The sequence below is a fragment of the Komagataeibacter ossonobensis genome (genome assembly GCF_057359305.1).
This window is the reverse complement of record NZ_JBXAYQ010000012.1, coordinates 1-56,542: the sequence shown is the minus strand read 5'-3', so window position 1 is coordinate 56,542 and position 56,542 is coordinate 1. Positions and strand designations below refer to the sequence as shown.

Annotated in this window: 52 protein-coding genes and 2 tRNA genes (1 of these 54 cut by a window edge); 22 read left to right on the top strand and 32 right to left on the bottom strand. The window is 63.0% G+C overall.

Going from position 1 to position 56,542, the window contains the following annotated elements; genetic code table 11:
* Positions 1-667, bottom strand: partial view of an amino acid permease gene (locus tag AC1RQ9_RS09160; protein ID WP_485986584.1) — the start only. It extends 803 nt beyond the left edge of the window; 667 of the gene's 1,470 nt are visible here — the first part of the coding sequence; its start codon is at positions 665-667; the stop codon falls past the left edge of the window.
* Between the two features lie 201 nt (positions 668-868).
* Here AC1RQ9_RS09160 and glyA point away from each other — a divergent pair, with 201 nt between their 5' ends.
* Positions 869-2,158 carry a serine hydroxymethyltransferase gene (gene glyA, locus AC1RQ9_RS09155; RefSeq protein ID WP_485986604.1) on the top strand — a complete coding sequence of 430 codons (1,290 nt, stop codon included), beginning with the start codon at positions 869-871 and terminating at the stop codon, positions 2,156-2,158.
* Positions 2,159-2,183: 25 nt separating this feature from the next.
* Here the strand turns inward: glyA and AC1RQ9_RS09150 are convergent, their stop codons facing one another.
* Both AC1RQ9_RS09150 and AC1RQ9_RS09145 read right to left on the bottom strand, forming a co-directional pair.
* Positions 2,184-3,221 (bottom strand): M14 family metallopeptidase, encoded by a 1,038-nt coding sequence (locus tag AC1RQ9_RS09150; protein ID WP_193732084.1) that lies wholly within the window; start codon positions 3,219-3,221, stop codon positions 2,184-2,186.
* Positions 3,222-3,381: 160 nt separating this feature from the next.
* Positions 3,382-4,485 carry a DEAD/DEAH box helicase gene (locus AC1RQ9_RS09145; RefSeq protein ID WP_193732090.1) on the bottom strand — a complete coding sequence of 368 codons (1,104 nt, stop codon included), beginning with the start codon at positions 4,483-4,485 and terminating at the stop codon, positions 3,382-3,384.
* 111 nt (positions 4,486-4,596) lie between these two features.
* Between AC1RQ9_RS09145 and AC1RQ9_RS09140 the strand changes: the two genes are divergently transcribed.
* The 3 genes from AC1RQ9_RS09140 to AC1RQ9_RS09130 all read left to right on the top strand — a co-directional run bounded on the left by AC1RQ9_RS09140 (position 4,597) and on the right by AC1RQ9_RS09130 (position 7,997).
* Positions 4,597-5,580 carry a mitochondrial fission ELM1 family protein gene (locus AC1RQ9_RS09140; RefSeq protein ID WP_485986583.1) on the top strand — a complete coding sequence of 328 codons (984 nt, stop codon included), beginning with the start codon at positions 4,597-4,599 and terminating at the stop codon, positions 5,578-5,580.
* A gap of 9 nt (positions 5,581-5,589) precedes the next feature.
* A complete protein-coding gene (locus AC1RQ9_RS09135) occupies positions 5,590-7,479 on the top strand; it encodes a hypothetical protein (RefSeq protein ID WP_485986582.1) in 1,890 nt (629 codons plus the stop codon).
* Between the two features lie 134 nt (positions 7,480-7,613).
* A complete protein-coding gene (locus tag AC1RQ9_RS09130; protein ID WP_485986580.1) occupies positions 7,614-7,997 on the top strand; it encodes a hypothetical protein in 384 nt (127 codons plus the stop codon).
* 397 nt (positions 7,998-8,394) lie between these two features.
* Here the strand turns inward: AC1RQ9_RS09130 and AC1RQ9_RS09125 are convergent.
* The 4 genes from AC1RQ9_RS09125 to AC1RQ9_RS09110 all read right to left on the bottom strand — a co-directional run bounded on the left by AC1RQ9_RS09125 (position 8,395) and on the right by AC1RQ9_RS09110 (position 13,104).
* Positions 8,395-8,469, bottom strand: a tRNA-Val gene (locus tag AC1RQ9_RS09125).
* Between the two features lie 70 nt (positions 8,470-8,539).
* A complete protein-coding gene (locus AC1RQ9_RS09120; protein WP_485986579.1) occupies positions 8,540-10,051 on the bottom strand; it encodes a YifB family Mg chelatase-like AAA ATPase in 1,512 nt (503 codons plus the stop codon).
* 360 nt (positions 10,052-10,411) lie between these two features.
* Complete coding sequence (locus tag AC1RQ9_RS09115; protein ID WP_485986603.1) at positions 10,412-11,920, bottom strand: replicative DNA helicase; 1,509 nt, start codon at positions 11,918-11,920, stop codon at positions 10,412-10,414.
* An 83-nt stretch (positions 11,921-12,003) separates the two neighbouring features.
* On the bottom strand, positions 12,004-13,104 hold the full coding sequence (locus tag AC1RQ9_RS09110; RefSeq protein WP_485986578.1) for a glycosyltransferase family 4 protein: 1,101 nt from the start codon (positions 13,102-13,104) through the stop codon (positions 12,004-12,006).
* 260 nt (positions 13,105-13,364) lie between these two features.
* Between AC1RQ9_RS09110 and AC1RQ9_RS09105 the strand changes: the two genes are divergently transcribed.
* The 5 genes from AC1RQ9_RS09105 to AC1RQ9_RS09085 all read left to right on the top strand — a co-directional run bounded on the left by AC1RQ9_RS09105 (position 13,365) and on the right by AC1RQ9_RS09085 (position 21,892).
* Positions 13,365-14,846: a mannitol dehydrogenase family protein gene (locus tag AC1RQ9_RS09105; RefSeq protein WP_485986576.1), complete on the top strand. Its 1,482-nt coding sequence runs from the start codon at positions 13,365-13,367 to the stop codon at positions 14,844-14,846.
* Positions 14,847-14,984: 138 nt separating this feature from the next.
* Positions 14,985-17,372, top strand: a complete 2,388-nt coding sequence (locus tag AC1RQ9_RS09100) for a glucose/quinate/shikimate family membrane-bound PQQ-dependent dehydrogenase (RefSeq protein ID WP_485986575.1) — start codon at positions 14,985-14,987, stop codon at positions 17,370-17,372.
* Positions 17,373-17,754: 382 nt separating this feature from the next.
* Complete coding sequence (locus AC1RQ9_RS09095) at positions 17,755-19,083, top strand: c-type cytochrome (protein ID WP_193732075.1); 1,329 nt, start codon at positions 17,755-17,757, stop codon at positions 19,081-19,083.
* A gap of 21 nt (positions 19,084-19,104) precedes the next feature.
* Positions 19,105-19,578 (top strand): (2Fe-2S)-binding protein, encoded by a 474-nt coding sequence (locus tag AC1RQ9_RS09090; protein ID WP_010507850.1) that lies wholly within the window; start codon positions 19,105-19,107, stop codon positions 19,576-19,578.
* Positions 19,571-21,892, top strand: a complete 2,322-nt coding sequence (locus tag AC1RQ9_RS09085) for a xanthine dehydrogenase family protein molybdopterin-binding subunit (protein ID WP_485986573.1) — start codon at positions 19,571-19,573, stop codon at positions 21,890-21,892. The genes AC1RQ9_RS09090 and AC1RQ9_RS09085 overlap by 8 nt, the downstream gene beginning before the upstream one ends.
* Before the next feature lie 198 nt (positions 21,893-22,090).
* On the opposite strand, the gene AC1RQ9_RS09080 is transcribed toward AC1RQ9_RS09085, so the two are convergent.
* Entirely contained in the window at positions 22,091-22,573 is a 483-nt protein-coding gene (locus tag AC1RQ9_RS09080) for a DUF3429 domain-containing protein (RefSeq protein WP_485986571.1), read from the bottom strand.
* Between the two features lie 137 nt (positions 22,574-22,710).
* Here AC1RQ9_RS09080 and eno point away from each other — a divergent pair, with 137 nt between their 5' ends.
* Both eno and AC1RQ9_RS09070 read left to right on the top strand, forming a co-directional pair.
* Positions 22,711-23,991, top strand: coding sequence for a phosphopyruvate hydratase (eno, locus tag AC1RQ9_RS09075; protein WP_193732072.1), 1,281 nt, complete (start codon positions 22,711-22,713; stop codon positions 23,989-23,991).
* A 61-nt stretch (positions 23,992-24,052) separates the two neighbouring features.
* Positions 24,053-24,382, top strand: a complete 330-nt coding sequence (locus tag AC1RQ9_RS09070; RefSeq protein ID WP_193732071.1) for an FtsB family cell division protein — start codon at positions 24,053-24,055, stop codon at positions 24,380-24,382.
* Positions 24,383-24,455: 73 nt separating this feature from the next.
* Here AC1RQ9_RS09070 and rpmG read toward each other — a convergent pair whose 3' ends face one another.
* A complete protein-coding gene (gene rpmG / locus AC1RQ9_RS09065) occupies positions 24,456-24,623 on the bottom strand; it encodes a 50S ribosomal protein L33 (RefSeq protein WP_003620129.1) in 168 nt (55 codons plus the stop codon).
* A gap of 158 nt (positions 24,624-24,781) precedes the next feature.
* Between rpmG and AC1RQ9_RS09060 the strand changes: the two genes are divergently transcribed.
* Positions 24,782-25,990, top strand: a complete 1,209-nt coding sequence (locus tag AC1RQ9_RS09060; RefSeq protein WP_485986569.1) for a molybdopterin molybdotransferase MoeA — start codon at positions 24,782-24,784, stop codon at positions 25,988-25,990.
* 118 nt (positions 25,991-26,108) lie between these two features.
* Positions 26,109-26,777 (top strand): transcriptional repressor LexA, encoded by a 669-nt coding sequence (gene lexA, locus AC1RQ9_RS09055; protein ID WP_485986568.1) that lies wholly within the window; start codon positions 26,109-26,111, stop codon positions 26,775-26,777.
* A gap of 85 nt (positions 26,778-26,862) precedes the next feature.
* Here lexA and bioD read toward each other — a convergent pair whose 3' ends face one another.
* The 3 genes from bioD to AC1RQ9_RS09040 are packed head-to-tail and all read right to left on the bottom strand — an operon-like array spanning position 26,863 to position 30,130.
* Positions 26,863-28,275, bottom strand: a complete 1,413-nt coding sequence (gene bioD, locus AC1RQ9_RS09050; RefSeq protein WP_485986567.1) for a dethiobiotin synthase — start codon at positions 28,273-28,275, stop codon at positions 26,863-26,865.
* Positions 28,272-28,940: an alpha/beta fold hydrolase gene (locus AC1RQ9_RS09045; RefSeq protein ID WP_485986566.1), complete on the bottom strand. Its 669-nt coding sequence runs from the start codon at positions 28,938-28,940 to the stop codon at positions 28,272-28,274. Before AC1RQ9_RS09045 ends, bioD begins: the two co-directional genes overlap by 4 nt.
* Positions 28,937-30,130: an aminotransferase class I/II-fold pyridoxal phosphate-dependent enzyme gene (locus AC1RQ9_RS09040; protein ID WP_485986564.1), complete on the bottom strand. Its 1,194-nt coding sequence runs from the start codon at positions 30,128-30,130 to the stop codon at positions 28,937-28,939. The genes AC1RQ9_RS09045 and AC1RQ9_RS09040 overlap by 4 nt, the downstream gene beginning before the upstream one ends.
* A 61-nt stretch (positions 30,131-30,191) precedes the next feature.
* Here AC1RQ9_RS09040 and AC1RQ9_RS09035 point away from each other — a divergent pair, with 61 nt between their 5' ends.
* Both AC1RQ9_RS09035 and AC1RQ9_RS09030 read left to right on the top strand, forming a co-directional pair.
* A complete protein-coding gene (locus AC1RQ9_RS09035; protein ID WP_485986602.1) occupies positions 30,192-31,457 on the top strand; it encodes an adenosylmethionine--8-amino-7-oxononanoate transaminase in 1,266 nt (421 codons plus the stop codon).
* A 53-nt stretch (positions 31,458-31,510) separates the two neighbouring features.
* The gene (locus tag AC1RQ9_RS09030; protein WP_193732065.1) at positions 31,511-31,768 is read left to right on the top strand and encodes a hypothetical protein; all 258 of its coding nucleotides are present in this window, start codon (positions 31,511-31,513) and stop codon (positions 31,766-31,768) included.
* Positions 31,769-31,965: 197 nt separating this feature from the next.
* Here AC1RQ9_RS09030 and AC1RQ9_RS09025 read toward each other — a convergent pair whose 3' ends face one another.
* Positions 31,966-32,505: a DUF4167 domain-containing protein gene (locus tag AC1RQ9_RS09025; protein WP_485986563.1), complete on the bottom strand. Its 540-nt coding sequence runs from the start codon at positions 32,503-32,505 to the stop codon at positions 31,966-31,968.
* A gap of 281 nt (positions 32,506-32,786) precedes the next feature.
* Complete coding sequence (gene prmC / locus AC1RQ9_RS09020; RefSeq protein WP_485986562.1) at positions 32,787-33,650, bottom strand: peptide chain release factor N(5)-glutamine methyltransferase; 864 nt, start codon at positions 33,648-33,650, stop codon at positions 32,787-32,789.
* 30 nt (positions 33,651-33,680) lie between these two features.
* On the opposite strand from prmC, the gene AC1RQ9_RS09015 reads away from it, so the two are divergent.
* A complete protein-coding gene (locus tag AC1RQ9_RS09015) occupies positions 33,681-34,145 on the top strand; it encodes a hypothetical protein (protein WP_485986561.1) in 465 nt (154 codons plus the stop codon).
* 5 nt (positions 34,146-34,150) lie between these two features.
* Here the strand turns inward: AC1RQ9_RS09015 and prfA are convergent, their stop codons facing one another.
* The 6 genes from prfA to AC1RQ9_RS08985 all read right to left on the bottom strand — a co-directional run bounded on the left by prfA (position 34,151) and on the right by AC1RQ9_RS08985 (position 41,343).
* Positions 34,151-35,212 carry a peptide chain release factor 1 gene (gene prfA / locus AC1RQ9_RS09010; RefSeq protein WP_193732062.1) on the bottom strand — a complete coding sequence of 354 codons (1,062 nt, stop codon included), beginning with the start codon at positions 35,210-35,212 and terminating at the stop codon, positions 34,151-34,153.
* 2 nt (positions 35,213-35,214) lie between these two features.
* On the bottom strand, positions 35,215-36,471 hold the full coding sequence (hisS, locus tag AC1RQ9_RS09005) for a histidine--tRNA ligase (RefSeq protein WP_485986560.1): 1,257 nt from the start codon (positions 36,469-36,471) through the stop codon (positions 35,215-35,217).
* Between the two features lie 89 nt (positions 36,472-36,560).
* Complete coding sequence (gene ispG / locus AC1RQ9_RS09000; protein WP_193732060.1) at positions 36,561-37,721, bottom strand: flavodoxin-dependent (E)-4-hydroxy-3-methylbut-2-enyl-diphosphate synthase; 1,161 nt, start codon at positions 37,719-37,721, stop codon at positions 36,561-36,563.
* Positions 37,722-37,850: 129 nt separating this feature from the next.
* Positions 37,851-38,996 carry a helix-turn-helix domain-containing protein gene (locus AC1RQ9_RS08995; RefSeq protein ID WP_485986559.1) on the bottom strand — a complete coding sequence of 382 codons (1,146 nt, stop codon included), beginning with the start codon at positions 38,994-38,996 and terminating at the stop codon, positions 37,851-37,853.
* Positions 38,993-40,078 carry an NAD(P)H-dependent flavin oxidoreductase gene (locus tag AC1RQ9_RS08990; RefSeq protein WP_193732058.1) on the bottom strand — a complete coding sequence of 362 codons (1,086 nt, stop codon included), beginning with the start codon at positions 40,076-40,078 and terminating at the stop codon, positions 38,993-38,995. The genes AC1RQ9_RS08995 and AC1RQ9_RS08990 overlap by 4 nt, the downstream gene beginning before the upstream one ends.
* 11 nt (positions 40,079-40,089) lie before the next feature.
* Entirely contained in the window at positions 40,090-41,343 is a 1,254-nt protein-coding gene (locus AC1RQ9_RS08985; protein ID WP_193732057.1) for an aspartate kinase, read from the bottom strand.
* A 157-nt stretch (positions 41,344-41,500) separates the two neighbouring features.
* Here AC1RQ9_RS08985 and ubiG point away from each other — a divergent pair, with 157 nt between their 5' ends.
* Positions 41,501-42,250, top strand: coding sequence for a bifunctional 2-polyprenyl-6-hydroxyphenol methylase/3-demethylubiquinol 3-O-methyltransferase UbiG (gene ubiG / locus AC1RQ9_RS08980; protein WP_485986558.1), 750 nt, complete (start codon positions 41,501-41,503; stop codon positions 42,248-42,250).
* A 38-nt stretch (positions 42,251-42,288) separates the two neighbouring features.
* Here the strand turns inward: ubiG and AC1RQ9_RS08975 are convergent, their stop codons facing one another.
* From AC1RQ9_RS08975 to AC1RQ9_RS08955, 5 genes are all read right to left on the bottom strand, one after another.
* Positions 42,289-43,518 (bottom strand): lactonase family protein, encoded by a 1,230-nt coding sequence (locus AC1RQ9_RS08975; protein ID WP_485986557.1) that lies wholly within the window; start codon positions 43,516-43,518, stop codon positions 42,289-42,291.
* Positions 43,519-43,563: 45 nt separating this feature from the next.
* Complete coding sequence (locus AC1RQ9_RS08970; protein ID WP_193732054.1) at positions 43,564-44,088, bottom strand: DUF2147 domain-containing protein; 525 nt, start codon at positions 44,086-44,088, stop codon at positions 43,564-43,566.
* 68 nt (positions 44,089-44,156) lie between these two features.
* On the bottom strand, positions 44,157-44,615 hold the full coding sequence (locus AC1RQ9_RS08965) for a DUF1178 family protein (protein ID WP_193732053.1): 459 nt from the start codon (positions 44,613-44,615) through the stop codon (positions 44,157-44,159).
* A 23-nt stretch (positions 44,616-44,638) separates the two neighbouring features.
* Positions 44,639-44,899 (bottom strand): glutaredoxin 3, encoded by a 261-nt coding sequence (grxC, locus tag AC1RQ9_RS08960; RefSeq protein WP_193732052.1) that lies wholly within the window; start codon positions 44,897-44,899, stop codon positions 44,639-44,641.
* Between the two features lie 70 nt (positions 44,900-44,969).
* The gene (locus AC1RQ9_RS08955; protein ID WP_485986554.1) at positions 44,970-45,734 is read right to left on the bottom strand and encodes a double zinc ribbon domain-containing protein; all 765 of its coding nucleotides are present in this window, start codon (positions 45,732-45,734) and stop codon (positions 44,970-44,972) included.
* Between AC1RQ9_RS08955 and AC1RQ9_RS08950 the strand changes: the two genes are divergently transcribed.
* Positions 45,733-46,653 carry a methyltransferase domain-containing protein gene (locus tag AC1RQ9_RS08950; RefSeq protein WP_485986552.1) on the top strand — a complete coding sequence of 307 codons (921 nt, stop codon included), beginning with the start codon at positions 45,733-45,735 and terminating at the stop codon, positions 46,651-46,653. The genes AC1RQ9_RS08955 and AC1RQ9_RS08950 overlap by 2 nt on opposite strands.
* 15 nt (positions 46,654-46,668) lie before the next feature.
* Here the strand turns inward: AC1RQ9_RS08950 and moaA are convergent, their stop codons facing one another.
* From moaA to AC1RQ9_RS08925, 5 genes are all read right to left on the bottom strand, one after another.
* A complete protein-coding gene (gene moaA, locus AC1RQ9_RS08945) occupies positions 46,669-47,700 on the bottom strand; it encodes a GTP 3',8-cyclase MoaA (RefSeq protein WP_485986551.1) in 1,032 nt (343 codons plus the stop codon).
* A gap of 12 nt (positions 47,701-47,712) precedes the next feature.
* The gene (locus AC1RQ9_RS08940) at positions 47,713-47,934 is read right to left on the bottom strand and encodes a DUF3553 domain-containing protein (protein WP_010507884.1); all 222 of its coding nucleotides are present in this window, start codon (positions 47,932-47,934) and stop codon (positions 47,713-47,715) included.
* Between the two features lie 199 nt (positions 47,935-48,133).
* On the bottom strand, positions 48,134-49,543 hold the full coding sequence (gene pgmG / locus AC1RQ9_RS08935; protein ID WP_485986548.1) for a phosphoglucomutase/phosphomannomutase PgmG: 1,410 nt from the start codon (positions 49,541-49,543) through the stop codon (positions 48,134-48,136).
* Positions 49,540-50,409, bottom strand: a complete 870-nt coding sequence (galU, locus tag AC1RQ9_RS08930) for a UTP--glucose-1-phosphate uridylyltransferase GalU (protein ID WP_485986547.1) — start codon at positions 50,407-50,409, stop codon at positions 49,540-49,542. The genes pgmG and galU overlap by 4 nt, the downstream gene beginning before the upstream one ends.
* A 441-nt stretch (positions 50,410-50,850) precedes the next feature.
* Positions 50,851-50,936 (bottom strand) — tRNA-Leu (locus AC1RQ9_RS08925).
* Positions 50,937-50,996: 60 nt separating this feature from the next.
* On the opposite strand from AC1RQ9_RS08925, the gene lipB reads away from it, so the two are divergent.
* A complete protein-coding gene (gene lipB, locus AC1RQ9_RS08920; protein WP_193732046.1) occupies positions 50,997-51,683 on the top strand; it encodes a lipoyl(octanoyl) transferase LipB in 687 nt (228 codons plus the stop codon).
* Positions 51,684-51,710: 27 nt separating this feature from the next.
* Here lipB and AC1RQ9_RS08915 read toward each other — a convergent pair whose 3' ends face one another.
* Together AC1RQ9_RS08915 and AC1RQ9_RS08910 are read right to left on the bottom strand one after the other, a co-directional pair.
* Positions 51,711-52,334, bottom strand: coding sequence for a LolA family protein (locus AC1RQ9_RS08915; protein ID WP_485986546.1), 624 nt, complete (start codon positions 52,332-52,334; stop codon positions 51,711-51,713).
* Positions 52,331-52,645, bottom strand: a complete 315-nt coding sequence (locus tag AC1RQ9_RS08910) for a BolA family protein (RefSeq protein WP_176642544.1) — start codon at positions 52,643-52,645, stop codon at positions 52,331-52,333. Before AC1RQ9_RS08910 ends, AC1RQ9_RS08915 begins: the two co-directional genes overlap by 4 nt.
* 79 nt (positions 52,646-52,724) lie before the next feature.
* Between AC1RQ9_RS08910 and AC1RQ9_RS08905 the strand changes: the two genes are divergently transcribed.
* The 3 genes from AC1RQ9_RS08905 to AC1RQ9_RS08895 all read left to right on the top strand — a co-directional run bounded on the left by AC1RQ9_RS08905 (position 52,725) and on the right by AC1RQ9_RS08895 (position 56,452).
* On the top strand, positions 52,725-53,354 hold the full coding sequence (locus tag AC1RQ9_RS08905) for a J domain-containing protein (RefSeq protein ID WP_485986545.1): 630 nt from the start codon (positions 52,725-52,727) through the stop codon (positions 53,352-53,354).
* Between the two features lie 158 nt (positions 53,355-53,512).
* Positions 53,513-54,538 (top strand): cobaltochelatase subunit CobS, encoded by a 1,026-nt coding sequence (cobS, locus tag AC1RQ9_RS08900; RefSeq protein WP_193732043.1) that lies wholly within the window; start codon positions 53,513-53,515, stop codon positions 54,536-54,538.
* A gap of 18 nt (positions 54,539-54,556) precedes the next feature.
* Positions 54,557-56,452, top strand: a complete 1,896-nt coding sequence (locus tag AC1RQ9_RS08895) for a cobaltochelatase CobT-related protein (RefSeq protein ID WP_485986544.1) — start codon at positions 54,557-54,559, stop codon at positions 56,450-56,452.
* The last annotated feature ends 90 nt before the right edge of the window (positions 56,453-56,542 follow it).

Sequence of the window (56,542 nt, the reverse complement as noted above, 5' to 3'; positions counted from 1 at the left end):
AGGGGATATAGTTCGCAGTCTTGATGTAAGGCAGCCCGAAGCCGATCACGGCGGCGATGACCGTAAGCTTGATCGCCACGACAATGGCGTTCAGTCGCGCGGATTCCGAAATCCCGCGCATGAGCAGCACGGACAGGACCATGATGATGAAAACGGCAGGCACGTTGGCAATGCCGTGGACGGGCTGGCCACCGGCCATGCCCACGACCTCGAACGGGGAGGCCGTGAACCGTGGCGAAAGATGGATGCCCCATCCATCCAGCAGCGAGCGCATGTACCGTGCCCAGCTGACCGATACGGCGGATGCCCCCACCGTATATTCCAGCACAAGATCCCAGCCGATGATCCAGCCCGCCAGTTCGCCCAGGGCGGCATAGGCATAGACATACGCGCTGCCCGCCGCCGGGATCATGCCCGCCAGTTCCCCGTAACACAGCCCGGCAAAGGCACATGCCACCGCCGCCAGAACGAAGGATATCAGGACCGCAGGCCCGGCATTGCTGCCCGCGGCAACACCGGTCAGTGAAAACAGGCCCGCCCCGATCGTGACTCCGACACCCAGCGCCACCAGGCTTCCGGCGCCCAGAACGCGTTTCAGCCCCGCGTCATCCGCTGGTGCGCCAACGGGCAGGCGGCGCAGCAGGGCGCGTGCGATGCCTGTGTTCATATTGCCACGCATGGGGTAGCGAGGAAGGGGGAAGGGAATGCAACAGGGGTCAAATCAGCCGGTCTCCATCATTTTGGCGTTGTCTTGACGCCACGATATGGCGCACATAGCAGGCCTGTTCCCATACGTGTCATGTCCGTTTGCCTACCCGGAAATGACAGGTGATCCAATGAATGGAGAGACATAACGGTGCCGGACCCCATCAGCCAGACTGACCTCAAGCAGTTTTTCCGTGCCCCACTGACCGAAGCCGACCCCGATGTCGCCGCGATTATCGATGCGGAACTGGTGCGTCAGCGCGACGGGATTGAACTGATTGCCAGCGAGAACATGGTCTCCGCCGCCGTCATGGCCGCACAGGGCAGCGTTCTGACCAACAAATATGCCGAAGGTTATCCCGGCCGCCGTTACTATGGCGGCTGCGTGGAAGTGGACAAGGTCGAGACCCTGGCCATTGAACGCGTCAAGACGATGTTCGGCGCGGAATTCGCCAACGTGCAGCCCCATTCGGGCGCCAACGCCAACCAGGCCGCCTTCATGGCGATGGTGAAGCCGGGCGATACCGTCATGGGCATGAGCCTGGCTGCCGGTGGCCACCTGACCCATGGCGCCGCCCCGAATTATTCCGGCAAGTGGTTCAATGCGGTCCAGTATGGCGTGCGCAAGGAAGACGGCCTGCTGGATTATGAGGAAATGGAACGCCTTGCCCGCGCCGAAAAGCCGAAGCTGATCGTCGCCGGTGGGTCCGCCTATCCCCGTATCATCGATTTCGCCCGCTTCCGCGCCATTGCGGATGAAGTCGGCGCGTATCTCATGGTGGACATGGCCCATTTCGCGGGGCTGGTCGCCGCTGGCCTGTATCCGTCGCCGGTGCCGCATGCGCATGTCGTCACGTCCACCACGCACAAGACCCTGCGCGGGCCGCGTGGCGGGCTGATCCTGACCAATGACGCGGATCTGGCGAAAAAGATCAATTCCGCCGTATTCCCCGGCCTGCAGGGCGGTCCGCTCATGCATGTGATCGCGGGCAAGGCCGTAGCATTCGGCGAGGCGCTGCGCCCCGATTTCCGCACCTACCAGGAAGCGGTGGCGAACAATGCCCGCGTGCTGGCGGAAACGCTGGTGCAGAGCGGCTTTGATATCGTGACCGGTGGCACGGACTGCCATCTGCTGCTGGTGGACCTGCGGCCCAAGGGTGTTACGGGACGCGCGGCGGAACGTGCGCTGGAACGTGCGGGCATTACCGCCAACAAGAACGCCATTCCGTTCGACCCCGAAAAGCCCGCCGTGACTTCAGGCATCCGTCTGGGCAGCCCGGCGGCGACGGCTCGTGGCTTTGGCGAGAAAGAGTTCCGTGAAGTCGGCCGGATGATCGACGAAGTGCTGACCGCCCTTGCCAAGACCCCCGGTGAGGAAGGCTGCGCGAAGACGGAGCAGGCCGTGCACGAACGTGTCAAGGCACTGTGTGCACGCTTCCCCATCTACGCCTGAGCATGACGATGGCCATCTGTCCCGGTTACTGATCCGGGGCGGGTGGCCGCGTGCCCGTATCCACACGGGCAAACCGTACGGCCGTATGGCCACGGGCGGGACGCAGGTTGGGCATGATCAGCATGCACCGACCGTAGGGCGTGCGGATTTCATCATCGCCGTCATATGCCACCATCGTGCCGGCATCGGCCACGACATGCCCGCTGTGGAACGGGGTGACGAAACGGAACATCCCCGTCCGCGCCGTTATCACATCCGTCACCACCATTGCGCGTTGCGGTAACGTACCACCATCGGCGGGCAGGCCGCAGCATGGCCCGATCAGCGACAGCACCGCCTGCATGGATCGCGTGACAGTCGCTTCGTGCCAGTGCTGGCCCGCTTCCAGCAGGCAGGCGGCGGCACTGCCGTTACTGAAATGTGGGTGATCGATCAGCCTGCACCCGCTGCGGTGGCCCCGGTCGGCCACACATACATCCACCCCGCGAATGCGCCGCGCCATGGCCCGCCCCGTGGGCGACAGACCCGACAGCACCAGCGGATCACCCGGCCACAGCATGGAATGCAGGTCCAGCAACCTGTCCGCCGTCAGGATGACCGGCAGCAGGACCCGTGCCCGGTCCAGTTCATGTGATGACCGCCGGTCGTCCAGCATGGCGGGCAGCCAGACGCGGTTCATGTCCTCATCCACGCAGCGCGCACGCACCGGGTCGCGCGGGTCGAACAGGCGCATGGCCTCGGGGTTGGCGAATACCAGTGACAACCGCCCCGCGCGTGGGCGGATACGACGGCGCAGCAGGCGGTCAAGCACGATGGCGCCCGCGAATTCATTGCCATGGATCAGGCTGACACAGACGATATGCGGACCGGGCCTGCGGCCTTCGTAATGCATGACGCCGGGAATGCCGCAATTACCCGCAAGCCATGGTGACAGGTCGGGCGGTGTAATGCCGATTTTCCACCGTGGCAGGCTGGATGGGGGTGGGGGCAGGCGTTCAAGGAACGTAGTGGGCCGTGCCACGCGTACAGGCAGGCGTGGCGTATCTTCCGGCCCATGTGTCATGTCAGGCGGGTCCGGTCGTTGTCAGCACCTGTCCCGTCATGCGTCGGGACAGGTGAGCGCATGGCATCGGTGTTCATCATGAAATCCAGTTTATCCAGCCTTCACCCCACGGCAAGACCATGGGGGCGGAGGGCGCATGACAAATGCATGAACCGGTCCGTCATTCCGGCAGGCTGGCAATGCGGATGCGTTGTCCCGTCAGGCGTTCGATGTCCTTGAGCGCCTGACGTTCCTCCGGTGCGCACAGGGCGACGGCCACGCCCCGCCGCCCCGCGCGCGCGGTGCGCCCGATACGGTGGACATAGGATTCGGGCTGGGCCGGGATATCGTGGTTGATGACAAGGGCGATATCATCAATGTCGATTCCCCGCGCCATGACATCGGTCGCCACCAGCACGCCCACGCGCCCCTGACGGAAATCGCGCAGCATCCGATCGCGCCGCGCCTGTGAATGATCGCCATGGATCGCGATGGCGGGTGTCAGCGCGCTGATGCTGCGTGCAATGGTGTCGGCTTCCTGACGTGTGCGCACAAACACCATGACACGCTGCATGCCATATTGCTTCAGGCAGGCCAGTGTCGCCTCCGCCTTGTGGCGCATGGGTACGAAAATGGCATATTGCGCAATGCGCGGCGCGGGGGCGTTCTCAATCTCCATGCTGATTCGCAATGGCCGGTGCAGCAGGCGGGCGGCCAGTTCGGCCATGGCCGGGGGAATGGTGGCGGAAAACAGCAATGTCTGGTGTTGCGCGGGCAGGGCTGTGGCAAGGGCGAGCATTTCTTCCGCAAATCCTGGCTCCAGCATGCGATCGGCTTCATCCAGCACGAACCGGCCTACGGCAGACAGGTCCAGTTCACCCCCATGCACCAGGTCGATCACCCGCCCCGGCGTGCCGACCACGATCGCGACCCCTTCGCCCAGCGTCCTGGCCTGTGCCGCCCGCGCCGTGCCGCCGGTGGCCTGCACGATGCGCAGGCCGCTGCCACGGGCAAGACCACGCAGCACGCCCGCCGTCTGTCCCGCCAGTTCGCGCGTGGGGGACAGGATCAGGCAGCGCACGCGGGTATTGTCCGCATCATCAAGCTGCATGAGGGTGGACAGGATGGGGGCGGCAAAGGCCACCGTCTTGCCGCTGCCGGTGCCCGCGCGGGCTTCCACATCCCGTCCGGCCATGACCGGGGGGATGACCTCGCGCTGGATCAGGGAAGGCTGGTGCAGCCCCATGCGTGTCAGGGCGGCCACCACGCGGCCATCCAGCCCCATGCCGGCAAATGTCGGTTCTGTCTCACTCATTGTAGCCACTTAGCGCGGCTGGACGATGGACAAAAGGGGCAGGGCATTGACGCCCCGGCTCCCGTCCCGCCACATGGGCGCATGGCATCACATGAACCGACCGCCGCCGTGATCGCGGCTGACCTTGCCGGCATGCGTTCACAGACCTTCGGGCTGGCGCGGCGCGCGGGGCTTGATCCCCACCTGCATGCGCTGGTGCCGCGTGGGATATGGCGGCATGTGCCCGCCGCATGGTGGCCGGCACCCCTGCGTGCGGTCATGCCGCTGGGTCTGGGTCCTGATTACCGTGATCATCCCGTCATCAGCATCGGTGGCAGCGGGGGGGCGGTTGGTGCGGCGCTGCGCAGGCATGGCGCGCCTGTGATACAGGTACAGAATCCACGCCTGTCGCCCACACGTTTCGATCTGGTCATCGCCAATCGCCACGACCGGATTTCCGGTCCCAATGTTGTCCTGACGCGTACGGCCCTGCATGGGGTGACGCCCGCGCTGCTGGATCAGGCGCGGCGGGAATGGACGCCGTTGCTGGCCCATCTGCCGCGCCCGCTGGTTGCCGTTCTGGTTGGTGGGGGGAATGGCCGTTTCCGTCTGGGCCGGGCGGAGGGCGCGACCCTTGCCACGCAGTTGGCCGCCATGATGCGGCGTGACCGGGTTGGCATTGCGCTGACGCCATCGCGCCGGACGGACCCCGAAGTATGCGCCGAACTGCAGCGCGCCCTTGCCGGGCCGGATGCATGGGTATGGGACCAGACCGGTCCCAATCCGTATCTGGGACTGCTGGCCTGTGCTGATGCGATTGTCGTGACCATGGACAGCGTTTCCATGGTTTCGGAAGCCGTGGCGACAACCGCCCCCGTCATGGTCGCCAGCCTGCCGGGCCGGTCACGGCGGATCGGGCATTTCCTGCATGACCTCATGCAGGCGGGGCGCATCCGGCCTTTTGCCGGGCGGCTGGAAACATGGCCTGTCACGCCCCTTGATGATACCGTCATGGCGGCGGAGGCCGTGCGGCATCATCTGGGTCTTGCAACAATAATCCTCCCGCTTGCGCCAGAAGTGGAATAAAACAGGCACATGCTAGGTATCCGGACTTTTGACCCGCGTTCAGGCGGCAACATGGCCTACAAGGCCCTGACCCACCCGCTGGCTGCCGGACAGCTTGCCAGCCTTGCCGATGACCTGCGCAATGCGGGACCGATTGCGATCTATGATCCCCACGACATGGTGGAAACCGTCATGGCGCTGTTGCCCGCGCCCATTACGGTTGCGGGCATATACACCCATGATTCGCTGAAGGTGGGGCAGGTGCGTGCGGGCATGGCCCTGCAGCCGGTGGTGGATCTGGCGCAGGGCGGGGCAGGGCGCGTGTGGGCGCTGGATTTCAACCATGCCATCATGCAGGGCCGCCTGTCCGGCCTGCTGCCTGCGGGCGGCGTGCTGCATACGCTGGAACCCGTGCGGCTGCCCCGGCACATGCTTTCGGTCGCGCATGATTATCTGCACCGGCTGAACTTCGCCACCAACCTTGCCTTTTTCCGGGACACGGCGGCGCTGTCCACCCGTCTGGTCACCGCCAATTACTGGGCGCGTTACGGCGCGCGGGCCGTGCGGCTATGGCTGCGGCTGTTCGATCATGACGGCCACGTGCTGCAGACATGGGAATATGACGTGCCGGGCGATGGCCAGGCCATCATCATCGACAGTGCCGAGATCCGCAGCCGGTTTGGTCTGCCGGAATTTACCGGGCAACTGTTCATCCATGCACAGGGCATAGCCGGTCATGACGTAGTCAAATATGCGCTGGAGACACGTGGGCAGGGCGGCAATGCCAGCCTGTCGGTCACCCATGATGCCAATGCCTGGCCCGCCAACCGCTACGCCAACCTGCCCGCCCCGGCGGAGGGCGAGGACGTGGTGCTGTGGGTCCAGAACAGCCATGCCCTGCCCATCCCGTCGGGCAGCATGACGCTGAACCGGATGGGGCAGGACACACACATACCCATCATGCCCGAACTGGCCCCGTACCAGACCATGGCCGTGCATATGCGCGATGTCCTGCCCGGCCTGTCATGGCCGGAACAGATCGAATTCCGTGCCGGTGGCCATGTCGTGCGTTCCCGTTACGAAATCACGCAGCACAACCGCACACGCATCGCCCACCTGAACGTGCAGCGTGCTGACCTGCAGCCCGATCCGGGCATTGCCCGGCTGGATCCACGTTTTTTCGGGCGGGGCTACCTGCTGCCGTTCCCGGTGCCCGATCCCGCGCGCTACCGTACGCTGCTGCTGCCATCACCCATGGCGGAAAGCCTGACCAGCCTGCCGGTCCGGGTGGACTGTTTCGATGCGGAGGGGACGGCTGGCCCCTCGCGTTTCATGGGGTGCCTGCCGCGTGACCATGCGGCGGTGCTGGATGTCAGTGCGTTTGCAACCGGCACGGGGCATGGTGAACTGCTGTATGACTTTCGTGACGGCGGGCAGGCGGATGGCTGGCTGCATGCCCTGATCCGTTATGAGGACAGGCAGACCGGCCATACATCCGAAACCAGTTTTGGGTCGCACATATTCAATACGGTCATGACCTATAAGGGGGAGCCGCAGTCCTATGTTGGCGCCCCACCGGGGCTGAGCACGCGGCTGTTCCTGACGGCGGCGGGGCGGGAGCCATTCAGTTTCTGCAGGCTTATCTATCCCGTTTCGGCGACATGGCGCGCGTATTCGGATACGTCGCTGTACCTGCACGCGGCGGATGGCACGGTGCTGGCGCATGAAAAGATCGCCATTCCCATGTCCGGATCACGGGAAATCTGGCCCCACCGTGTCTTTGGCCTGCCCACGCTGGCGCGTGCGGGGGAAGGGGCCTATGTCATCATCCGTGACACCACCTGCCGTCTGTTCGGCTACCATGGCCGCATGGCGGAGGGGGAAGGACGGTTTGCAGTCGACCATATGTTCGGGTTCTGACCCTGACATCCGCCTCGGCTGTTCCCATATGACCATGCAGGCTGACTGCTGGCATGTGCCGCGGTGCACGGATCAGGGCAGCGGTACAACCTGCCCACCATGCCTGACAGACCGGAAGGGAACCTGACTGGACCATGATCGTACAGGACATCAATTTTTTCTGTGACATGCCTGCCGACATGAAATACCTGCGCGATCGTAACCCGCCGCAGAATTTCCTTGAGCAGAACATGATATTCGTCCTGCCACAGCGGCTGCGCAAGTTCCGGAAAAACCTGTTTCATGTCCGACGCACGGATGCGGACGCCACCGTCTATGCGCCACTGTTTCAGGTGCGGTGCATAACCGAACATGATCCGCTGCCCGAAGGTTATGACGGACCGTTTGACGTATTTCCGTTCTATACCAACCCCACCCGCAAGCGGCGGCGTACGCTGGATTATTATGTGCTGTTCCTGTTTCAGGACAAGCTGTCCTATGTCAAATGCCGCGATGCGCTGGAAGAAGTGCCGTCATGACAGGAAGTGCTGCGGAGATACCCGGACAGGGATGCGAGAAAGAAACAGATTGATCAGTTCCCGCAGCGGGAAAATCAGAAAATATGGGTAGGTTCAGTCCGTGCTGAATACACGATCTATCTGGAAGATGTCGCGGACAGGCGGGCCATGAACCTGACATAGTAAACCATTTCCGCCACGGCACGACAGCAGGAGAAGGCTAACCGTTGGGTTTTGGAATTTCCTGCGATCCGATCAGGATCGAAGCAGGCCGCCGCGTAATCAGGCGCGACACAACAGCCAGCCGACATGCCGCCAATGCTGTCATGGGAGGTACGTTTTCGTACCCGGCCAACCGGATAGACCACATGATAACGTAGTCTGGCTGACGGATGATTTTATAAATGGGGAGACCGGATGGTGGGTGCGACAGGGATTGAACCTGTGACCCCCGCCGTGTGAAGGCGATGCTCTACCGCTGAGCTACGCACCCATCCGCTTCGGTGGGGCCTTAATAATCCAGTCGGCCGGGGTGCGCAAGGGGGAAAAATACACGGCTGTTGCTATTTCCGGCCCGGACGACGGATACGGTAGGCCAGAGCTTCGGCAATATGGGGGCGTTCGACATCAACGGCGGCGGACAGATCTGCAATCGTCCGCACCACACGCAGCAGGCGGGTAAAGCCACGGGCGGAAAGGTGCATCTTTTCAGATGCCTGGACCGCAAAATCCCGAGCCGCCGCCGTGATACGGAAATCATCGATCGGGGCTTCGGCATTGCGGGCTTCGCCCTGCCGGTCATGCTGGCGGGCTACAGCTTCCCTGACGCGTGCAGCGACGGTGGCGCTGGGTTCACCGCCCGTTGTTTCGGCAATGCGGGTCAGGGGCATCGGTTCGACATGCACGGCCATGTCCACACGGTCCAGCAGCGGACCGGACAGGCGCGTCTGGTAATCCTCGCCACAACGCGGGGCCTTGCGGCATTCCTGCGACGCATCGCCCAGATAACCGCATTTGCACGGATTCATCGCCGCGATCAGCTGGAAGCGGGCAGGGTAGGTGACATGGGCGGCAGCGCGGGCGATGGATATGGATCCCGTTTCCATGGGCTGGCGCAGGATTTCCAGCGCGGAGCGAGAGAATTCGGGCAGTTCGTCCAGAAACAGCACGCCGCGATGCGCCAGGCTGACCTCACCGGGGCGGGCGCGGGCGCCCCCACCGCTCAATGCCGTGGGGCTGCTGGAATGATGCGGGTCGCGAAAGGGCGGCCGGGAGACCGGCTGCCCGTCCTTGAGCAGGCCGCCAATGCTGTGGATCCGGCTGATTTCCAGCATCTCGGTGGGGGTCAGGTCGGGCATGATGCCAGGCAGGCGCGCAGCCAGCATGGATTTTCCAGCCCCCGGCGGTCCCACCATCAGCAGGGAATGACGACCGGCGGCGGCAATTTCCAGCGCCCGGCGTGCGGTTTCCATGCCACGGATATCGGCAAGGTCGGGCAGGGCGGTCAGCCCTTCATCCATGCGCGCAGGCAGTTCAACCGGGTCGATGACCTGCTGCCCACGGAAATGGTTCAGCAGTTCGGGCAGGGAACGGATGGCGAGGATATCCATATCCTCACTGGCCCAGCGGGCTTCCACGCCCTGACTGGCGGGGCAGATCAGCCCCAGTGACAGGCCGGCCGCCGTCATGGCGGCCGGCAGCACGCCGCATACGGGGTTTACGCCGCCATCCAGCGACAGTTCACCCAGTGCTGCGTAACGCTGCGCCATGTCACCGGGCAGCAGGCCCATGACACCCAGCAGTGCAAGGGCGATGGGCAGGTCGAAATGCGATCCTTCCTTCATCAGGCTGGCAGGCACCAGATTGACCACGATCCGCTTGGCCGGCAGGGCGAGACCCATGGCGGACAGGGCCGCGCGCACGCGTTCGCGCGATTCATTGACGGCCTTGTCCGGCAGTCCCACGACCAGAAATGATGGCAGGCCAACGGATAGCTGGACCTCGACTTTGACAGGAACGGCTTCGATGCCGGAAAAGGCAAAACCACAGATGGATGCAAGCGCCGTATCAGTCATGGCACGATGATGCCGGATTGTAGGCGGCTTGGCCATTATGGAACATGGCCGAATGGGTCAGATTCTGGCGGATGTGGATCCGCACGGCGCTATTTGTTGGCATAATATTTCTTATAGAACTTATGGATGTGAGCGAAAGGGGACTTGCCCGGCTGCTTCATATCCTGTCCATCCCATCCCCTGTGCGTTTTCCTGCACAGCACGATCCCAACTGGATCAATCCGGGATTCAATTCATGTGTTCCGGACCATTGTGGCGGATATGATACAGTGACGCGCGATACCCATATATCGCGCGTCACTTACGTAAGGTTCTTAACGAATTGCTGGAAATGCCTGTCCTTGAGACGTTGCGCTGATTCTAGCCGTCGTGGACCATGTCCAGATCGGCAAAGCGCGTGAACTCCCCTTCGAAGAACAGGTGCACCGTCCCTGTCGGCCCGTGACGCTGTTTTTCCAGGATCAGTTCCGCGCGGTTATGCGCAAGGTCCATCTTGCGCTGCCACTCCTCCATTGCGGTGTGGTACTTGTCCTGTGAGTCAAAGGAGGTTTCCTTGGGCTGGCGCTGCTGCAGGTAGTACTGGTCACGATAGACGAACATCACCGCATCGGCGTCCTGCTCGATCGATCCTGATTCACGCAGGTCCGACAGCATGGGCCGTTTGTCTTCCCTGCTCTCGACCTGACGCGAAAGCTGCGACAGGGCGATGACCGGTACCGACAGTTCCTTGGCCAGTGCCTTGAGGCCCTGCGTGATCATGGAAATTTCCAGCACGCGGTTTTCCGCCTTCGCCCCCACCGATGGCCGCATGAGCTGCAGGTAATCGACCACCACCAGACTTAGTCCCTTGGTACGCGCAAGCCTGCGGCAGCGTGTGCGCATGGCCGACAGCGTGATGGCGGGCGTGTCGTCAATATGCAGCGGCAGTTGCGCCAGTTCGCGGCTGACCTGCACGAAACGGTCGAATTCCTTCTGGCCCAGATCGCCACGGCGGATCTTTTCACCCGATACGCTGGCCTGTTCGGACAGGATACGGGTGGCCAGCTGTTCGGACGACATTTCCAGCGAGAAGATGGCCACCGACCCCTTGGGTTTGGCATCGGGCGGGGCGTTACGGATTTCCTCCATGATCGCCCGCGCGGCGGAAAAGGCGATCTTGGTGGCCAGCGCCGTCTTGCCCATGGCCGGACGCCCTGCAAGGATCAGCAGATCGGATGGGTGCAGGCCGCCGGTTTTCTTGTCCAGGTCACGCAGCCCGGTGGTCAGCCCCACCACGTCGCCACTGCGGTCGAAGGCCTGCTGCGCGATTTCCAGCGCATCAGCCAGCGCACGGTCAAAGGACTGAAAGCCGCCATCCTGTCCCTTTTCCGTGGCCAGTTTGAACAGCGCTTCCTCACTGGCGGCGATCTGGCTGGGACCGTCAAGGTCGGAACGCGCGCCAAAGGCGTTGTTGACCACGTCCTGCCCGATGTCGATCAGCTGGCGGCGTATCCACGCATCATGGATCACACGCCCGTAATCGGCAGCATTGATGATGCCGACCATGGATGTCAGCAGTTTGGCAAGATACGCCGTGCCGCCAACGGAATCCAGCACGCCGGTATTTTCGAATTCGGCCCGCAGCGTGACGGGATCCGCAAGCTGGCCGCCTTCGATACGGCGGGAAATAGCGTCATAGATGCGGCCATTGACCTCATCGGCAAAATGCGCGCCGGTCAGGAAGTCGGATACGCGGTCATAGGCGCGGTTATTGGTCAGCAACGCGCCCAGCAGCGCCTGCTCCGCCTGTATGTTGGCAGGCGGCAGGCGCTGCGAGACGCCAAGAAGCGAGTCCGTTTGCCCGGACTCTGCGGAGGGAGGATTCTGGATCGTATTCACTCCCCCATCCTACCCGATCCCCCCATGCGACCGGAAGGGGCATGATGGACCGCGGGTATGTATGGACGTGCGTGTCAGCCGCGACGGGCGCGCACCAGCCGTTCCGCCCGGTGGATGACGGCGGTGGCCATGCCGTGGACCGTATCCGCCCCGTAGCGCTGCAGGATATCGTGTCGGGCGGCCCGGCCGATCTGCATGCACAGGTCGGGGCGTGCATAAAGGTGGAGGATCTGTGCAGCCAGGGTTTCCGGCGTCGAGGCGGGCAGCAGGAATCCGTTGACCCCATCGCGGATAATGTCGGGAATGGCGCCGACGGGCGTTGCAATGACCGGCAGGCCCACCTGCATCGCCTCATGGACCGCGATGCACAGCCCCTCGAAATGGGAGGGCTGCACATAGACATGTAGCCTGTGGCAGAATTCCAGCGGGTCCGGCTGGAACCCCTCGAAACTGATGGCATCCGCCGCCATTCCGGCCGCCAGCGCCTGCAGCGCCATCATCTGCGACCCGCTGCCGCACAGTGACAGGTGAATGCGCGCATCCGGCCGGGTTGCACGGATGACACCCATCGCGCGCACCAGCAGCTGCATGTTCTTTTCCGGTTCCAGCCGCCCCAGCGATCCGACATGGAAGACCGCACCGTCCTGCCCGTCCCATGGGGTGGTCGGCTGTACGGCCGCATCCGCCATGAACAGCGGCCATGTGCAGATCCGGTCGGGTGGCAGGCGTAGCTGGCTGCACGTGACGCGGGCCACATATTCGGAATCCGCGACCCAGAATGCGCTGAGGTGACGGGTACGACGCAGCATGAAACGGTTGGCGGGCTTGAGAAACGCGCTGTGCTGCCAGCTGACCACGGGAATGCCCAGCATCCTGCCGATCGCCTGACCATACAGGGTCGCGCGTGTCAGTGATGTCCATAACAGGTCAGGCCGGTTGGCACGGACATAACGCAGCACCTGCCCCAGTGACGCGAACCGGGCGGGATCGCGGTCATCCACGATATGGTAATCGATGCCGGCAGCCTCCAGCCAGGCAATGGCGTTGCCAGCCTTGCGCGCCAGCGCCACGACCCGAACCGTGTGCCCGCAGGCGCGCATCATCCCGATCACGGCAGGCAGTGGCCGTTCGGCCCCGCCGCCGTTCAGGCTGTTAATGAGATAGAGGATACGCATTCATTACCAACAACAGATCCGGCCAGGGCTGTCCCTGCCGTCATTTCTCGGAACCGGAACACCGGATATGCAACGGCGGAAAGGCTTAATAGGGCAGTTTTCCCCATTAGAAAACAGCGGCCGGACACCGGGCGTGCAAATTGCCCGCCCGCATCATCCTGCCCTGACCGCTTGCCAGGTGCAGGTACGTGGCATTGCCGGGTTGTATGATCATGCGTTTCTTATTACGCGTCGTGGATACTTTCCGTGGAAAATGGTTCATGACCGTACTCAATAATACGACCCTGCCCCATCTGCCGGGCAATATCCTCGTGCCTGCCTATGACCGGAGCAAGGTGACACCGGGTATTGCCCATATCAGCGTGGGCAATTTCCATCGTGCCCATCAGGCGGTCTACATGGACCGTGTGCTGGGCCGTCCCGGTCAGGCCGGCTGGGGCCTGCTGGGCATAGGGTTGATGGAAAACCCGCATGAGGCCGAAAAAGCACAGGACATGGCGGCGCAGGACGGCCTGTATTCCCTGACCGAATGTGCCCCCGATGCGCCCAATGTGGTGCGGGTGATCGGTTCCATCACGGAATACATGTACGCCCCCGCCGATCGCGCGGCCACCATCGCGCGGCTGGCCGATCCGGCAATCCGCATCGTCAGCATGACCGTGACCGAAGGCGGCTATTATGTTGATGAAAACGGCGTATTCCCTATCGATCACCCCCTGATCGCCGAGGACCTGAAGCGCGCGGTGCCGCATACCGTGTTCGGCCTGCTGACCGAGGCGCTGCGCAAACGGCGTGAAAGCGGTGCCGGGCCGTTCACCATCCTGTCGTGCGACAACCTGCCCCAGAACGGCCATGTCGCGCGTACCGCCTTCCTGGGCTGGGCGCGCGCGCGTGACGCGGGGCTTGCGCAGTGGATCGAGGAAAACGTTACCTTCCCCTGCACGATGGTCGATCGCATCACGCCTGCCGTCCATCCCGATGATATACGCCGGCTTGATGCGGAAAGTGGACTTGATGACCGCATTCCCGTCTTCTGCGAGGATTACATCCAGTGGGTGGTGGAAGACAAATTCTGCGCTGGCCGCCCCGAACTCGACGCCGTGGGCGTGCAGTTCACGGATAATGTCCAGCCGTATGAGGAGGTGAAGCTGCACATGCTCAATGCCTCCCACTCGCTTCTGGGCCTGTCTGGCGTGCTGTCGGGGTATCGCGTGGTCAGTGAAATCATGGAAGACCTGAATGAGGTCACCCTGGTCGAGCAGTACCTTGCCTTTGACGCCGAACCCCTTCTGCATGCTCCGCCGGGCATGGCGCTGACCGAATATGGCAGGCGCCTGCTGCACCGTTTCCGCAATCGCGCGATCAGTGACCAGCTTCTGCGCATCGCATCAGACAGCACGTCCAAGCTGCCCATGTTCATCAAGAGCACGGCCATGGGCGTGATCGCGCATAAACGCCCCGTGGAGCGCATTGCCTTTGTCGTGGCCTGTTACGTCGAATACCTGCGCGGGCATGATGACAAGGGACAGGCCTATGCCATTGTCGAACCGCACCTGACCGATGGGGACCGGGTGAAGGCGGCATCGCCACGGCTGGAGGATGCGCTGGACATGGGTGCCTTCGCCGGGTGGGAACTGGGTGATGACCCCGGATTCGTACAGGCCTATCTGGCCCTGCGGCAGTCCATTCGTGCCAATGGCACGCGGGCGACGCTGGCAACGGTTGTATCCAAAGGGAAATAGACGTTCAGGGTGCTGAAAACGCACCCTGAAATATTGTGACACACGATTTATTCATCAAGTTAGGCTTGACCCGGCGGGAAGTCCTACGTTTTCTCATGGGAGAATGTTCGGACTGTATCACGGTGATCAGGAAAACTTATGAATAGCCTTATACGCTCGGCTCCTCTCCTGGCGGCAGCCATAGCCGTCTGCGGCCTGACAGGTCTTTACCTGTTGGGCGGTGGCCTGTGGCTGTGCCTTATCGGAGGGTCTTTCTACTATGTTGTCGCGGGTGTCCTGCTTCTGGTGACGGCGTTCCTGCTGTTCCGGCGGCAGGCATCCGCGCTTGCGGTTTACGCGGTCCTGCTGCTTGGCACGATGGCGTGGGCCGTCAGTGAAGCCGGGTTTGACTTCTGGGCGCTTGCGCCGCGTGGGGATATCCTTGTTCCCATCGGGATCGTGCTGGCGCTGCCATGGGTGACGCGTCACCTGCAGCCTGCGGGCATGGGCGCGCGCATGCCCCTGCTGGGCGCGATTGGCGCGGCCGTGGTCGTGGTCGGTTTCGCCCTGATGGGTGACCCGCAGGATATCGCGGGCAACCTGCCCCCGGTGGCCAAGGACGCCCCCGAACCCGGTGACGCCCACCAGATGCCCGATGGCGACTGGCAGGCCTATGGCCGCACGCAGTTCGGGGACCGTTTTTCCCCGCTCAGGCAGATCAATGCCGATAATGTCAGCAAGCTGAAAGTCGCGTGGACATTCCGCACCGGCGACCTGCGTGGTCCCAATGACCCCGGTGAAATCACCGATGAGGTCACGCCCATTAAAATCCGTGATACGCTGTATCTGTGCACACCCCACCAGATCCTGTTCGCGCTCGATGCAAAAACGGGCAGGCAGCGGTGGAAGTTCGATCCCAAACTGGCGTACAACCCCACCTTCCAGCACCTGACATGCCGTGGCGTGTCCTATCATGAGGACAAGGCCGGGGCGGAGTCCGCTGATGGGAATGCGACACCGGTGGAATGCGCACGTCGTATTTTCCTGCCCACCAATGACGGACAACTGTTCGCGCTGGATGCCGAAACCGGTGCCCGTTGCGCGTCGTTCGGCAATAATGGCGTAGTGAACCTGCAGGACGGCATGCCCGTCAAGACGCTGGGCTTTTACGAACCGACATCGCCCCCCGTCGTGACCGATACCACCGTGATCGTGTCCGGTGCGGTGACCGACAACTATTCCACGCATGAACCCTCGGGCGTGACGCGCGGGTTCGATGTGCATACCGGCGCACTGAAATGGGCGTTCGATCCCGGCAATCCCGACCCGAACGAAATGCCGTCCGAACACCACACCTTCGTGCCCAATTCCCCCAATTCGTGGATCACGTCGTCCTATGACGCCAATCTGGACCTGATCTACATCCCGATGGGCGTGCAGACGCCTGATATCTGGGGCGGCAACCGCGGCGCGGATGCCGAACGCTATGCCAGCTCGATCGTGGCGCTGAACGCATCCACCGGCAAGCTGGTATGGAGCTATCAGACCGTCCATCATGACCTGTGGGACATGGACATTCCGGCCCAGCCCAGCCTGGTCGATATCCGTGACGAACAGGGTGAGGTCATCCCCACGCTGTATGCCCCGGCCAAGACCGGCAACATCTTCGTGCTGGACCGTCGCAATGGCCATCTGGTCGTGCCGGCGCCCGAACGGCCCGTGCCGCAGGGGGCAGCGCCCGGCGATCACGTGTCGCCCACGCAGCCCTTCTCCCAGCTGACCTTCCGCCCCAGCAAGCTGCTGACCGATGCGGATATGTGGGGTGGCACGATGTATGACCAGCTGGTCTGTCGCATCATGTTCCATCGCCTGCGTTATGATGGCACGTTCACGCCGCCATCGCTGCAGGGCACGCTGGTGTTCCCCGGTAACCTGGGCATGTTTGAATGGGGCGGCCTGGCGGTTGATCCCATGCGCCAGATCGCGATTGCCAACCCCATCGCCATCCCGTTCGTGTCCAGGCTGATCCCGCGCGGCCCGAACAACCCGGCAACGCCTGACAAGTCCCTACCCTCAGGCAGCGAAAGTGGCGTGCAGCCGCAGTTTGGCGTGCCCTATGGCGTTGACCTGCATCCGTTCCTGTCGCCCTTTGGCCTGCCGTGCAAGCAGCCGGCATGGGGCTACATGTCCGGTATCGACCTGCGCACCAACAAGATCGTGTGGAAGCACCGCAATGGCACGATCCGTGACAGTGCGCCGCTGCCCCTGCCCATCAAGATGGGCGTGCCCAGCCTTGGCGGCCCGCTGACCACCGCGGGTGGGGTCGCGTTCCTGACCTCCACGCTGGATTATTATATCCGTGCGTATGACGTGACCAACGGCCGCGTCCTGTGGCAGGACCGCCTGCCTGCCGGTGGCCAGTCCACCCCCATGACCTATGCGGTGGATGGCAAGCAGTACATCGTGACCGCTGATGGTGGACACGGATCGTTTGGCACCAAGCTGGGTGACTACATCGTCGCCTACAGCCTGCCTGACCAGAACTGAGCCGTGCATGGCCGGGGAAGGATTTTTTCCTTCCCCGGCTTGACATGGCCGGTTCCATCTATATTCATTGGTATATAGATATCGCTGTGACAGGACACTGCAAATCCATTTATTCAGGGGTTTGCAGCGATCCTGCTATATTCATATTATAAATAAATAACTCTTATTACAGCTTTGATCTTACGCGCCACCAAACGGCTTGATTAGGAAACGGTAATACAAAGTTTCCGCCGTGGCGCCGATGTTCCCGCACATCCGGCAGTTCCGGTGCCTTCAGGACAGCGCAACGACGCGCTGTTTCTTGTGTTTCGCGCCATACCGGCACTGGAACCGGGCGGATGATACGGGGTGATATGATGACTTTCACAACCGCGAGAACATCGTGATTAAGCGTATTGCAGCAGCGATTGTGGGAATCGGTGTCGCCGGTGGCGTCGGGTTCCTTGCCTATGCGTGGTATCCGGCCATTGCGCCGGTTGCACCGCCTCCTCCTTCCTCTTTTTCCGCAGCACAGATTGAACGCGGGCGCGTGCTGGCCGCTGGCGGCTACTGCGCCGAATGCCATACCCGTACGGATGGCAAGCGTGGCGTCGAGCTGGCGGGCGATTACAAGATGGACACGCCCTTTGGCGCCATCTTCTCCTCCAACATCACGCCTGATCCCGAAACGGGTATCGGCCACTGGTCGGAAGCCGCCTTCAAGCGCGCCATGCGCAAGGGCATTTCGCGTGACGGCACGCAGCTTTTCCCGGCCTTCCCGTTTGACCACTTCACGCACATGACGGATCAGGACATCGATGATGTCTATGCCTTCCTCATGACACGGGCGCCGGTGCATTCGGTCAAGCGTGACAACACGGTGGGCTTCCCCTTCAATATCCGTCTGGAACAGGCGGGCTGGAAACTTCTGTTCCTGCATGAAGGGCCGCTGAAGAACGATCCCGCCCAGGATGCCGAATGGAACCGTGGCGCGTATCTGGCCGAAGGGCTGAGCCACTGCTCGGCGTGCCATACGCCGCGTAACCTCATGGGTGCGGAAAAGGCCAGCGCGCCGTATGATGGCGCCCCGGTCGATAACTGGATCGCGCCGCCGCTCAATGAACACAATCCGACCCCGGTTGTCTGGACCGAGGACGAGTATTTCAAATACCTGCGTTTCGGATCGGCCCCGCTGCATGGCAGTGCCGCCGGACCCATGTCGCCCGTGGTCCATGGTGGCCTGAGCGAGATGCCGGAATCCGATGTGCATGCCATTGCGCATTACCTGGCCCAGATCGACCATTCGGCAACCCGTGTCAGCCAGGATCCCAAGGCGATTGCATGGGCCATGCAGGCATCCATGAAGGATCTGGTCGGCCCGCAGGTGAACCCGAACGCGAAGCTGTATGCCGGCGCCTGCGCCGCATGCCACGCCAATGCCGGACCGCAGCCGGTTGAAGGCCGCCCCGACCTGGCGCTGAACAACGCGCTGTGGCTGGATGAGCCGACCAACCTGTTCCAGGTCATCCTGCGCGGTATCGGCACGACGGAAGGTATTTCCACCGTTTCCATGCCCAGTTTCTACCATTCCTTCTCGGATGCGGATCTGGCCCGCCTGGCGGCCTACCTGCGTGCGACCCGCACGACCCTGCCGCCGTGGACCGATCTGGAGAAGAAGGCTGGCGAGGTTCGCAAGACCCTGCCTGTCCCCCCTGTCGCGTCGTCCCATTGAGCTGAAAGACGGAGCTAGAACATGACGACCTTTCGCCTCAATGGACGGGAAGTAACCGTTGACGTACCGGGTGATACCCCCCTGCTGTGGGTCATCCGTGACGAAGTTGGCCTGACCGGAACGAAATTCGGTTGCGGTATCGGCATGTGTGGTGCGTGCACCATCCATATCGGTGGCCGGGCCACCCGTTCCTGCGTGACCCCCGTCAGCGCCGCCGAAGGCGCTGACATCACCACGATCGAAGGCATCGATCCCGAGGGTAATCACCCTGTCCAGCAGGCCTGGCGTGAAATCCAGGTGCCGCAGTGCGGCTACTGCCAGTCCGGGCAGATCATGCAGGCCGTGAGCCTGCTGAAGGATTACCCCTCTCCCACGGATGAGGAAATCGATGCCGTCATGGCTGGCAGCCTGTGCCGGTGCATGACCTACATTCGCATTCGTGAGGCCATCAAGAAGGCCGCGGCCACCGCACGCGGAGATGCATCAAATGGGTAGATTAAACCGCTTCCGCCTTGGCAAGGACGGACGCCGTGAACAGGCTTCCCTGTCACGTCGCGGCTTCCTTGTCACCTCCCTTGGCGCCGGCGTCATGTTTGGCTTCGCGCGTCCTTCATCCGCCAACCAGATTTTCCCGCTCGACCGGTCACTGCCGGGCGACGGGGCGTTCGAACCCACCATCTGGTGTTCGATCGCACCCGATGGGGAAATCACGGTCAACATCATCCGCGCGGAAATGGGGCAGCATATCGGCACCGCCCTCGCCCGCATCATCGCGGATGAAATGGAAGCCGACTGGAGCAAGGTCCGCATCAACTACGTGGACACCGACCCCAAATGGGGCCTGATGGTCACCGGCGGCAGCTGGTCGGTATGGATGACATGGGATGTCTTCCGCCAGGCCGGTGCTGCGACGCGCACGGCCATGGTCGAGGAAGGTGCGCGCCTGCTGGGTACCACACCGGACAAGTGTACGGTCGCCAACAGCATTGTCAGCGCCGGTGGCAAGCAGATCAGCTTTGGCGACATCGTGGCCAAGGGGCACCCGTCCCATTCCTTCACGCCAGAGGAAATGGCCAAGCTGCCGCTCAAGCCCGCCAGTGAACGCAGACTGATCGGCAATGCCGAACTCAAGGCGCTGGACATTCCCGCCAAGACCAACGGCACGGCCATCTACGGCATCGACGCCAAGGTGGAGGGCATGTTGTACGGCCGCCCCAAGATGCCGCCGACGCGCTATGGCTCCAAGGTCCGTTCGGTTGACGATACCGAGGCCAAGAAGATCAAGGGCTATGTCCGCTACCTGCTGATCGATGATCCGTCGCAGGTCGTGCAGGGCTGGGTCGTGGTGCTGGCGGAAAGCTACAGCGCCGCCATCCGCGCGACCGATGCGCTGAAGGTGGAATGGACGCCGGGTGAGACGATCCACACGTCAGAACGCGACATTCAGGACCGTGGCCGCGAACTGATCAACAACAAGGCGGGCGGCGTCTACATCTTCAATGATGATGGCGTAGACCAGGCCTTCGGTAGTGCGCACACGGTCATGGATCAGGAATATACCTGTGCATCCGTGCTGCATTACCAGCTGGAACCGACCAACGCGCTGGCCTTTGAAAAGGACGGTGTTTACGAAATCCACGCCGGTAACCAGTGGCAGAGCCTGATCCTGCCCACGCTGGCCAAGTCGCTGCAGGTGCCGGAATCCAAGGTCATCCTGCGCAGCTACCTGCTGGGTGGCGGGTTTGGCCGTCGGCTGAACGGGGATTACATGATTCCGGCTGCCCTTGCGTCCAAGGCACTGGGTGGCAAGCCGGTCAAGCTGATCCTGACGCGGTCAGACGACATGCAGTTCGATTCCTTCCGCTCGCCTTCGGTCCAGCGTGTCCGCATGGCGTTTGACGCCAGCGACAAGATCACCTCCATGGATTACCAGGCTGCTGCTGGCTGGCCCACGGGCGTGATGGCCGAAGCGTTCATGGAAAAGGGCGTGGATGGCAAGCCGTATGACCAGTTCGCCATCGCGGGTGGCGATCACTGGTATGAAGTCGGTGCCTTCCGGGTGCGTGCGCTGCGTAATGACCTGGCGGAAAAGACATTCCGTCCCGGCTGGCTGCGTTCGGTCAGCCCCGGCTGGACCAGCTGGGGGATCGAATGTTTCCTTGATGAAGTCGCGCACCGCCAGAAAAAGGATCCGGCGCAGTTCCGCCTTGAACTGCTGACCGCGCAGGGCCGCAACAAGGGACAGGCACCCGATTCTGTTGGTGGCGCGCTGCGTCAGGCCGCTGTCGTGCGCAGGCTTATGGAAAAGGTGAACTGGGGCAAGACCAGCCTGCCCAAGGACACCGCGATGGGCCTGGCCACCACGGCAGGACAGGAACGCGGCATGCCGACATGGATTGGCTGCGTGGCGCAGGTGCATGTGGATCGCAGCACGGGTGTGGTGACATGCCAGAAGCTGACGATTGTGGTCGATGCGGGTACCGTGGTCGACCCCGATGGCGCGAAGGCCCAGACCGAGGGCGCTGCGCTGTGGGGCCTGAGCATGGTCCTGTTCGAGAACACGGAAATCGTCAACGGCATGCCGGTTGACCGTAACCTGAACACCTATACGCCGCTGCGTATTGCCGACACGCCGGAAATGGACATCGAGTTCCTGCCCAGCACCGAAAAGCCGATGGGCTTGGGTGAACCCGGCACGACGGTGGTCGGTCCTGCAATCGGCAATGCCATCTTCAATGCCGTGGGTGTGCGCCTGCGTCATATGCCGGTCCGTCCGGCGGATGTGCTGCGCGGACTGCAGAACAGCTAGGTGGATACAGCCTGAATACGAAAAACCCCGGTATGCGATGCAGGCCGGGGTTTTTTATTGTCTGGATTGGCGAGTATTAAAAATCACTGATAAGGAACAGAAGTTTTCGGGGGCCGCCTTTTTTCAAAAAAGGCGGCGTTCTTTCAAGGCCTTCTAAAAAAATCGTCACCAGAAACGTCTTTATGATCTGCCGGCATATCAATGCGGCCGCATGCCCATGCAGGCCGCGAGTATGGCCAGAAAGCACAGTTCCGCCAGGCATATGACAAACCACTGCAATGTCATGTAACCGCGCGGCATGGCCCCGCGTTGCCACGCCATGCGTTCCACCACGGCGGAGGCGGCAAATCCCACAATCAGGATCAGCAGCCCGATCAGTTCATGAACCGTTGCCGCACACAGCCCCACCCAGCCGATGAAGGCAGGCCCCCCCCCCATGGCAAGACGCAGGTTGGTCAGGCGCTGCGTGCCGCCCGCGGGGATGATGTCGGGCTGTTCCAGCGCCAGCCCCCAGTGGACCGCGCCAAGGAAGGACAGCATCACCGCCCCGTACCCGACAGCAGCCGTCAGCAGGCGCGGCGTATGGTCGGGGGTCAGGAACAGGATCGCGCATGTGCAGCCAACCAGTGGCAGCAGGCTTGCCAGCGCAGTGATGATGGCAAGCAGTGGCAGGCGTTTCACGGCGGGTCTCTCCTATCTTATTATGTTGTGCATAGCCTACTCTGGCATGATGCGCGGCATCTGTTATCGTGTGGGCAGGATATGCATGCGGTCGTATGCCGTATCCCCATAATGTCAAATCTGAGGAAACAGATACCATGAGCGCCATTATCGATATCATCGCCCGCGAAATACTCGACAGTCGTGGCAATCCCACCATCGAGGTGGATGTCGAACTGGCATCCGGCGCAAAAGGTCGGGCTGCGGTTCCTTCAGGCGCGTCCACCGGCGCGCATGAAGCTGTTGAACTGCGTGATGGTGACCCGAAACGCTATGGCGGCAAGGGTGTGCTCAAGGCTGCGGGCCATGTCGAGCATGAAATCCTTGAAGCCCTGCAGGGCGTGGAATCGACCGACCAGGTTGCCATTGACGAGGCGATGATCGACCTCGATGGTACACCCAACAAGTCCCGCCTGGGGGCAAACGCGATTCTGGGCGTGTCGCTGGCGGTGGCCAAGGCTTCGGCCGAGGAACTGCAGACCCCGCTGTACCGCTATGTCGGGGGCGTGTATGCCCGCACCCTGCCCGTGCCGATGATGAACATCATCAACGGTGGCGAACATGCCGACAACCCCATCGACATTCAGGAATTCATGATCCAGCCCGTGGGCGCGCCCACGGTGACGGATGCGATCCGCATGGGGTCGGAAATCTTTGCCCAGTTGAAGAAAAGCCTGTCGGGTGCCGGTTACAACACCAATGTCGGTGACGAAGGTGGATTCGCGCCCGCGCTGAAATCGGCCGATGAGGCATTGGGCTTCATGATGCGCGCGGTCGAGGCGGCAGGATACCGCCCCGGTGACGACGTGACCTTTGCACTGGATTGCGCCGCGACCGAGTTTTACAAGAACGGGCGTTATGAACTGAAGGGCGAGGACAAGAGCCTCGATGCCGCTGGCATGATCGCCTACCTGGCCGATCTTTCCGCCCGCTACCCCATCATCTCCATCGAGGATGGGCTGGCGGAAGATGACTGGGAAGGCTGGGCCGAACTGACTGCCAATCTTGGCCACAAGCTGCAGCTGGTGGGTGATGACCTGTTCGTGACCAATCCCGACCGCCTGCGTCGTGGCATCAAGGCCGGCGTCGCCAATTCCCTGCTGGTCAAGGTCAACCAGATCGGTACGCTGAGCGAGACGCTGGAAGCCGTGCAGATGGCGCAGCATGCCGGTTACACGGCGGTGATGAGCCACCGTTCGGGTGAGACGGAAGACAGCACCATTGCCGATCTGGCGGTGGCGACCAATTGCGGGCAGATCAAGACCGGGTCGCTTTCGCGTTCGGACCGGACGGCGAAATACAACCAGCTGATCCGTATCGAGAACGAACTGGCCACGGCCGCCCGTTATGCCGGGCGCACGATCCTGAAGAACGGGTGACATCCCATGCCGGACGGGGTAATCCCGTCCGGCAACAGGATATGGCGGGGAAAGGGTTACGATGCAGCTGGGCAAGATCATGAAGCGCGTGCTGGGGGCGACCATCCCCCCTGCCCTGTTCATCGGGCTTACGGCCTATTTCGGCTGGAATGTCATGCGGGGTGAACATGGGCTGCACAGCTATGCCGCACAGCTTCACCTGCTGGACGAAGCACGATCCGCCCAGAAAGATGCCGCGGCGGAACAGGAAGTCTGGCTGCGCCGCGTGCGCGGACTGAAGGAAGGGGCGCTGGATACCGACCTGCTGGATGAACGCGCGCGCTCCATGCAGAATCTGGCCCGGCAGGATGAAATCGTCGTTCCCTATGGGGAGCACGACCACCTGTATTGATCGCCCGTCTGGCAGGCACAAAAAAACCCCGGAAAAAATACCGGGGTTTTTTTGTATCCGTTTGCGCGGAAGATTATTTGATCTTCGCTTCGCGGAAGGCCACGTGCTTGCGGGCGACGGGGTCGTATTTGCGCATTTCCATCTTGCCGGTCTGGGCGCGGGCGTTCTTCTTGGTCACGTAGAAGTAGCCGGTGTCCGCCGTGGAGACGAGTTTGATCTGGATGGTGTTGGTCTTGGCCATGATATCCTCAGCACTGCTTTGCCGCTGCTGGAACATTCAGGTACAGCAGTGGTTCAAGTGGGCGGAAAATGCGCATACACAAGGCGCAGGTCAAGCGCTTTGGCCGATATTTCTGATTAAATTCGCACACAATGGGTAAAAAAGGAGCGCAGTGCACGATGTTGAGCGTCTCGGAAGCGCGCGAACGGATTCTGGACGGGGTGTTTCCCCTGCCATCTGAGGTCGTGGCCCTGACCGATGCCTGTGGGCGCGTCAGCGCGGTCCCGGTCATCGCCCGGCTGTCCAATCCCCCGGCTGATGTCTCATCCATGGATGGGTACGCCGTGCGCACGGCCGACCTGTCGGCACAGGGCGCGCGCCTGACCTGCATTGGCGCAGCGCCCGCGGGTCATCCCTTCGCTGGCACGGTGGAATCGGGTGAATGCGTGCGCATATTCACCGGCGCGGTCGTCCCCCCCGGTGCGGACGCCATCGTAATACAGGAAAATGCGCAGGCGGACGGCACATCTGTCACCACGACCACCACCGTGCGCCCCGGCACCTATATCCGGCGCAAGGGCCAGGACTTTGCCGAAGGCCAGGAAATCATCCCCGCAGGGCGCAGGCTGTCGGCGCGTGATATCGGCCTTGCCGCCGCAGCCAATCATGCATGGGTGCAGGTGACGCGCCGCCCGCGCGTGGCCATTGCCGCGACGGGTGATGAACTGCTGCTGCCCGGAAGCGGGATCGGGGCGGGACAGATCGCCAATTCCAACACCCCCATGCTGGCCGCCCTGCTGCGCGCGGCGGGCGCGGACCCGGTCATGCTGCCGGTGTTGCGTGACGACATGGCCGACCTTGCCACGCTGGAGCGCATGGTTGATGGCGTGGATATGCTGGTGACCGCAGGCGGCGCGAGTGTCGGTAACCATGACCTTGTGCGGCGCGGACTGGAACAGGTCGGGCTGAAAACCGATTTCTGGAAAATCGCCATGCGGCCGGGGCGTCCTCTCATGTACGGGCATCTGGGCCGCCTGCCGTTTGTCGGCCTGCCGGGCAATCCGGTGGCGGCGTTTGTCTGTTCGGTCGTGTTCATCCTGCCCGCCCTGCGCCGCATGGCGGGACTGGCGACCCCGATTGTGCCGCCCGAACGGGCGATACTGGGGGCGGACGTGCCCGAAAACGACCGGCGCATGGATCACCTGCGCGCGGAACTTGGTTATGATTCGGATGGGCGGCTGGTGGCGACCCCCTTCGCCATACAGGATTCGGCCATGCTGCACGTGCTGGCGCAAAGCGGTGCCCTGATTCTGCGTGCACCCCATGCCCCTGCGGCAAAGGCGGGGGAACCGTGCGACATGATCCGTATTGATCGCGTTCTGGAATAGGTCTTCACGCCGGTTGACGCGGCATGGGGAACCAATATAGAACACAGGAACAGGTTTTTGGTTTGTTCCATCATATTTCAGTCCGGGTGACACCGGTAACGGCAAAAGGACATGTGGCATGCTTACGAAGAAACAACATGAACTTTTGCTGTTTATCGACAGCCACCTGCGCAGGACGGGTTTTTCCCCGTCCTTTGATGAAATGAAGGACGCGCTGGGCCTGCGCTCCAAATCCGGTATTCACCGCCTGATTTCTGCGCTGGAGGAACGCGGTTTCCTCCATCGCAGGCATCATCGCGCCCGTGCGCTGGAAATCCTGCGCCTGCCTGATATCGAAGTGCCGCCCGCGCCGGCTCCGTCCGATTCACCTGCCCCGGTCCCCGGTCTGCCCGCTCCCGAAATGCTGGTGGTGGATGTACCCTTTGTGGGGCGGATTGCCGCCGGTAACCCCATTGAAGCCATTACACCGGAAACCACCCGCATCGCCGTTCCGGCCGACATGCTGGGCAAAGCCGGTCATTACGCGCTGGAAGTCGCGGGGGATTCGATGCAGGAGGCGGGCATTATGGACGGTGACATGGTCATTATCCGTGAAGGCATGCATGCAACGGACGGACAGATTGTCGTGGCCCTGATCGATGGGATGGAAGTCACGCTGAAGCGTCTGCGGCACGAGGGCAGCGATATCGCGCTGATCCCTGCCAACAGCCGTTATGAAACCCGCGTGCTGCCTGCCGGGCGTGTCAGCGTGCAGGGAACGCTGGCGGGCCTGATCCGGCGTTACTGAAAAGCCCGCCTGCGGACCGTGAAAAGTTTTCGGTGAAGCTTTCCCAAAAAAGCTTCAGGCAGTCCTGTTTTTCCTGAATTGGTCTTCAGGGCGTATCCCGTGCCACCTGCTCCCATGTGGGCAGGCGGGTAGCCAGTTGCGCCACCGCATCCGGCCCCATGGGGGTCATGGTCGGGAATTCAGCCAGTATGCGGACCCGGCCATGGCGTTCGATGGCGCTGCGGCCATGGGGTTCGGGTGGACCGTTCAGGATCACGCCCGCGACATGCAGCCCACGCGCCCGCAATGCCGCAAGGCTGAGCAGCGTATGGTTGATCGTGCCAAGCTGGCTGCGCGCCACCAGCACGACCGGCAGGGCCAGCCGGGCCATGAGGTCGATCATCAGGTAATTTTCGGCAATCGGCACAAACACGCCGCCTGCCCCTTCCACCACCAGCGGCCCCTTGCTGGCCACATGGCGCGGCAGGGTGATCATGGCGGGATCGATACGGGTATGGGCTACATGGGCCGCGTCCTCGGGCGACAGCGATGCCCCGAACGTGGCGGCCGGTGGGTAAAGGCGTGCCGGGTCCAGTCCCGCCAACTGCCGTACGCCCATGCTATCAGATGGCGCGTCATCCGTCCCGCTCTGCAACGGTTTCCAGTAAGCCGCGTCCCATGCCTTTACCAATGTCGCGGATGTCACCGTCTTGCCCACGTCCGTATCCGTGCCGGTAACGAACACGCCGGGCCAGAGCGCGCGGCGGAACAGCCCATAGCCCACCTGATAGGACACGGTAAACGGTCCATCCGTTCCAGCCGCTGCTGTCATTACACGGCGCAACTGACCGCCCGTGGCGGGCGCGTGGTCCGTATGCGTGGCCCCGATGGCGCGCAGTTCCCGCACGAAGGCCAGTGGGGTGGCCGGTGTATCGACAACCTCGGTATCGTGCCACATTCCCGCGCCACCGGCAGGCCATTCGGCCTGTAGCTGTTCGATGGCAGGATAATCCGGCACGGGACACACAACCCCGGCCTGCGCATATGCGTCCCGCCATTGCCGGAAACTGCCCACGCACAGCGTGGAAAGCGCCATCTGTCCGCCCGGTGCCAGCAGGTCGCCCAGCATGCGCAGCGTCCGTGGCCGGTGGGGAAACCACTGCATGGCCATGCTGGAACAGATCAGGTCAAACGGGCCTTCCACGTCCGGGGCTTCGGCATCCATGCAGTGCAGCGACAGCCTGTCATCATCGGCCATTTGCCGTCCCGTGCGGTCCAGCATGGTGGGGGCGATGTCGGTGGCGGTGATATGGGCTGCCGGAAACAGCCGACGCAGTTCACGGGTCAGGAAGCCTGTGCCGCAGCCGATCTCCAGAATACGGGCGGGCGTGCCGCCGGGGGCATGATGGGTGGCAATGCGGTGTGCCAGTTCGCGCGCCGCAATGCGTTGGACGCGGGCGGCCTGTTCATATCCCTGTGCCGCGTCAAAACGGGCGGCGATGCGGTCCTTGCGGGTCATGGTGCGGTTATCCGTCCGGTCATGGCCATAATGGCGTGGGCGCAGGTTGCGGTATGGGTCAGCGGCAGAAGGTGCCCCCCGTCGATCCATTGGGTTTCCATGCCGCCGCCAGGGGGAAAGCTGGCACGGGTCAGCGCGGGCGGCGCAATGGCGTCGTCCGTCCCGGCAATGACATGGACCGGGCATGTGACCCGTTGCAGGTCGGTCCTGCAATCCATGTCCATCAGGGCCATCAGTCCCTGCTCCAGCCGGGCGCGTTCGATATGGGATGGTAGCGGGGTATCAATGCCGGCACGCAGGCGAAAGCTGTGCAGCAGCCCTTCGGGTTCCCGTATCAGGCCGGTATGCATGCGTTCAATCACGCGGCGGGGAATGCCATGGGGAAAGTCGGCAGTCGTCCCGAACCGGCTGAAACCGTTTATCAGTACCAGTCCCCGGCACAGGGGACCATGGTGGCGCAGCAGCCACAGCGCACCCAGTGAATGTCCCACCCCGATATAGGGTACCTGTGGCAGCGCCAGCGTGGATTGCGGGGTGAAGAAGCCGAAATCGGTGCACGTCGTGCGCGCCGGACCAAGGGCAGTACGGGTTGCATCCCAGAATGTCGGGTCAAAGGCCCAGCCATGCACCAGCGCAATCGGGAGGGAGGCGGCATCCATGGTCATGCACGCTCCCGGGCGGCAAGGGTTATGGCGCGGGCCAGCTGGTCAACCATGCTGTCGGTATGGGCGGCACTCAGCGCCAGCCTTATGCGGCTGCCATTTGGGGGCACGGTGGGGGGACGGATGGCGGTGGCAAGGATGCCGTGGGCCTCCAGCCGGGCTGCGAATGCCAGTGCGTCTGTGGCCTCCCCTAGCAGGATGGGTATGATCTGGGTGGCGGACGGTCCTGATGACAGGCCGCAGTCTTGGATCACGCTGCGGATATGGTCGGCATTGCGGGCCAGTCGCGCCCGCGCTTCGTCCAGCGTGGGCACCAGTTCCAGCGCCGCATCCATCGCCCCCAGTACCGCAGGCGGTGGCGCGGTGGTGAATACGAATCCCGAACAGGCGTTCATCAGCCACTCACACAGGACCCGAGACCCGGCCACATAGGCCCCGAAACCGCCCAGCGCCTTGCTGAACGTCCCCATGACCAGATCAATTTCATGTCCCGCGCACAGTCCGCGTCCCTGCGGGCCAAGCACGCCGGTGGCGTGGGCTTCATCAACATAGGTAAAGGCGCCATGCCGCCGGGCAAGTGCGCCCAGCTGCGCAATATCGGTACGGTCGCCATCCATGCTGAACACGCTTTCGGTCACGATCACCCGCATGGCGCGCGTGTCAGCCGCGTGGCGTTCAAGCAGGCTGTCCAGATGCCCAAGGTCATTATGGCGGAAACGGATCTGCCGCACCCCGGCCGCCATGCAGCCCTGATGCAGACTGGCATGGTTCAGCCGGTCGGTGAAAACCAGCGGTGGCTCGCCCTGCCCTGCCGCCAGCCGCAGCAGGGCAGCAAGGACGGAGGCATTGGCCTGCCACCCGCTGGCCAGGATCACGGCCGCCTCGCTTCCCTTGAATGCAGCCAGTCGTGCCTCGACCTGCATGTGGCGCGGGCTGGTCCCGGTCACAAGGCGCGATGCCCCCGACCCGGTTCCGTCCTGCTGCAGCCATTCGGCGGCGCGGGCACGCAGCACGGGATGGTGGGACAGGCCCAGATAGTCATTGGATGAGAAATTGACCAGTTCGCGCCCGTCACGGATAACAGTGGCCGCCCCCACATGCTGCACGGGGCGCAGCACGCGACGGGTGTGCGTATCCGCCATATGGTCGAGCGCGGTCTGGAAAATTGGATCAAAACGGGCCATGAAGCGCATTCTCCTGCCGGAGCGCGCAGCCCCGGTCAATCCCGCCCACGTAATATCATGGAGTAGCCACATGCAGGGACCCCGATGGCTGGAACGCGGCATGAAGCATGTCTGGCTGCCCTATACCCAGATGCAGACCACCCTGCCCCCCCTTCCCGCCGTTAGCACGCATGGACGCACCATCACGCTGGCGGACGGGTCGGAACTGATTGATGGCATCGCGTCATGGTGGACAGCGTGCCATGGCTACAACCATCCCCATATTCGTGCCGCCGTCAGCGCACAGCTTGAATGCATGCCGCATGTCATGTTCGGCGGCCTGGTCAATGAACCTGCGCTGACACTGGCCAGCCGTCTGGCTGCCCTGCTGCCGGGGGATCTGGAACGGGTTTTCTTTACCGATTCCGGTTCCGTCGCGGTCGAGGTCGCGATGAAAATGGCCATCCAGTACTGGCTGAACCGTGGCCGGACGGGCCGGACACGGTTGCTGGCCTTCCGTGGTGGCTATCATGGCGACACGATGGCTACCATGGCCGTCTGTGACCCCGAAGAAGGCATGCATTCCCTGTATCAGGGCGCGCTGCCCGAACATTTCATTGCCGACCTGCCAGTGGATGCGGACAGCGTGCGGGCGTTGGATGAACTGCTGGCGCAATCAGGCGACAGTATTGCCGCGATTATTGTCGAGCCACTGGTGCAGGGCGCGGGCGGTATGCTGTTCCATTTCCCCGATGTGCTGCGCAACCTGCGCATGCTGGCGGACCGGCATGGCGTCCTGCTGATACTGGATGAAATATTCACCGGGTTTGGCCGCACCGGTACCATGTTCGCATGTGAACAGGCCGGGATCGTGCCGGATATCATCACGCTGTCCAAGGCCTTGACGGCGGGTACGATGGCGCTGGCTGCTACCGTGGCGCGCGCGCCTGTGTTTGATGCGTTCCTGTCGGATAATCCGCTGCACGCGCTCATGCACGGGCCGACCTTCATGGCCAATGCCATGGCGTGTGCCTGCGCCAATGCCTCGCTGGACCTGTTTGAACGTGAAGACTGCCTGGCCGGGGTCGCGCGCATTGCCCGGCAGATGCGCACCGAACTGGAACCCTGCCGCAGGCTGCCCCATGTGGTGGATGTGCGCGTCATGGGGGCGATCGGTGTGGTGGAACTGGACCGCATACGTGACATGAATGCGCTGAAGACCGCCCTGATCGCGCAGGGGGTCTGGGTGCGGCCCTTCCGTAATATCGTCTATCTGACGCCGGCTTTTAACATAACCACGTCCGAACTGGGCAAACTGACCGCTGCCATCCGCGCCGTTCTGGCGCAACCGGTGTAGCAGGCGATGCATCGGCGCTAGGCCATTTGGGACGGATCTGGTATAGAAAGCCCATGACTTTTTTTCAGCATCGATCCTGGCGCATGACAAATCATGACAGCAAGCGACAGATCGTACTGAAGATCCTGTCGGACGGGAAAGCCCGTTCAGTGCGTGAAATCGGTGACCTGTTCCCTGAACTGGGCACCTACCATGCCCGGCTGGCGTTGCAGGCGCTGCGTAATCAGGGGCTGGTCACGGTAGAAGATGCCCCGGATGTCAGTGATGGACGCAAGCGCAAGGTCTGGCGTCTGGTCAATCCTCACGCCTGAAGACGGTGTCCACAAAGTCCCCGTTTTACGTGGGCACATGGATCTTACGGCGTTGCACCGTAGTGGCATGGCCGGGCCATATTACCCGACCTGCAGGCGCGCATTCATTTATCAGGTGTAGCGTTTCGGAACCGTATACCGGTCAGCATTACCGGTATATCAGCCCCGCCCGATGATCCGGACGGGGCTATACCGGTTCACGATGGTGTGGATTCCAGTTCTTCCTTCTTTTCAACCGGCGGCTTGGTACGGCTGTTCCGCCGTGGGGCACGGGGTGCGCGCGGTGCCGGGGCGGGTACGGGTTCGCTGGCCACTGTGGGTTGTGGGGCGGTTTCCGCAGGTTCCGGGGCCTGCGCGATGGCGGGCTGTTCTGCCCCTTCCTCGGCGCCGCTGGTTTCCATGGGCTGGCGGTTGTCAATGGGACGCTGCTGACGGGCGGCCATGCGTTCCTGACGTTCCTGCTGGCTCTGCTGTGCCGCCTGCGTCATGGCGTTGAGAATGCGGAAGTAATGTTCGGCATGCTGGAAATAGGCTTCCGCCATGACGCGGTCGCCCGTACTGCTGGCGTCGCGGCCCAGCTGCAGGTATTTTTCAAACAGCTGCTGCGCCGTACCGCGCACACGCAGGTCAGGCCCGTTGCTGTCGAAGACATGGTTGCGGTTCAACGGGATCTGGCCATTGTTATGGCGTACGCTTCCGCCATTGCTGCCGCCCGAACGATTGTGACGGCCTCGCATGCGTTTCATGTTCATAAGCTGTCGCAGCACTTTCCTGTTGCCGGTCGCTGGCGCTGCCCTGGACCGTGGGGCGGTCTGTCCGTCCCGTCTGTTGCCATAGTGGTTGTCCGGTATGACGCCGGACGCGGATCCCTGCGCATGGCGGAACCATTCCGGTTCATCACGCCAGCTTTTCTGTTTTGCAATCGGGATCACCCACGCGGAAACGGAACAGCATATAGGGTTGCAGTTCGTGTTTCCTGCGCCATCGCACTATATCCCGCCTGTTTCAGTCTGCCAAATTATTTTTTCACCACCAGCGCGCGCCCTATTCCCCCCAGATCAGGGCGGACTTCCAGTACCTGCAGCCCTCCATCGTGCATAAGGGCGGGCACTCTGTGGTCCTGGCCTATGCCCAGTTCCAGCACCGCGATCCCGCCCGGCGCCAGCAGCCCGGGCAAAATCGCAGCCAGCGCGCGATACGCGACCAGCCCGTCCGTCCCGCCATCCAGCGCGCGTGCGGGTTCATGACGCACCACTTCGGGCATGAGGCCGTTCAGGTCGGCATGGGGAATATAGGGCGGATTGCTCAGGATCAGGTCGAATGGCCCCGTGACCCCATCGGCCCAGTTGCAGCACAGCATGTCGCATCGTGCCGAAAGAGCGTTGCGTGCGGCATTGCGCATGGCAAGGCGTGTGGCAGCGGGGTTGAGGTCGGTGCCAATGCCCGTGGCCTGCGGATATTCCGCCAGTACCGCCAGCAGCAGGCAACCCGTGCCTGTCCCGATATCCAGCACACGCAGCGCGGCATTATGGTCCGGCAGGTGATCCAGCACGGCTTCCACCAGCGTTTCCGTATCGGCGCGCGGAATCAGGGTTGCCGGTGACACCGCCAGATCCAGTGACCAGAAACCCGTGTGCCCGATGATATAGGCCATCGGTTCATGATGCAGGCGACGCTGCAAAATCTGCAGGAACGTGGCATGGTCCGCTGGTGGCACGGTATCAATACGCAACAGCCCCGCCAGATCGGTGCCCGTGGCATGGGCAGCCAGCAGCCGGGCCTCGCGCTGGGGGGATTCGATGCCTGCGGCGCGCAGGCGGTTGGTGGCGTCGGACAGAAGATGGCGCAAATTTGTGGGCGTCTGTGTCATGGCATCTTTCATCGCGGCTGATTTCCGGCATACTGGGGCATCATGCAACTGCCTGCTGTTTCATTACGCCCCGTGCGGACCCTGATCGTCACCATGCTGTGCGCCTGCCTTGTAACGCCAGCGCTGGCCGGGTCGTTTGAGGTCGAGGATGGGTACGGTGATGGTGAAATATCCGAAACCTCGCGCCTGTATGTGGATGAGCAGCTGGTCACGACCTTCCGCCTTGACCATGATCATCCCACCCAGACTGCCCATGTGGAAACGGCAGTCAGCCGCGTGAACCACAGTTACGCCCTGTGTGGTGAGATCACGATCCGCCGCCCCGGGGGCAAGGTCGAGATCCACCAGGTCAGTGGCGAAGGCGTGCTGCATGAACCCGATGGCCACCACCTTGTCGCCCTTGGCGCGCGCAATTTCACCGAATTCTATCTGGCCGACCCGGATGACCCGGATGTCGTCGAACGCCATCCCGGCCGCAGCAGCCTGTGCGCCGCACCGACATCATAGGGCCGTCAGTTATCATCCGCCGCCAGAAGGGCGGCCTGTTCTTCCTGTGTCAGTGCATCGACGAATTCATCGAATTCCCCCGCCATCACCCGATCGATCTTGTACAGTGTCAGCCCGATGCGGTGGTCGGTCACGCGTCCCTGCGGGAAGTTGTAGGTCCGGATACGTTCCGACCGGTCGCCCGTGCCAACCTGCGCGCGGCGATCGGCGGCGCGGGTTTCGTGGGCTGCGGCACGGTTGCGTTCATACAGGCGCGCGCGCAGGATCTTCATCGCCTTGGCGCGGTTCTTGTGCTGGCTTTTTTCTTCCTGCATCGCCACCACGATATTGGTGGGCAGATGGGTGATGCGCACCGCACTTTCGGTCTTGTTGACGTGCTGCCCCCCTGCCCCTGATGCCCGATAGACATCAATGCGCAGATCGCCCTCGTTGACTTCCACATCCACTTCTTCCGCTTCGGGCAGGACGGCGACTGTCACGGTGGATGTATGGATGCGGCCCTGGCTTTCGGTTGCGGGTACGCGCTGCACGCGGTGCACACCGGATTCGTATTTCAGCCGGGCAAATACGCCCCGCCCGGTAATACTGGCGATCCCTTCACGCAGGCCGCCGAGTTCGGACTGGTCATATTCCAGCACCTCGAACCGCCAGCCACGCTGGTCGGCATAGCGTTGATAGGCGCCAAACAGTTCGGCCGCGAACAGCCCCGCCTCATCCCCACCGGCAGCGGGCCGGATTTCCAGAATGGCGCTGCGCTCATCCGCCTCGTCACGTGGCAGCATGGCCAGACGGATATCATGGCGTAATTCAGGGATCTGCCGACGCAGGGTGTCCAGTTCGGCTTCCGCCAGTTCCCGCAGTTCGGGATCGGTCAGCATCTGGCTGGCGTCGTGTTCAGCCTGCTCTGCCGTACGCAGGGCGTTTACGCGGGTTACGATCGGTTCCAGTTCCGCGTATTCACGTGAAGCCTGGCTGAAATCAGCCCCCGACATTCCTTCCGCCAGAAGGGCCTGCAATTCCTCGCACCGGGCGACGATACGGTCCAGACGGTCGTCAAACTTTGCCACGGTCAGGCCTTCTTGGGTGTTCCGGACATAAGGAAGGCGGCCACGCCATCCATCGGCACCTCGGTCTGCTGCCCGCTGTCCAGATCCTTGACCTGCACCACGCCGCGCGCAATCTCGTCACTGCCGATGACGATGGCATGGGTTGCGTTCATGCGGTTGGCGCGTTCCATCCGGCGCTTCATGTTGCCGCGATAGGACGTTTCCGCCCGCACCCCTGCCCCGCGCACCGCCTGCAATACGGTAATGGCCGCAGCCTGCGCATCCGCCCCCATGGGAATGACGGCAACAGGGCGCGGCTCCGCTGGGATTTCCTCCAGTAGCATGGACAGGCGCTCGATCCCTCCAGCCCAGCCAATGGCAGGCGTGGCAGGTCCACCCATTTCGGCCACAAGCCCGTCATAGCGGCCACCCGCCAGCACGGTACCCTGCGCGCCAAGCCGTTCGGTCACGAATTCAAAGGCGGTATGCCCGTAATAGTCCAGCCCGCGTACGATACGCGGGTTTTCACGGAATTTCACGCCCATCACATCCAGTGTCCGGCGCAGGTCGTCCCAGAATGTCCGGGCGTCCGGCGTCAGGAAATCGGCGATCATCGGCGCATCGGCCAGCAGGGCGCGGTCCTGTGCGGCCTTGCTGTCCAGGATACGCAGCGGGTTGCGTTCCAGCCGGGCCTGGCTGTCGGGGGACAGTTCGGCGCGGCGTTCGCTGAAATAGGCGATCAGCGCGGTCCGCCACGCATCGCGGCTGGCCATGTCACCCAGTGTATTGAGTTCAAGCACCACGTCATGCGCAATGCCCAGCGCCTGCAGCACGTCGCGGCCCATGGCGATGACTTCGGCATCGGCCAGTGGCTCGGCGGCGCCCAGCAGTTCCGCGCCAATCTGGTGGAACTGCCGGTAACGTCCTTTCTGCGGGCGTTCATAGCGGAACATTGGCCCGGCATAGAACACCTTCTGCGGCAGGGACTGCGTCAGCCCGTTGGTGACCAGCGCGCGGCAGATGGCGGCTGTTCCCTCGGGGCGCAGGGTCAGGGATTCGCCGCCCCGGTCCTCGAACGTGTACATTTCCTTGGACACGACATCGGACGTATCGCCCAGCGAGCGTGAAAAGACCCGTGTGTCTTCAAAAACCGGGGTCGCCCATTCGTCAAACCCGTACAGACCGACAATGCGGCGGGCGGTTTCGACAACATGGGTAAAACGCCTGCGGTCCTCACCGATCAGGTCGTGGGTGCCACGAACGGGCTGTAAGCTGCTCACTAGGCGATATTCCTGCATTGAACCCGGCCCATGCCCCATGGGGCTGGCCGGTTGGGCGACGCGCCGGAACCATGGCGCGCCGCGTGTCTTCAGTCCGCGGTGGACATGGTGGCTTCGCGGGCCATTTCCTCGGCGGGGGTGTTGCTGGCGTCGGCGGCTGCAAGCTGCTCCACCTTCTTTTCCACCAGTTCGACAATGTGTTCGATCATGTCGCCCGCGGGCATGGTGTGGTCCTGCTTGCCGGCGGAATAGACCATATGGCGGCCCGAACCGCCACCGGTCACACCAATATCGGTCATCAGCGCCTCACCGGGGCCATTGACCACGCAGCCGATGATGGACAGCGTCATGGGCGTCTTGATATGCGCCAGCCGGTCTTCCAGCGTCTGCACGGTCTCGATCACGTTGAAGCCCTGACGCGCGCAGGACGGGCAGGAAATGATCTTCACGCCACGGTGGCGCAGGCCCAGCGACTTCAGGATATCCCAGCCGACCAGCACTTCCTCTTCCGGCTCCGCCGAAAGCGAGACGCGCATGGTGTCACCCACGCCCGACCACAGCAGGTTACCCAGCCCGATGGAGGACTTGACCGTGCCCGCGCGCTTGCTGCCCGCTTCGGTAATGCCGATATGCAGCGGATGGTCGCATACATCGGCCAGCTGCTGGTAGGCCGCGACCGCCATGAACACGTCGGATGCCTTCACGCTGATCTTGAATTCATGGAAATCATGATCTTCAAGGATCTTGGCGTGTTCCAGTGCGCTTTCCACCAGCGCGTCGGGGTTCGGCTCGCCATATTTTTCCAGCAGGTGCTTTTCCAGCGAACCGGCATTCACGCCGATGCGGATGGAGCAGTTGTGGTCCTTCGCCGCGTTCACGACTTCACGCACGCGCTCGGCGCTGCCGATGTTGCCGGGGTTGATGCGCAGGCACGCGGCGCCGGCCTTCGCGGCCTCGATGGCGCGCTTATAGTGGAAGTGGATGTCGGCCACGATCGGCACATTCACTTCACGCACGATTTCGGCCAGCGCCTTCGTGCTGTCCTCATCGGGGCAGGAGACGCGCACGATGTCCACACCCGCCAGTTCGGCGCGGCGGATCTGCGCGATCGTGGCCTCGGCGTCGGTGGTCAGGGTATTGGTCATGGTCTGGACCGAAACCGGGGCGTCACCACCGACCGGCACGCTGCCGACATGGATCTGCCGCGACTTGCGGCGTTCGATGTGCTGATAAGGACGATAGCTGCTCATTATGTGCCCTCCAGATAAGGCGGCGGTTTGTGCTCCGGCCCGCCGTGGCGGGGCGGCACGACCCGGGGATCTGTTACATGCCGGTTTCCGGCATGGTGACCATCAGGGGACCATGCCGTGGAGACCATTCTACTCCGGATTGATGCGCTGCGGGAGGGGCGGAGAAAGATTATTGCCATTTCCCGTCATGGGTGTTGCGCCAATAGCCGATGAATCGGTTACGGGTGAAGGCCCCGGTGGGTGGATGACGGGCGCGGGGGCGGCATGCATGACCGACCCGTCCGCCACGGCTGCGGGGCTTAGGGGAATGTTGTGCCGGACTTCCCCGTTACGGCCCAGTGGCTGTGTCGTCACGCCACCGGCCACAAGCGTCAGGCCGCCCGCGTTGCCAACCGTCAGCACAAGGCCGGTCTGGTCCGGCGGGGTCTGCCATGTCTCACCGGGCTGCATCGTGTGGTCATACAGCACCGGGCCACCGGGCCTGCGTACCTGCACCCATGTCATGGCGGTCGCACTCAGGGTTACCCCGTCCGTTGCGGTCGCGGGCTGCGCGGCAGCGGCGGCCTGCTGTGCCAGCACGTTACGGTCCTCGCCCATTTTTTCCAGTGGCTGCGTGGGGGTGGCCGGTGCGGGTGGCTCGGCCGACGCGGTCTGTGGCATGGGCACGGACGGCGGCGTGCCGGTCAGGGCGTCACGTTCCTGCTGGGGCAGCGGCTGTGGCTCTGGCCGTTCCTCGGCCGGGGGCAGGACGGACGCCACCTGCGGCGACGCGGTGGTGGATGAGGACAGCCCCGGCAGCGTCAGCTTGGTGGGTATGTCATGCAGGCCATCCGTGCCGGTCAGCTTGTACCAGCCGATATAGGCCACCGCCAGAATCACGAGGCCGCACAGCAGCAGCACCCCCGTCGGCAGCCCCCGTTCGGGCAGCGGCACGGGAAAGGACAGTTCGGACCGACGGGTAAACGCGCCACGGCTTTCGACCTTGAAGCGTTCAACCAGCTGTTCGGATTCCAGGTCCAGCGCCTTGGCATAAGTGCGCAGGAAGCCAACGGCATAGGCGCTGCCGGGCAGCGCACCGGGATGGCCTGATTCCAGTGCCTCCAGGTATGGCAGGCGGATGCGCAGCCATGCTGCGACATCGGGCAGTTTCCACCCCAGCTCCTCGCGGCGCGCACGCAGAATGTCCCCGACCGATGCGATGGTCGTCGTGCCGGGCATCGGGGCTGTCGTACCCTGTGCGGGGTTGGGGCGGAAATTGCGTTTGCCGTCGCTCATCCGTAGCGGGCCCTCTCATCCTGACGGATCAGGGCATCAATGGCCTGATCGACCAGTTCCTTGATAATCTCACCGACTGACTGCTCGCCCGTGATCATGCCGACCGACTGTCCCGCCATGACGGAACCATTTTCGACATCACCATCCACCACGGCGCGGCGCAGCGCGCCAGCCCAGAAATGTTCGATGTCCAGCTGGGCGGCTTCCTTGGTCAGTTCGCCAGACTGGAAACGGCGCAGCGTTTCCGCCTGGTGCTGCAGGAAGTTGCGCGTGCCCGCGTTGTTCAGCCCGCGTACCGGAATGACCGGAAAGCGTTCATCAAGCTGAACGGACGTCACCGCGTCGCGTGCATTGGCGCGGATGAAGGCCTTCTTGAAATTTTCATGCGCGATGCTTTCCCTTGATGCGGCAAAGCGGGTGCCAAGCTGCGCGCCCGACGCCCCCTGTTCAAGGTATGACAGGATGGCGTCTCCACGTCCCAGTCCCCCTGCGACAAAGATCGGCACGTCATGGATATGGGGCAGGATTTCCTGCGCCAGAACGGTCAGCGAGACCGGGCCGACATGCCCGCCCGCTTCCGATCCCTCGATCACCAGCGCATCAACGCCAAGGCGCACAAGACGCTTGGCCAGCACCAGTGCCGGTGCAAAGGCGATGACCTTTGCACCGCCTTCCTTGATGGCGCGGATGACCGGGCCGGAGGGAATGCCACCGGCCAGCACGACATGGGTGATGCCCGCGTCGAGGCATACACGTACGAGTGCATCAAGCTGCGGGTGCATGGTGATCAGGTTGACGCCGAACGGGCGCTTGGTCAGCGCCTGTGTCGCCGCGATTTCCTCGGCCAGGCGTGCGGGTTCCATCGCGCCACAGGCCAGCACGCCAAAGCCGCCTGCATTGGAAATGGCGGAAACAAGGTTGCGTTCGCTGACCCATGACATCGCACCCGCCAGCAGCGCGTATTCGCTGCCCAGGAAGCGCGTGCCACGTCCCCACAGGTGGTCAAGGCGCGCGCGTGCTTCCGCCCGGCGTGCGGGGTCCGTCAGAGCTGACGGGGCGGCGGATGTGGTGGCGTCTGACATTCCGGCCGCGCTCACGCTGCGTCAAGGCCGTAGGCGGTGTGCAGGGCGCGCACCGCCAGTTCGGTATATTCGGAAGCGATCAGCACCGAAACCTTGATCTCGCTGGTGGAAATGACCTGCACGTTGATGTTGCGTTCGGCCAGCGTGCGGAACATCGTACTGGCGACACCGGCATGCGAACGCATGCCAACACCCACGACGCTGATCTTCACCACGTCGTCATCGGTCTGCAGTTCCGTGTACTGGGTGGCGTCCCGGTGGCTTTCCAGCACGGAAATGGCGCGCGCCAGATCGGCCTTGCCGATCGTGAACGTCATGTTGGTCGTCCCGTCGTCGCCGGTGCTCTGGACAATCATGTCCACGTTCACGTTGGCATCGGCCAGCGGGCCGAACACCGCCGCCGCAATGCCCGGGCGATCGGGAAGCTGGCGGACGGAAATCTTTGCCTCGTCCCGGGAGTAGGCAATTCCGGCGACCTGTTCCTGTTCCACGATTTCGTCCTCATCCACGACTAATGAACCGGGCAGATGCCCTTCTGACGGTGCCGGACCATCGGTGAAACTGGACAGCACCTGCACACGCACGCGCTCCTTCATCGCCAGTTCCACGCTGCGGGTCTGCAGCACCTTGGCCCCTACGGACGCCAGTTCAAGCATTTCCTCATAGGTAATCTTGTCCAGCTTCCGCGCCTTGGTAACAATACGGGGGTCCGTTGTATAGATTCCGTCCACATCGGTGTAGATATCGCACCGGTCGGCCTTCAGGGCCGCCGCCAGCGCCACGGCCGAAGTATCGGACCCCCCGCGCCCCAGCGTGCTGATGCGCCCGTCGGGGCCGATCCCCTGGAAACCGGCGACGACCGGCACCTGCCCTGCCCGCATGCTGTCGATCAGGTTCGCACCGTCTATGGATACGATACGCGCCTTGCCATGCGCGTCATCCGTGCGCAGCGGGATCTGCCAGCCCAGCCAGGACCGGGCATTGATCCCAAGGTTCTGCAACGCGATGGCCAGCAGGCCACTGGTGACCTGTTCGCCCGTTGCAACGACGGTGTCGTATTCACGTTCATCATGCTGGGGCGAGAGATCGCGGCAGTAGCCGACAAGGCGGTTGGTCACGCCAGACATGGCGGAGACGACAACGGCAACCTCGCACCCGGCCTCGACCTGTTTCCGGACTTTTTCCGCGACGGCACGAATCCGGTCAAGATCGGCGACGGACGTGCCGCCGAATTTCATCACGATCCGCGGTACGGTAGGGGACATCGGAATAGTGGCTCCATTATGGCTCGGGCTTCAGCATATCCGGAGTGCGGCCCTGTTGGCCAATCCGGGGCATTGCGGTTATGCGCAAGCCGCGTCACATACATCTCCCCAGCTTCCGCGTCCAGCGGGAGAAAGCCAAATGAAAGGCGGTGCACTTATGCAGCATCACGATTCGCCCGTTCTGTCGGCAGATTCCGTCGCCCCCGAGGAGATCGCCCATTTCAGCGATCTGGCTGCCCGGTGGTGGGATCCGGCCGGCCCGATGCGCCCGCTGCACGCCATGAACGACCTGCGCACCGGCTGGGCCATGCGCCACCTGCCCGCCCCACAGGCAGATGATGGCGCGCGCCGCACGCTGCTGGACATTGGCTGCGGCGCGGGACTGGCCAGCGAGGCCTTTGCCCGTGCCGGATTCGACGTGACCGGACTGGATGCGTCGCAGGCGGCGATTACGGCGGCCAGGCTGCACATGCGCCGCCATCCCCTGCCCCCGTCCGCGGGCCCGCTGTCCTACCGTTGCGGCAGTGCGGAGGAACTGGTGGCCGAAGGCGCGCGCTTTGACGCGATTTCAGCGCTGGAGGTGATCGAGCACGTGACCGACCCGGCCGCTTTCCTGCGCATGCTGGGGGGCATGCTGCGGCCTGGGGGCGCGCTGGTGGTCTCGACCATGAACCGCACGTGGCGGTCCATGGCCATGGCCAAGATCGGTGCGGAATACGTCCTGCGCCTGCTGCCGGTCGGCACGCATGACTGGCGCAAGTTCATTACCCCGGCCGAAATGGGACAGTACGCGGCCCATGCGGGCCTGCGCATAACTGATGCCGCGGGTATGGTGCCCGGCCTTGGCGGCTGGCGTGAAAGCCGCGACATGGCGGTGAACTACATCGCGGCGATGGTGCGCGACTGAGGGCAGCCGCCGCCCCGGTCGTGCACCGTGGCCCGGCGTCAGATCGTGTTCATGAACGCGAATGTCGTCGGGCTGCCCACGGGGGTGAAGTTCCATGTGAAGTCCAGCACCCCGGTCTGGGCATTGACCTTGAACGAGGTGACGGAATCGCTGCGCTGGTTGGCGCAGAACAGGTAGGTGCCACTGGGGTCGAACATCATCGCGCGGCCATAGTCGGCATGCATCCAGATTTCTTCGACCAGGTTCAGCGTACCGTCGTCATTTACATGGAAGCTGGCCAGCGAATCACCCAGTCGGTTCGACACATACAGGTATTTGCCGTTGGGCGAGAGCAGGATGCCCGCCGCCAGCGTGCTGCCCCGGAAATGCGGGGTGACGGTGCTGACGGTCTGCTGGGGCACGATTTCACCGGTCTGGGGGTTGAAGGTGGCGGCGACCACTTTCGAATCCTGTTCACCCAGAATGTAGATCATCGTCCCCTTCTCATTGAAGGAGAAGTGGCGCGGGGCCGATCCCGGCGTCATGGAAATGAACGGCGTCTTGGCGGGGACCAGCCTGCCTGTGTGCAGGTCCAGCGTCCACACATACACCCGGTCCAGCCCGGCGTCGCAGGCCAGCACATACCGGCCTGACGGGTCGGACGCCACCATGTGCACATGCGCGCTGGAATGGTCACTTATGGCGAAGTTGCCCGGCGGGTTGTCCGCCGCGCGGTCGGGCATGCGCGGGCCGGTATTGTGCACCACGTCGGTCGGGTCGCCCAGGCTGCCATCGGGGTGGATGGGCAGAACGCCGACCGTGCCGCCCATGTAGTTGGCCACCAGCACGTATTTGCCCGATGCATGCACGCTGAGATGCGCCGGCACGGCCCCGCCCGAGCGCACGACGTTGAGCTTGGTCAGTTCCCCACTGGTGCGGTTGACGGAAAACGCCGTGACGCAGCCTTCGCCATTGGCGTTGAAATCATTGATTTCACTCAGGGCATACAGATGCTTGAAATCAGCGGACATGGCCATGAAGGACGGGCTTGCGATGTCCACATAGGTCATGAGCGGCGAAAGGCTGCTGGTGTCGGGGTTCATTTCAAACACCGAGATACCCTGCCCGTTGCCTGCCCCCCCCGGCGGTCCGTGCTGGGTATAGCCACCGATATAGCAGATGGTGCGGGGCGTGGTGGCCGTCTGTGCCACGGCACGGCGGGATATGGCGGGCACGCCTGCGGCAGCCAGTGCGGTGGTGAATGCACGGCGGGAGATATTGCAGCTCATGGAATAACGATCATCCCTATTGGTTGAGACTTGTTTTTGGGGGCGTCAGGGCAGTTTGCACGCCGGGCCGATCGTGCCGGTATAGCGGCTCCACGTTTCGGTTTCACCAAATAAAGGCACGGCCACGAAACCGCGCAGCTTCAGGTCCCCCGACTGGGAGACCCACAGCTTGGCATGATAGACATGCCCCGTATCGGGATCGGTCACATGGCCGTTCCAGTGTCCCACGTCCTTCGGGTCGGGGGTGAACCCGTTCAGCATCGGCAGGTTGCATTCAGGCTCGCCCCGCTTGTCGCGCGGCATTTCGGTCGTATAGCGCACACCGGCCAGTTTTCCGCAGATCTCGTTCCCGCAGTGTGAAATCTCGAACACGCCGTCATGGTCCTTGGTCATCCACCGGCCGATGATGTCCGGTTCCGCTTCCGCGGCGCGGGCGGCTGGATGGCAGCCGGCCCCGGCCGCCACTGCGCATAAGGCGGCCATGGCACCCGTGGCCAGCCAGCGCCTGATGCGCCTGCCCACCCGGTGCCCGGTCTGGCGCATACCATTGTGGCTCTTGCTGTCGTGCATTTCCAATCGTTCCCCCACATGGCGCGTGACGCGGCGGTATACGCGTGCCGCGCGCTTGCGTGTTCCCTCTAGCTGTCGGCCCGGCGGACCCACGGGATGGCGTGCACCTCCACCCCTTCCTCATCCAGTTCGGCCTGCTCCTGTGGCGTCATGCTGCCATAGATGCCGCGTGCAGCACTCCTGCCCCGGTGCATGTCCAGGGCTTCTTCGGCAAAGCGGTCCCCCACGTCGTCGCAGTGTTCCTCCACCGTCTGGCGTATTTTCTGTAACAGAGCGATCATGGCGTCGGGCACTCCCCCAGACGCATGGCCGGGTGGCGTGGCCGCGGGTTGCGGCGGTGTGTCCCCGGCTGGCTGGGGGGCCGCGGTATGAACCGCCGGTGCCATCAGCGCGCGCGTGACATCCGCCGAACCGCATTGCGGACATGACAGCAGGCCGCGCGTGGCCTGCTGTTCAAACGCGGTGCTGCCGGGGAACCATCCTTCAAATTCATGGCCTGCGCTACAGCGTAGCTGGTACCGGATCATGCCCTCTCCGTCCGTGTGCCGTGTCAGCCCTTACCCAGAAGGGTATCGAGTTTGCCCGCCCGTTCCAGCGCCATCAGGTCATCACAGCCGCCAATCGGGGTATTGTCGATGAATATCTGGGGCACGGTGGTGCGTCCGCCAGACCGGCGGATCGATTCCTCGCGTTCGGGCGTGCCATGCGGGGCATTGATTTCATTGAAGGGCACACCCTTGTGCGCCAGCAGGCGGACCGCGTGGATGCAGTATGGGCAGCCCGGCTGGGTATAGATTTCAATAGACGGCATTGAACCTTCACTTGGTCTGTTATGTATCCGTTGCCATGCTGGCGGAACGGGTCTGGATTTCCAGCTTATCCTATTGTTGTTCATGCTGGCCACAGGCACGCGCGGTGGCCAGTACATCAACCCGTGCGGCTCCCGCCTTCAGCAGGCTGCTGGCGCAGGCCGCAAGTGTGGCGCCCGTGGTCATGACATCATCCACTACGATGACATGCCGGCCCGCAATATCACCCAGCCGGTGGCCGCGCACGCCAATCACGCCGTGCATGATGGCCTGCCTGCGTGTCCTGCCCTGTCCCTTCAGCGCGGGCGTGGCCCGCAGGCGTTCCAGACCGTCCGGCAGGACGCCTGCCCCTGTCTGCCGTGCCAGTGCGCATGCCAGCAGTGCCGCCTGATTGTACCGCCGGGTAAACAGGCGCATCCGATGCAGGGGAACCGGTATGAAAATGCTGTCCTTTTCCACCACTCCTCGAGCTGCCGCCGCCATGTAACGCGCCAACAGGATCGCGTTTTCCGTCCGGTCCGCATATTTCAGTGGCAGGATCAGCCGGCGCGGCAGGTCGTCATACACCATCGCCGCACGTCCCTCCCCCCATGGCGGCGGATTTTCGGCGCATGCGGTGCAGGTCAGCGTGGCGCCGCCAGCCGCGCGGGAGGGGAACGGCAGGGCGCAGCGATGGCAGTAGGGCGATGTAATCAGGTGCAACTGGCTGACGCATGTCGCGCATAACAGTCCCGCCTGCATGACATCAGCCCCGCAGGCAAGACAGTGTGGCGGGAACAGCATATCCAGCATGCGCGTGCCGGCCCGTCGCCACCAGGGGCGTGCGTGATGGTTCATGCGTTCACGTGATCGTGGGCTTGGCAGCGACGGGGCAAGGCGGCACATCGGGGGTATGAGCATGGATGTGCCGCAGATATTTGACCGCCACGCCGTGCGCCTGCACCGTGACCGTGCGGCCGCCACGGTTGGCCATGTCCGGCCCGTGCTGGCGGAAGCGGCGGATCGCCTGCTGGACCGGCTGGATGATGTCACCCGCCCCTTTCACACGGCGCTGGATATTGGCGGGCGCGGTGTCGTGGCGCAGGCCCTGCGCGCCCGTGGCATCACAACCGTGACGACCGACCTGTCGCCATCCATGTGTGGGGCGGATGGGGGACCAGCCGTTTGCATGGATGCGGAATGGCTGCCCTTTGCACCCCACAGCTTTGATCTTGTGGTGGCCTGCCTGTCGCTGCACTGGGTCAATGACCTGCCGGGCGTGCTGGCGCAGATACGCAGCATACTGGCCCCTGACGGGCTGTTTCTGGCCTGCATGCCGGTGTTGCCCACGCTGAGTGGCCTGCGCCACGCGTTGATGGAGGCCGAAATGGCGCAGCGTGGCGGGGTTTCGCCACGTGTCTCTCCCTTTCCTGGGCTGCGGGACTGTGCGGGGCTGCTGCAGCGCGCGGGATTTTCGCTGCCGGTAGTGGATGCGGATGTGATCCACCTGTCCTATCGCACCCCCATGGGCCTGCTGACCGACCTGCGTAACGCCGGGGAGACAAACGCCCTGCGCGCGCGGGCGCGGGGACTGGCCCATCCGGCGCTGCTGGCCGATGCGCTGGGCCACCTGCCCGTGGACAAGGACGGCGGCCTGAATCAGGACCTGCATGTGGCGATGATGACAGGCTGGTCCCCTGCCCCGACCCAGCCGCAACCCCTGCGACCGGGGCAGTTCAGCGTAAGCCTGGAGGATGCGCTGCGTGGGATGCCGTAACATGCATGCGGGCCTTCAGCCGCCGGTGACGCTCATGTGGCGTGTGACCCGGGCGGGATCATCGGCATTGCGGCCGATCAGGAAGTCATGCCCGCGTGGCTTGCGCAGGATGGCGGCGCGGACATGGTCCATCATCTGCCCGTCATCCGCCCCGGCCCGCAGCGGCGCGCGCAGGTCCGTCGAGCCTTCATGTCCGAGACAGGTATAAAGTCGCCCGGTGCATGACAGCCGGACCCGGTTGCAGCTTTCGCAGAAATTATGGGTCATGGGGGTTATGAAACCGATCCTGCGTCCGGTTTCGGCAATGCGGGCATAACGCGCGGGGCCACCGGTGCGATAGGTCAGCGGCTCCAGTGTCCAACGTTGCTGCAGGTCGCGGCGTACATCCGACAGCGGCAGGTAACGGTCGGTCCGGTCCTCGCCCGTTTCCCCCATGGGCATGGTCTCGATCAGGCACAGATCCGCGCCGATTTCACCGCACCACGCGATCAGGGTATCGAATTCATCCGCATTCATGCCCGCCATGGCCACGGTGTTGATGCGTATGTCCAGTCCCGCCTCCCGCGCGGCACGGATACCGTCCAGCGTGCGGGTCAGGCTGCCGCGCCGGGTTATACGCCTGAAGCGGTCGGGATCGAGCGAATCAAGGCTGACATTGACCCGCCGCACGCCACAGGCGCGCAGGTCATTGGCAAATTCCGCCAGCCGGCTGGCATTGGTGGTCAGGGTCAGTTCATCCAGTCCGGCCTGCCCATCCGGGCGGTTCAGCCAGCCGCCCATTTCCCGGAAAAAGCCCATGACATCGCGCCGCACCAGCGGCTCCCCCCCCGTCACGCGCAGCCTGCGCACGCCATGCCGGATGAAGGCGGCGCACAGGCGGCCCAGTTCATCCAGCGACAGGATTTCCGCCTTGGGCAGGAAGGTCATGTCTTCGGACATGCAGTAGATGCAGCGCATGTCGCACCGGTCCGTCACCGATACGCGCAGGTAGGTCAGCAGGCGGCCATAGGAATCCGGCAGCGGGGCGGTCAACGGGGCGATGTTCATGCAGGTGATCCCTTATGACAGCACGGTCAGCTGCACGACCGTGGCATCGACCAGCACCTTGCCCGCATGGGGAAACATGACCGTGACCCGATGCCCGATGGCGGACTGCACCTGCCCTTCGCCCCATTCCGGGTGATCGGGGTGGCTTACGAGTTGCCCCGGCACAAGAAATGAACGGAAGGGAGGAGTGGCCATTATATCGCGCGGTTCCTGCATGGGGATCATGACCGGCATATCGGACCGGTGCGGGTCTTATTAAACCCCATGGCCCGGCATTCAACAAAAAAACCGTCTGTATCAGGGAATGCCGTCCTGCCCCTGCGGCATTACGCGTAACATAAGGAAGTTTTTGGTGAAGCTTTTTTCAAAAAGCGTCAGGGAGCGTCGCCTTTCTGAAAAAAGGTGACGCCCAAAAACTCTTAATTCTTCTTTATCAATGGGGCGCGGCCTGATCCGCATTGTCGGGCAGCGCCACGCCAGATTGCGCCAGTTGCGCAGACAGGGCCGCCTTCAGCCGGTCCAGCGCCGCCTGTGTCGCGCCCTCTGCCCGGGCGACAAGGACCGCCTGCGTATTGGAGGCCCGCAGCAGCCACCACCCATCCGGCGTGCTGACGCGTACGCCATCGATATCACAGACATCGGCCCCCGCCTGCGCCAGTCGGGTGGCGACTTCCGTAATCACGTCGAATTTGCGCGTATCAGGACAGGCGAAGCGCAGTTCCGGGGTGGAAACGGCGACGGGCAGCGCGCGCCGCGCATCCGACAGGGAACCGCCGAGGCGGGAGACCACATCCAGCAGGCGGAGTGCCGCATAAAGCGCATCGTCAAAGCCATACCACCGGTCGGCAAAGAAAAGGTGGCCCGACATTTCGCCCGCCAGTAACGCGCCGGTTTCGGACATGCGCTCCTTCATCTGCGAATGGCCGGATTTCCACATGAGCGCTCGCCCACCCGCCCTGTCGATTTCATCAAACACCACCTGGCTGGTCTTGATGTCGACAATGATGGTTGCCCCTGGCCGGGCACGCAGCACATCATGGGCAAGGATAAGCAGAAGCTGGTCCGCGCATAGGATCGCACCCGTATCATCCACCACCCCGAGACGGTCTGCGTCGCCATCAAAGGCAATGCCAAGATCAGCCCCGTCGTGACGGACGGCCGTAATCAGCTGCTGCAGGTTCTCGGGTATGGTGGGGTCGGGATGATGGGCGGGAAACCGGCCGTCAATCGTGGCATTCAGCACGCGGTGGCGTCCCGGCAGGCGTCTGACCAGAAGCGACAGGATATCGCCCGCGGCCCCGTTGCCGCAATCCCATACGACATTCAGCGCGCGGGCGCCCCTATCGTGGTCACGCAGCAGCCGGTCGATATAGGCGGCTTTCACATCCACCATCCGCGTGGTGCCGGATGCCTGCGCCATGACATTGCCCGTGGCGGCCATCTGTCCCAGCATTGCGATCTGCGGACCAAAGAACGGCCTGTTGGCCAGTACGATCTTGAAACCGTTATGGTCAGGCGGGTTATGGCTGCCCGTGACCATGATCGCCCCGTCCGCATTCAGATCGGCGGAGGCGAAATACAGCATGGGCGTCGGTCCGCAGCCGATGCGCACCACGTCCATGCCGGACGCCATGGCCCCCTCCACCAGCGCGCGCTCGAGGGCGGGGGACGAGAGGCGTCCGTCATATCCGATGACGACAGTCCTGCCGCCATCACCGGCCACGACGCTTGCGAACGTGCGGCCGATGGCATAGGCGTCTTCAGGCCCCAGTGTCTTGCCGACCGTCCCGCGGATATCATATTCCCGCAGGCTGGTCGGATCAAAACGGTGCCGGAAGATCACTTGTACTTCGTCAGGAATTCACGCACGTCCGGGGCCAGTTCCTCACGCTCCAGCGCGAAGGCGATCTGGGCTTCCAGGAAGCCGATCTTGCTGCCGCAGTCGAAGCGCTTGCCTTCGTAGCGATAGCCGTGGAACGGCACATGGCCAATGGTCTTGGCCATGGCGTCGGTCAGCTGCACTTCCCCGCCTGCGCCCTTTTCCAGCTTGGCCAGGTGCTTCAGCACGTCGGCGGTCAGCACGTAACGGCCGATCACGGACAGGGTGGACGGCGCATCCTTCGGGTCGGGCTTTTCAACCAGGCCCTTGACCTCGACGGTCTTGCCATCGTCCTTGCCGACATCAAGGATGCCGTAGCTGCCGGTCTGCTCACGCGGGACCTCGGTCACGGCCAGCACGTTGCCGCCGGTCCTGTTGTAGACTTCGACCAGCTGGCCGATGCACGACTTCTTGCTCTGCACCACGTCATCGGGCAGCAGGATGGCGAACGGGTCGTTGCCAATGAACTCACGCGCACACCAGATGGCGTGGCCAAGGCCCAGCGGTTCCTGCTGGCGCACGGACAGCATGGAACCCGGGGTTACGCGGGTTGCTTCCAGGGCCTTCAGCGCCGATGCCTTCTTGCGGGCCTTCAGCGTGTCTTCCAGTTCGTAGGAAATATCGAAATAATCGATCAGGGAATCCTTGCCCCGGCTGGAAACGAGGCAGAATTCCTCGATCCCGGCTTCGCGTGCCTCGTCAATCGCATACTGGATCAGCGGACGGTCAACGACGGTCAGCATTTCCTTGGGCACGCACTTGGTGGCGGGCAGAAAGCGTGTTCCAAGACCGGCAACCGGCAATACGGCTTTTTTAAGGGGCTTAATCACTAATATTTACCTCAAGATGCATGACAGGAACAGGCAAAACCGACCAACCCACTGTTCATAAAACGGAAACAGGCAGGCGGGCGTTGCCAGATGGCAATGATGTAGCGTGCTTTATCAGGACCAAACATGACTTAAATCACGATTCTGTCCTTACGGCAGTACACGCCACTGACACGACACGTTTTGTAACCTCCCGTGCAGGGTGTCCGGTTACCACGCTGTCCATATCTCCTGAGGATGATAGCGGCTTTTTGTGCGGAAATATTATGACTTTTTTATGACATGACCGCACTGTTTCCTGCCACCAGCGCATGGCATGTGTGCGTATGTAACATTCATGAATCGGGCGATAGCGCCCCCCATGCCGAAATCGCATGGGGGCACCGGATACCCTGCCCCGATGGGGCATGATCCGGTTTTCATCAATTTTCAGGAAAAAACTGGTGCGGCCAAGAAGACTCGAACTTCCACGGGGTTGCCCCCACAAGCACCTCAAGCTTGCGCGTCTACCATTCCGCCATGGCCGCAACGTGACAACGATGATCGACTGGGCGATACCGTCATGACGATGAACGGGCATATAACCGATGGAAGGCGCGCGGGCAATGACTGAAAACGAGTTTTTATGGCACAGGGCGCCAAATCTGGTTCCCTACCCCACCGCGTTGGCGGAAATGGAGGGTCAGGCACAGGGCATCCGCGCGGGCACGCTGCCTGAACGGGTGTGGCTGCTGGAACACCCCCCTACCTATACCGCCGGGACATCGGCAAAGGATTCGGATCTGTTCAACCCGCGTGGCTACCCTACCTACCCCGCCGGGCGTGGCGGGCAGTGGACGTATCACGGGCCGGGGCAGCGTGTGGCCTATGCCATGCTGGACCTGACCCGGTCCCATGGCATGGCGCCCCCGCGCGACCTGCGCGCCTATGTCCACACGCTGGAAGAATGGATCATCCGCACGCTGCGGCACTTTGGTGTCGTGGGGGAACGCCGCGCGGACCGCATTGGCGTATGGGTGGTCGATCCCGCCACGGGACGCGAGGAAAAGATCGCGGCTATTGGCGTGCGCGTCTCACGCTGGGTCAGCTGGCACGGGATCGCGATCAATGTCGCCCCGGACCTGAGTGATTTTGGTGGGATCGTACCATGCGGCATCAGTGAATACGGCGTCACCAGCCTGAAGAAGCTGGGCAAGGATGTCAGCATGGACGAAATTGACGCAGCCCTCGCGGCCACGTGGCCGGAGTGCTTCGGCCCGATTCCCGGTGCGTAAGCGCAGGCCCACGCGCCGGGTACGCGCCTAATTGCTGGCGGACAGGGTAAACATTGCGTCAGGCCATTTCTGACCGCTGACGGTGGTGTCGGTCAGGTCAAGGCGGATGTGCTGGCGTTCCACGTCCGTCATCTCGATCACCAGCAGGGACAGCTTTCCGCCGATATCGGAAAAGCCGAGCGTCAGGATCCCCTGTGATTCGCTGTCACGCCGCGCCAGTGAAACCTGCAGGCTGTTCTGTCCATGCTGCACCGCCGTGACCGAAATCAGTCCTGACAGGTGCACGGGCTGGTCCAGCAGCAGGCCAAGCGGCTGGTGGCCCAGTGACATGCGGGTGACCGATTCGCGGCGGTGGTCCACAAACAGCAGGTGCCCGTTTTCCGCAACCAGCTTCATCGACCCCGGCGTTTCGTAATCCAGCCGCAGGCGGCCCGGATCATAATGCATCACGCCCTGCCCCTTTCCGCCATCGGGCCATGTCTGCACGAAATTGGCCTGCAACCCGTCCGAGGTATTGAGATAGGCCTCGACGCGGGCGATGTCCGCCTGCTGGTCGGGCTGCTGCACGGGGGTACCGGCGCAGGCGGCCAGCAGGGTCAGCATGCCGCCCATCATCAGCCGCCGTGTGGCGAAGGGAAAGGCGGGCTTCATGCCGCGTCCATCCGTGCCTGCTCATCAGGCGTGCGCAGCACGAGAGAGAGGGCATGCATGCCGCCCGCGAATTCCCCCGCCAGCAGGTCATGCACCATACGCGACCGCTGCACGCGGCCCACGCCCCCGAACGCGGGGCTGACAATCAGCACGTTATAGTGGCTTTCACCTGCCTGTACGCCATTGTCGCGTACATGGACATGGTGGGCGTGGCGGGCGCTGTCATCCTGTATGCGCAGTTCCACGGGGGCGAGATGTTCGCGTATGATGCGTTCGATCCGTCCGGCCCGGCCGGTTGCTTGCTGTTCCATTGGCGGCTCCATGATAGCGGGATCATTCATTGCACAGCTTCGCTCTTGCACGAAGCATGAACAGGCGCACATAACGACAATGATGAAGAGAAGGAACACCCGGCACCGCGCCTTTGACCCCGAACCCGATGCGCCGGACCGCTGCTGTGACATGCATGGCTGCGACCAGCCCGCGGGTTACCGCGCCCCGCGTTCGCGCGATGCGCTGAACAGCTATTTCTGGTTCTGCCTGCAGCACGTGCGTGAATATAACGCGAACTGGGATTTCTATCGCGGCATGACCCCCGGCCAGATCGAGGCGCATATCCGCGCCGACACGTCATGGAACCGGCCGTCATGGAAGCTGGGACAGGGCAATTCCGCCCATGCCTTCAGCGAGGAAGAGGTGCTTGACCCGCTGGACCTGCTGAAGGGGGCGGCAAAGGCCCGCGCGCGCAGCCGTGCGCGGCAGCGCCAGGCGGAGGACCGCCGGGCGGAGGCGCCACAGGCGCTGAAATATCCGCTGGGTGTGCTCGACCTTGGCTGGCCGGTGTCGATGGAGGAACTCAAGGCCCGGTACAAGGACCTTGCCCGCCAGCACCATCCCGACGCCAATGGCGGTGACCGCAAGGCGGAAGAACGGTTCAAGGGCATCAATATCGCCTATGCCACCGTGCGCGCCCACCTGGTCGCCAGCACTGGGCGCGACGGCATGGCGCGCAGCGCATGATGGTGCCGTGCCACCTGCTTTCGGGTGTTGCGCCACACGCTGACTGAAACCCGGCACTGGTCGATCGTTACAGGTAGACCTATACTTACGGCCTGATATGCCGCCCTGTGCTGTCATGGCGGGCCAAAACACATGAAGCGACGGACGAGAAAAAGCAGATGAACGAACCCGCAGACCTGATAACCGCCGCAGCGGACGCCAACGGTACGCCGCTTCCCGACATCTCGGCCGTGTCCGCTCCCGACCTGCAGGTTTCGGCGCGCGACGTGTTCGGGATCGATAGCGATATCAAGGTGCCAGCCTTCTCGGTCCGCACCGATCATGTGCCCGACATCGACCCGTCCTACAAATTCGACCATGACACCACGCTGGCCATCCTGGCGGGGTTTGCTTTCAACCGCCGTGTCATGGTCCAGGGCTATCACGGCACGGGCAAGTCATCCCATATCGAACAGGTGGCGGCGCGGCTGAACTGGCCCAGCGTACGCATCAACCTCGACAGCCACATCTCGCGCATCGACCTGATCGGCAAGGACGCGATCGTGCTGAAGGATGGTCAGCAGATCACCGAATTCCGCGAGGGGCTGCTGCCATGGGGCCTGCAGCACCCCTGCGCGCTGGTATTTGACGAATACGACGCAGGCCGCCCCGATGTGATGTTCGTGATCCAGCGCGTGCTGGAAATCGAGGGACACCTGACGCTGCTGGACCAGAACCGGGTGATCCGCCCGCATCCCTTCTTCCGTCTGTTCGCGACCGCGAACACGGTCGGACTGGGGGATACGACGGGCCTGTACCATGGCACGCAGCAGATCAATCAGGGCCAGATGGACCGCTGGAACATCGTGACCACGCTGAACTACCTGCCCCATGCGCAGGAAACGGCCATCGTGCTGGCCAAGATGGGCATTGATCCCAAAAAGGACGAAGCCGGGCGCAAGCGGGTGGAAAGCATGGTCGCACTGGCGGATCTGACACGTTCGGGCTTCATTGCGGGGGATATTTCCACCGTCATGTCACCGCGCACGGTCATAAGCTGGGCCGAGAACTTCCGTATCTTCAACGATCTTGCCTTTGCGTTCCGCGTTACCTTCCTCAACAAGTGTGACGAGGCGGAGCGTCCGACGGTGGCGGAATATTACCAGCGCTGCTTCAACGCCAGTCCGCTGGCGCCCAGGGGCTGATGACAGGGCAGGCAAGGCATGCGTGAAAACCGGAAAAACCCCCCTTCCCCACAGGCCGAGCAGGAAGCCCGTCAGGCCGAGGGATTCAAGCGCGCGACGGTTGGCGCCGTGCGCGCGCTGGGCGGTCAGGCACAGGCCGAGGTCTCGTTCCTCAATGGCCCGGTGCCATCGGGGGTTTCGGTTACCGGCACCCATGTCCGCCTGCCCCACCCGTCACGGCGGATGACGGATGCCGAAGTGACCCGCATGCGTGGGGCAGCCGATGCCGCCGCCCTGCGTCTGCGCCATCATGACGTAGCGCTGCATGACAGCGCCAGCCCACCGCCGGGTGAAGCCCGCGAAGTCTATGACGTGCTGGAACAGGCCCGTGTCGAAAGCCTTGGCGCGCGGCATATGGAAGGGGTTGCGGCCAACCTTGACGCCCGCCTGGCGCAGGAATGCGTCGATATGGGGCTGGACCGCCTGCCCAGCCATACGAAACTGCCGACCCCGATTGCCCTTGGGCTGCTGGCGCGCGCGCGCATGTCGGGCCGTCCCGTGCCCGTGTCCATGCGCAACCTTATGAAAGCATGGTCCGACAGCCTGCCGCCCGCCGCCCTGCGCGCACTGGATGAAATGGTGACGCGTCAGGACAGCCAGCGTGATTTCGCGCAGGCCGCGCGCAGGCTGCTTATGGCCTGTGACCTGATGCAGCAGGAAACCACGCCGGATGAAGTGGCCGATGACGGCACATCCGAAGCGGAAGCCGCCAGCAGCGAAAACGAGGAACAGACCGACGACACCACGCCCGAGCCACAGGACGAAGGGCCGGAGGAAGATGACAATTCCCTGCCCATGCAGATGTCACAGGGCACGGGTGCTGGTGATGAAGACCCCGATGATGGCGACCAGGGTGGATCGGCCAGCGGATCGGAAGAAGCCGGCGGTCCCGGTGAGAACGAGGTGGAGGAAGAGGAAGTCACCCCCACCTATCACCCCTTCACCACCGTGTATGACGAGGAAATAGCCGCCGAGGATCTGTGCGACACGGAAGAACTGTTCCGTCTGCGCCAGACGCTGGACCAGCAACTGGTCAGCATGCAGGGCGTGGTGTCCAAGCTGGCCAACCGCCTGCAACGCAAGCTCATGGCGCAGCAGACGCGCGCGTGGGAATTCGACCTTGAGGAAGGGATGCTCGATGCGGGCCGCCTGTCGCGCATCGTGGTCAATCCCATGCTGTCCCTGTCGTACAAGCGCGAACGCGATACCGATTTTCGTGATACGGTCGTAACTTTGCTGATCGACAATTCGGGGTCCATGCGCGGGCGGCCGATTTCGGTGGCGGCCATGTGTGGTGACATCCTTGCCCGCACGCTGGAACGCTGCGCCGTGAAGGTGGAGGTACTCGGCTTTACCACCCGTGCATGGAAAGGTGGCCGCAGCCGGGAGTTGTGGGTACAGGAAGGCAAGCCCGAAAACCCCGGTCGGCTGAATGACCTGCGCCATATCATCTACAAGGCCGCGGACATGCCGTGGCGACGCGCGCGGCGTAACCTTGGGCTGATGCTGCGTGAGGGGCTGCTGAAGGAAAACATTGATGGTGAGGCCCTGCTGTGGGCGCAGCGGCGTCTGGCCGCGCGGCCCGAAGGCAGGCGCATCCTGATGGTGATTTCCGATGGCGCGCCAGTGGATGACAGCACGCTGTCGGCCAATCCGGGGTCGTATCTGGAAAATCACCTGCGCGAAGTCATCGCGCATATCGAGACGCGGACCAGCACGGAACTGCTGGCCATTGGTATCGGCCATGACGTGACGCGCTATTACCGCCGCGCCGTAACCATTACCGATCCCGAGGAACTGGGCGGCACGATGATGAAGAAACTGTCCGAACTGTTTGAAGAAGAAGCCACGCGCGGCCGCAGGCGCGGCGGCTAGTCCCCTGCCCCGTCCCGGTTGTGGGATAGGGCTTTTCTGTTAAGAAAGTTTTTGGTGAAGCTTTTTTCAGGAAGCTTCGAAGAATGCTGC

What these genes read in the sequence shown, in the direction of transcription:
- AC1RQ9_RS09150 (WP_193732084.1), bottom strand. Translation starts at nt 3,221, where the DNA reads ATGACACATGGGCCGGAAGATACGCCACGCCTGCCTGTACGCGTGGCA.
- AC1RQ9_RS09145 (WP_193732090.1), bottom strand. Translation starts at nt 4,485, where the DNA reads ATGGGGCTGGATGGCCGCGTGGTGGCCGCCCTGACACGCATGGGGCTG.
- AC1RQ9_RS09140 (WP_485986583.1), top strand. Translation starts at nt 4,597, where the DNA reads ATGGCATCACATGAACCGACCGCCGCCGTGATCGCGGCTGACCTTGCC.
- AC1RQ9_RS09135 (WP_485986582.1), top strand. Translation starts at nt 5,590, where the DNA reads ATGCTAGGTATCCGGACTTTTGACCCGCGTTCAGGCGGCAACATGGCC.
- AC1RQ9_RS09130 (WP_485986580.1), top strand. Translation starts at nt 7,614, where the DNA reads ATGATCGTACAGGACATCAATTTTTTCTGTGACATGCCTGCCGACATG.
- AC1RQ9_RS09120 (WP_485986579.1), bottom strand. Translation starts at nt 10,051, where the DNA reads ATGACTGATACGGCGCTTGCATCCATCTGTGGTTTTGCCTTTTCCGGC.
- AC1RQ9_RS09110 (WP_485986578.1), bottom strand. Translation starts at nt 13,104, where the DNA reads ATGCGTATCCTCTATCTCATTAACAGCCTGAACGGCGGCGGGGCCGAA.
- AC1RQ9_RS09105 (WP_485986576.1), top strand. Translation starts at nt 13,365, where the DNA reads ATGACCGTACTCAATAATACGACCCTGCCCCATCTGCCGGGCAATATC.
- AC1RQ9_RS09100 (WP_485986575.1), top strand. Translation starts at nt 14,985, where the DNA reads ATGAATAGCCTTATACGCTCGGCTCCTCTCCTGGCGGCAGCCATAGCC.
- AC1RQ9_RS09090 (WP_010507850.1), top strand. Translation starts at nt 19,105, where the DNA reads ATGACGACCTTTCGCCTCAATGGACGGGAAGTAACCGTTGACGTACCG.
- AC1RQ9_RS09085 (WP_485986573.1), top strand. Translation starts at nt 19,571, where the DNA reads ATGGGTAGATTAAACCGCTTCCGCCTTGGCAAGGACGGACGCCGTGAA.
- eno (WP_193732072.1), top strand. Translation starts at nt 22,711, where the DNA reads ATGAGCGCCATTATCGATATCATCGCCCGCGAAATACTCGACAGTCGT.
- AC1RQ9_RS09070 (WP_193732071.1), top strand. Translation starts at nt 24,053, where the DNA reads ATGCAGCTGGGCAAGATCATGAAGCGCGTGCTGGGGGCGACCATCCCC.
- rpmG (WP_003620129.1), bottom strand. Translation starts at nt 24,623, where the DNA reads ATGGCCAAGACCAACACCATCCAGATCAAACTCGTCTCCACGGCGGAC.
- AC1RQ9_RS09060 (WP_485986569.1), top strand. Translation starts at nt 24,782, where the DNA reads ATGTTGAGCGTCTCGGAAGCGCGCGAACGGATTCTGGACGGGGTGTTT.
- lexA (WP_485986568.1), top strand. Translation starts at nt 26,109, where the DNA reads ATGCTTACGAAGAAACAACATGAACTTTTGCTGTTTATCGACAGCCAC.
- bioD (WP_485986567.1), bottom strand. Translation starts at nt 28,275, where the DNA reads ATGACCCGCAAGGACCGCATCGCCGCCCGTTTTGACGCGGCACAGGGA.
- AC1RQ9_RS09045 (WP_485986566.1), bottom strand. Translation starts at nt 28,940, where the DNA reads ATGACCATGGATGCCGCCTCCCTCCCGATTGCGCTGGTGCATGGCTGG.
- AC1RQ9_RS09040 (WP_485986564.1), bottom strand. Translation starts at nt 30,130, where the DNA reads ATGCGCTTCATGGCCCGTTTTGATCCAATTTTCCAGACCGCGCTCGAC.
- AC1RQ9_RS09035 (WP_485986602.1), top strand. Translation starts at nt 30,192, where the DNA reads ATGCAGGGACCCCGATGGCTGGAACGCGGCATGAAGCATGTCTGGCTG.
- AC1RQ9_RS09030 (WP_193732065.1), top strand. Translation starts at nt 31,511, where the DNA reads ATGACTTTTTTTCAGCATCGATCCTGGCGCATGACAAATCATGACAGC.
- AC1RQ9_RS09025 (WP_485986563.1), bottom strand. Translation starts at nt 32,505, where the DNA reads ATGCGAGGCCGTCACAATCGTTCGGGCGGCAGCAATGGCGGAAGCGTA.
- prmC (WP_485986562.1), bottom strand. Translation starts at nt 33,650, where the DNA reads ATGAAAGATGCCATGACACAGACGCCCACAAATTTGCGCCATCTTCTG.
- AC1RQ9_RS09015 (WP_485986561.1), top strand. Translation starts at nt 33,681, where the DNA reads ATGCAACTGCCTGCTGTTTCATTACGCCCCGTGCGGACCCTGATCGTC.
- ispG (WP_193732060.1), bottom strand. Translation starts at nt 37,721, where the DNA reads ATGAGCAGCTATCGTCCTTATCAGCACATCGAACGCCGCAAGTCGCGG.
- AC1RQ9_RS08995 (WP_485986559.1), bottom strand. Translation starts at nt 38,996, where the DNA reads ATGAGCGACGGCAAACGCAATTTCCGCCCCAACCCCGCACAGGGTACG.
- AC1RQ9_RS08990 (WP_193732058.1), bottom strand. Translation starts at nt 40,078, where the DNA reads ATGTCAGACGCCACCACATCCGCCGCCCCGTCAGCTCTGACGGACCCC.
- AC1RQ9_RS08985 (WP_193732057.1), bottom strand. Translation starts at nt 41,343, where the DNA reads ATGTCCCCTACCGTACCGCGGATCGTGATGAAATTCGGCGGCACGTCC.
- ubiG (WP_485986558.1), top strand. Translation starts at nt 41,501, where the DNA reads ATGCAGCATCACGATTCGCCCGTTCTGTCGGCAGATTCCGTCGCCCCC.
- AC1RQ9_RS08975 (WP_485986557.1), bottom strand. Translation starts at nt 43,518, where the DNA reads ATGAGCTGCAATATCTCCCGCCGTGCATTCACCACCGCACTGGCTGCC.
- AC1RQ9_RS08970 (WP_193732054.1), bottom strand. Translation starts at nt 44,088, where the DNA reads ATGCACGACAGCAAGAGCCACAATGGTATGCGCCAGACCGGGCACCGG.
- AC1RQ9_RS08965 (WP_193732053.1), bottom strand. Translation starts at nt 44,615, where the DNA reads ATGATCCGGTACCAGCTACGCTGTAGCGCAGGCCATGAATTTGAAGGA.
- grxC (WP_193732052.1), bottom strand. Translation starts at nt 44,899, where the DNA reads ATGCCGTCTATTGAAATCTATACCCAGCCGGGCTGCCCATACTGCATC.
- AC1RQ9_RS08950 (WP_485986552.1), top strand. Translation starts at nt 45,733, where the DNA reads ATGCGTTCACGTGATCGTGGGCTTGGCAGCGACGGGGCAAGGCGGCAC.
- AC1RQ9_RS08955 (WP_485986554.1), bottom strand. Translation starts at nt 45,734, where the DNA reads ATGAACCATCACGCACGCCCCTGGTGGCGACGGGCCGGCACGCGCATG.
- moaA (WP_485986551.1), bottom strand. Translation starts at nt 47,700, where the DNA reads ATGAACATCGCCCCGTTGACCGCCCCGCTGCCGGATTCCTATGGCCGC.
- AC1RQ9_RS08940 (WP_010507884.1), bottom strand. Translation starts at nt 47,934, where the DNA reads ATGCCGGTCATGATCCCCATGCAGGAACCGCGCGATATAATGGCCACT.
- lipB (WP_193732046.1), top strand. Translation starts at nt 50,997, where the DNA reads ATGGAAGGCGCGCGGGCAATGACTGAAAACGAGTTTTTATGGCACAGG.
- AC1RQ9_RS08915 (WP_485986546.1), bottom strand. Translation starts at nt 52,334, where the DNA reads ATGAAGCCCGCCTTTCCCTTCGCCACACGGCGGCTGATGATGGGCGGC.
- AC1RQ9_RS08910 (WP_176642544.1), bottom strand. Translation starts at nt 52,645, where the DNA reads ATGGAACAGCAAGCAACCGGCCGGGCCGGACGGATCGAACGCATCATA.
- AC1RQ9_RS08905 (WP_485986545.1), top strand. Translation starts at nt 52,725, where the DNA reads ATGATGAAGAGAAGGAACACCCGGCACCGCGCCTTTGACCCCGAACCC.
- cobS (WP_193732043.1), top strand. Translation starts at nt 53,513, where the DNA reads ATGAACGAACCCGCAGACCTGATAACCGCCGCAGCGGACGCCAACGGT.
- AC1RQ9_RS08895 (WP_485986544.1), top strand. Translation starts at nt 54,557, where the DNA reads ATGCGTGAAAACCGGAAAAACCCCCCTTCCCCACAGGCCGAGCAGGAA.